Source organism: Microvirga solisilvae, assembly GCF_022808595.1.
GTDB lineage: Bacteria > Pseudomonadota > Alphaproteobacteria > Rhizobiales > Beijerinckiaceae > Microvirga > Microvirga solisilvae.
This window is the reverse complement of sequence record NZ_JAKUCN010000004.1, coordinates 109,194-165,336: the sequence shown is the minus strand read 5'-3', so window position 1 is coordinate 165,336 and position 56,143 is coordinate 109,194. Positions and strand designations below refer to the sequence as shown.

Sequence of the window (56,143 nt, the reverse complement as noted above, 5' to 3'; positions counted from 1 at the left end):
TACCGAGGACAACCGCCGCATCCTGCGCGATCTCCTGACCAATGCGGGATACGACATCTGCGAGGCGCATGACGGGCAGGCAGCCGTCACGGCTGCCGCGGAGTTCAAGCCCGATCTGATCCTGATGGATATCCAGCTTCCCATCCTCGACGGATACGAAGCCATCCGGCACATCAAGGCGCACCCGTCCATCCAGCCGCCGCCGATCATCGCGGTGACGTCCTATGCGCTGTCAGGCGACGAGGAAAAGGCATGGGCCGCCGGGTGCGACGGCTATATCGCGAAGCCGTTCAGCCCGCGCCAGATCCTGGCGAAGATCCGCGAGCTTGTGGGGTGACGGCTCATGCGCGAACGCCCTCTCATCCTGGTGGTCGACGATATCGAGGAGAATATCGAGATCGTACGCGTGCGCCTTGAAGCGCAGGGCTACAAAATCGCGACTGCGCATAATGGGCGCGAGGCCATTCAGCAGGCGGAGACCCTTCGCCCAGACCTGATCCTGCTCGATATCATGATGCCCGAGATGGACGGCATCGAGGTGACGAAGCACCTGAAAGGGAGCGAGCACCTGCGCGCCATCCCGATCATTCTTCTCACCGCCAAATCCACCATCAAGGATGTGGTGGCGGGCCTCGATGCCGGCGGCGACGATTATCTCACCAAGCCGTTCGAGCCCGCGACGCTCGTGGCGCGGGTGCGCTCGCTGCTGCGCATCAAATCCCTCTACGACACGGTCGAGGCGCAGGCCGCCGAATTGGCAGAACTCAATCGCCATCTGGAAACAAGGGTGGAGCAGCAGGTGCAGGAGCTCGACCGCCTGCGCGAGTTAAGGCGCTTTCTCTCGCCGCAGCTTGCCGACATGATCGCTTCCAAGGGCTTCCGCGCCGAAATTCTTCAGCACCATCGCCGGGAGATCGTGGTGCTGTTCTGTGACCTGCGCGGCTTCACGAGCTTTGCTGAAATCGCGGCGCCGGAGGAGGTGATGGACCTTCTGAACGCTTATCACTCCACCCTCGGCCCCCTGATCCACGAAGCGGAGGGAACGTTGGAGCGCTTCGCAGGCGACGGCATGATGATCTTCTTCAACGACCCGATCCCCTGCCCCGATCCTGCCGCCCGCGCGGTGCGGCTTGCCATCGGCATGCGGGAGCATGTGCAGAACCTCGCCCGCGACTGGGGGCAGCGCGGCTATTCCATCGGCTTCGGCATCGGAATCGCGCAGGGCTACGCCACCATGGGGCGGATCGGCTTCGAGGGCCGTTTCGATTATGCTGCCATCGGCACCGTGACGAATGTGGCAGCACGTCTCTGCTCGGAAGCACGCGACGGCCAGATCCTCGTCACCCAGCGCATCGCGACCGAGGTGGAGGGTCTCGCGGTTTCAACCTCCCTCGGGGATTTTCACCTGAAAGGCCTGAGCCGACCGATCCCGATCCACAACATCGAGAATGTCAGGAATTAGCTTGCTCTCATCACTACATACCGATCTTTGACGAATGCTGCGTGTTTCCCTCCCCCCTTGCGGGGAGGGATTGAGGGTGGGGGTGGAACGACTGGGTGAGAGGCTGGACCAGTGAGGCTGTAGCAGCTTCTGGCTTGTCTGGAAGCCGCGCTGTGCTCTGACTTTACGACCCCCACCCCTGCCCCTCCCCGCAAGGGGGAGGGAAAAGATACGCATCACTTGCACGTACGGTTCGGCTTTCGTCCAATCGCCTTATTGCTAATCCTGCACGCAAAGACGAGCTCCTTGGCATTTGGTAAGCTCATGCCCCAACAAGACAGGGATAGCAGACACCAGGGGAACGCCTGTGACTTCGACCGTTTACGACACGAACCTTGACAAGAACCCCGCCAATTATCAGCCGCTGACTCCCCTCACCTTCCTGGAGCGCGCCGCAAGCGTGCATCCCGACAAGACCGCCATCATCCATGGCTCGCTTCGCCGCAGCTATCGCGATTTCTATGCGCGCGCCCGGCGCCTCGCCTCGGCGCTTGCCCGTCGCGGCATCGGGCGCGGCGATACGGTCTCGGTGGTGCTTCCCAACACGCCTGCGATGCTCGAATGCCATTACGGCGTGCCGATGGCGGGGGCCGTGCTCAACACGCTCAACACGCGGTTGGACGCCAGGATCATCGCCTTCTCCCTTGAGCACAGCGAAGCGAAGGTTCTCATCACTGACCGGGAATTCTCAGGCGTCGTGAAGGCTGCCCTCGAACTCTCCTCCGTCAAGCCGCTCGTGATCGATTATGACGATCCGGAATTCACTGGTGCGGGCGAGCGTCTGGGCACGCTGGAATACGAAGAACTCTTAGCGGAAGGCGATCCCGATTTCACATGGCAATTGCCCGGCGACGAATGGGACGCCATCACCCTCAATTACACCTCCGGCACGACGGGCGATCCGAAGGGCGTCGTCTATCATCATCGCGGCGCCTATCTGCTCGCCATGGGCAATATCGTCACCAGCGCCATGGGCCAGCATCCGGTCTATCTCTGGACACTGCCCATGTTCCATTGCAATGGCTGGTGCTTCCCCTGGTCGCTCTCCATCGTCGCCGGCACGCATGTGTGCCTGCGCGCCGTGCGCGCCAAGCCCATGTACGATGCATTGGCCGACCACAAGGTCACGCATCTGTGCGGCGCGCCCATCGTCATGTCGACGCTGCTGAACGCGCCTACCTCGGAGAAGCGCACGTTTCCCCAGACGGTCCGCTTCATGACTGCCGCTGCACCTCCGCCAGAGGCGGTTCTTGCCGCCATGAAGGAAGCAGGCTTCGACGTGACGCATCTGTATGGCCTGACGGAAGTCTATGGCCCAGCCGTCGTCAATGAATGGCACGAGGATTGGAACGATCTTTCCGCCTCTGATTATGCCGCGAAGAAGGCGCGTCAGGGCGTGCGCTATCCGGTGCTGGAAGCGCTCGATGTTCTCGACCCAGAGACGATGCAACCGGTTCCTGCGGATGGACAAACGCTCGGCGAAGTGATGTTTCGCGGCAATGTGGTGATGAAGGGATATCTCAAGAACCCGGAGGCAACCGGCAAGGCCTTTGCGGGCGGCTGGTTCCATTCCGGCGATCTCGGCGTCAAATATCCCGACGGCTACGTGCAGCTTAAAGACCGTTCGAAGGACATCATCATCTCAGGCGGCGAGAACATCTCCTCCATCGAGGTGGAGGACGCAATCTACAAGCATCCCGCCGTGCAGACGGTGGCCGTCGTCGCCATGCCAGACGAGAAATGGGGCGAGACCCCCTGCGCCTTTGTGGAAGTGAAACCGGATCAGAACGTGACGGCAGAGGACATCATCGCCTGGTGCAGGCAGCACCTCGCTTCCTTCAAATGTCCACGCACGGTGATCTTCACCGAATTGCCGAAAACATCGACCGGCAAGATCCAGAAGTTCCAGCTGCGCGAGATGGCGCGTGCTCACGCGCAAGGTGGATAGGGAGCGCGCTACAGCATCGGACCCAAAAGTGGATTTGCACTTTTGGGACGAATTCGATGCTCACTTTAAGAGCGAGCGCATTGTGCTGACCCGAAGGGCCGCACGATGCGCTAGCGCCCCTTCCATACTGGCTTGCGCTTTGCGATGAAGGCATCGATGCCTTCCGCCGCGTCCTCCGCCATCATGTTGCAAGCCATCACCTGACCTGCATAAGCATAGGCCTCCTCCAGACTCATGCTGCGCTGGCGGGCGAACATGGCCTTGCCGGTGCGGATCGCCACCGGACTCTTGGAGCAGATTGAGGAGGTCAGCTCCGCAACAGCCGCATCAAGTTCAGCATCCGGCGCGACGCGGTTGATCAGGCCGTAAGTGACAGCTTCCGCTGCCGAGACGAAGCGGCCCGTCACCAGCATCTCGAAAGCTTGCTTCGGCGCGACATTGCGCGACAGGGCCACCGCCGGCGTGGAGCAGAACAGTCCCACATTGATGCCGGAGACCGCGAAGCTCGCGCTCTCGGCGGCAATGGCCAGATCACAGGAGGCAACGAGCTGACAGCCCGCAGCGGTCGCCATGCCGTGTACGCGCGCGATCACGGGAACCGGCAGGTTCACGATGCTCTGCATCACCCGGCCGCAGCACTGGAACAAATCCTCGTAATAGTCCTGATGTGGATTGGAGCGCATCTGCTTCAGATCATGGCCTGCGCAGAAGGCCTTGCCTGCGCCTGCAATCACCACGCAGCGTACGCTCTCGTCAGTAGCGATCCCGTCGAGACTTTCTTGAAGCGCGTGCAGCATCTCTTCCGAGAGGGCATTGTATTGCCTAGGCCGGTTCAGCGTGAGTGTCACGACCCCGTCCCGCTCCTCGCGGGTCAGGATGGGCTCTTCGGAAGTCATCGTCTGCGCGCTCATGCTTATTCCTCCCGCTTGACAATCTAGGCACGTTGTCGAGCAGAGCCAAGCCGAATAAGCTCATCCGCAAACAAGACAGGGAGGAACCATTGAGCAAGCCATCCATTAGCCGCTTCCCGACGCCCGAGATTGCCGACCTGCCGGAGGATATCCGCGAGCGGATCCTGGCCGTGCAGGAGAAATCGGGTTTCGTGCCCAATGTCTTCCTCGTTCTCGCCCGCCGCCCCGACGAGTTCCGCGCCTTCTTCGCCTATCACGACGCACTCATGGACAAGCCGGGCAATCTCACCAAGGCGGAACGTGAGATGATCGTGGTGGCGACCAGCAACGCCAACCAGTGCCAGTACTGCGTGGTGGCGCATGGCGCGATCCTGCGCATCCGCGCGAAGAACCCGCTCATCGCCGATCAGGTGGCGATCAACTATCGCAAGGCCGACATCACCGATCGGCAGAAGGCGATGCTCGATTTCGCCATGAAGGTAGCCCTCGAAGCTTATGCCGTGGGCGAGAGCGATCTCACCGCGCTCGGCCTCCACGGCTTCACCGAGGAGGATGTCTGGGACATTGCCGCCATTGCAGCCTTCTTCGGCATGTCGAACCGCATGGCCAATGTCACCAACATGCGGCCCAACGACGAATTCTACATGCTGGGACGCACCTGATCTCACGTAACATTATTAAGGGTTCACGCTTCGATCTTTTTCCACGTTGTTCGTGAAGCGGAGTTCTGGAAGTCAGCCTCGGCACAGCTTGAAGGTTATAGTCGTAACCTTCCAAAGTTGTGTGATGAATTTGTCAGCTGCAGGCCTTTCAAGAAAATGACCGTCGATAAAGTGGAAGCCATCGCCGAGTTGCTCGCCAAGGTCAGCGGCAACTGGTATCCGGAGCGCACCCGTCCCGCGCTGCGGACGATCAATAAGCGCCATCGGGATGTGGCCCAGCTCATCCTGAGCGAGTTCGACCGCCTCAGCGGCATTGCCGATAATGCCGCGTCCTTCGCCGCCATGGGCGAAGACAATAGCGACGAAACCAGCACCTTCAATTTCGCTGGCGACGACCAGCTCTATGTGGGTGCGACGGTCGTGTACCGGCCTCCCGGCGAGAAGCGGGCACTCACCTGCCGCATCGAAAAAATGGAGCATGGGCGCGCCTATCTCGCCCCGGCGCCTCAGGAGATCGGCTGGGTTTCGCTCTCGACGCTCTCCGCGCCGAATGCCGATGCGTCCACGACATAAATCGACAGGCGGGCCGATCATCATGGGAACGAACACAACAGGCCTGGTTCGCTGCGGGGGAATGCGAGTTGACTGAAGAAGAAATCAAGATCGTGTCGGAGATGCTCGCCAAGATCGGCGGCAATTGGTATCCCGAGCGCGCGCAATCCGGGTCCAAGTTCGTCAGCAATCGCCATCGCGAAGTCGCCCAGCTCATCGTTCAAGCCGTCGAGCGCTCGCGCGGGGCCCAGCAAGACGAGCCGGATGACGGCTCGCAGAACAGCCTCGGCGCAGATGAGCTGCAGGTCGGAGCCTCCGTTCTGTATCGCCCTCCGGGAGACAAGAGAACGATTGCGTGCCGCATCGAGAAGCTCGAAGACACGCGCGCCTATGTGGTGCCGGAGGATCGGGAGATCGGCTGGGTGTCGACCCATTCTCTCCTGCCGCTCAACCCCACCCGCGACGGCGCACCGAAGCCGCTTGCATCGATCCCCATCGGATCATCCTCGGAAGCGGATTCCGAGCTCGAGGTTCCCCTCGTCCGGCATGCGAAGCCACGTCAGAGAGACGGTGACGCAACGCCCGGCGTGAAGCATTACTTCTCGTCCTCGGGCGTGTGGATCGCATTCCGCCTTCTCGATAACGACCGTTACCTGTTCGACCGGAAAGGAAACTGGATCGGCTATTTCCCGTGGGCGGACAACGAGATCGTCAGCATAGAAGGGCAATATCTCGGCACCGTGTTCTATGAGAACCGGATCTACCGCCGATCCTCGCCCCCGCCGAAAAAGCGCGACATCGGCTTCGTGATGGACCCGGCCGATGCACCTTACGTCAGCCATCCGGGCCATGCCGCGCCCTATGCGCCGCCGCATGGCTACAAGGATGTGGACATGGCCCAGTTCCCCACGACCCGGCGGACCTGGCTGAAAACCGGCGGCCCGTCCAATGCGGACAACCGAAGCGCCTTCGAGATCTGGATGTCGAAGATCGGCCTCGGAGGCCTCGCCCGCGCGATCATGAGCATGATCCGGTCCTGAGGCGGTCTAGGGCCACCTCTCAGGGCTCATGGGGCGGTACAGGGGGGGGTGACGAACGGCCCCGGCTCGGCTAGATGGTCTCACGAGCCTTCCTCGGAAGGGCCTGTAGCTCAATGGTTAGAGCCGGCCGCTCATAACGGTCTGGTTGCAGGTTCGAGTCCTGCCGGGCCCACCACCTCTTTTCCACAGGCGAAGTCAGAACCATCAAAGAACCGATTAGGGCCTGCTGAGCGCATGCAAGGGTTGGCGTTTAGCCTGCGGTTACCCTGTACGCGAGCGCCCTGGCCTTTCAGCCAGAGGCGCCCTTCACGGGCTCTAGACATGAGCATTCTCACGCAGCACGACCCAGGCGCGATGCCGTCTTTTCGACCTGAACGGTTACGGTCCGAGCGGCCTCTTCAGTAGCCTGACGTGTAAGCTCGGCAATACGTCGGCTGTTCTCCAGGGTTTGATCCAGGTTGTCACGGATCAGAGATGTTTGAGCTGCAACAAACTCCGTTATCGATCGGCATTGTGCGAGAGCACTCAAACCCTCCAGGTTCATCTGCCAACGCTTCTGGCTCAACTCCACGCATTCGCGCGAGACATCCTGAATAGCGCGGGCGAGAACCGCACCCGATTGCACCACGGCTTGGAGATTCTGCGACGTTTGTTCGGCAAAACCCTGAGCATCTTTTGGAGACAGGCTAAAAACCTGAGCCACTGGACCTGTAGATTGCCGGGCCAGCTCCGATGCAGCACCAAAGCTGCTCTGCACCGCGTCTTGCAAGGTGCGAACGACGGTTTGGGCACTCTCCATTCCAACCCGCATAGTGTCGGCCACGTCATCCGTCACCCGCTGGAAAGGCTCAGCCTGCTCACGACTGCGCCGGGCATCGGTCCGCTTCGTCTGTTCGACAGTCGCCATATCATCTTCCACATTATCGACGACAGCTTCGGCTTCCTCATCGCTCAAAACCTTGAGCACGGCCGGAAGCAACTCCTTCTTGTCGTCGCGGATGTGCTGCTGAAACACTCTTCTCAGTACAGCGACTTGACTGAGGAACTCGGCACCGTTCTTCGGCATGCGCTCCAGCTCAGCCAGGAGTGCGCTCGTTTCCTGATTGTCGTTGATAGCCGCCTGCACGAGATCCTGCATCTTATGCTTCTGCAGCACTGGAAAGAGATGTTGCTCTTGGAGACGAGCCAGGAGTTCCAACTCTTCCTTCAGGTCTGAGAACAGGCGCTCACGAGTCTTGACGGCATTCTCGGACGTTGCAAGAAGCTTCTCGAAAAGCTCGTTGGCCTTATCCGGAGGCGTCTGGCTAAATCGTCGATTCATTGTATCTTCCCTCGCAAATTCTAAATAGAGACGATCCCAAGCTCTACAGCGTGGAACGTGCGGCATGCACGGATATGCCGATTGAACGGAAAAGCACTAAAGACGCGAAAGCAGACTGGATTAGTGCGCTGTGCGCTGTCGTCCTACTCATCTGACTTTGATAGACAGCTGAACTTTTAAGGTGCTTTTCCCTAAATTCCTGCCGTTCACAGAACGACCGCTTATCGGCCTTGTTGACCTGCGTTAATCCGTCGAGCCTCTTGATGTTCCAGGCAATTTCGACAAAAGCGGGCAAGAAGGCGCAGATGACCGACGAGAAGCGTCCTGTGATCCTATGGCGATATCGGCAGTTTACCGCGGCGAAGCTCGACCGCCTATATTCCTCACCGAAGTCGTGAACCGCTCTTCCGTTGAAGGGGAGATCAGGACAATAGGAAGAGATGCGGCGGGATTGCCGGCGGATGGGGTTTGGCAGGATCCGCGGTCCGTCAGGGACGATAGACCTCGATCTCTTCCTCGAAGCCTTCCACCTCGTGCACGCCAAGCGGATGCGGGTTGCCCCACAAATGCTCCACGAAAGGCTTTGACATGAGCAGCGGCTCCGAGAGACGCTTGTTGAGATCGGCAATGCGGCTCGCCAGATTCACGTCGCGCCCGATCACCGTGAAATCGAGACGCTGCCCCGATCCCACATTGCCGTAGGCCGCATCGCCGTGATGCAAGGCAAAACCCACGCGGATGGGCACGGGAAAGCGTCCTTCGTTGTTGGCGGTCTCGACGCGTCGCAGCGCGTTGGTGGCAGCCGTCAATGCGGCCTGTGCCGCGCCGCCGGTATCGTCGCCGCGGTCGCGCATGATGGCGAGCAAACCGTCGCCCAGATATTTCAGCACCTCGCCGCCCTCCTCCTCGATAGGAGGAACGAGACAGTCGAAATAGTTGTTCAGCAGTTCCACTGCGTTCTCGGGACTCAAGGTGGATGAGATACGCGTGTATTCGCGCATGTCGGCGAACAGGATCGCCGAACGGATGCGCGTCACCTGCCCGCGCTGAATGGCGCCGGAGAGAATAGCCTTGTGCGGATCGTCGCCCACATAGATGCGCAGCACCTCGTCGAGCCGGTTGCTGGTGGCGCGCAGTTCCGTGACGAGGGCGAAGGACGGAATGACGAGCCGCAGGATCGTGAGATGCTCCCGGCTGAAACCGTCAGACGAACGCGTCGCGAGCGAGATGGCGTTCTCCGCGCCATTGGTGAAGTTGACAGGAATGGTGAGGTAATGGCGATAGCCCGCCTGCTTCAATTCCGGAATGATCGGGAAGAGATCGTCGGGCGTGTCGGCGAGATCGAGCAGCAGCCACTCGCCGGTGCGGCTCACATGGGCGAAGGGGCTCTTCTGGTAAATCGCCTCGCGCCTGTCCCCATGGGGCAGGTAGCGGACGACGGTGCCCTCCTCCCGGGTCCAGAACCGTCCGATCCCCGCATATTCGGAATGCAGCGCCTCGATGGCGGAAACGGCCCGGTCAAGGGGAAGGCCCAGATCGATCAGACGGTTGAGGAAGCCCGTCAGAACTTCGTTCGCATCCTCGGTCCTGGCCGCTGTGGTCACGAGCCAGTCGCGCAGGGCGATGACCCTCGGAAGGGTTTCCGAATCAAGGCTGCGGGCCAAGGACAGCAGGTCGTCAGGAAGGGCTGCCAGGGAGGAGGATGACATCATACGGCCAAGGTGTGTTGTCCCCATGCTTCCTTCAAGGAGCGGGGAGGCATCATTCGAGAAAAGATGCTATGCGCCTCAAAAGGGCAATCATTTTGACCGAGCCCCAGGACGCTATAGAGCCGAGACATGCCAAGCATCGATACCCTTTTCGTCACCAAAGTCTATCGCGCCGAACTGACCGGCGCGAAGGCCGAGCGGCGCAATGCCGAGCTTGAGGCCGCCTGCCTCTCCATCGCCGAGGACGACGAGGCCGGCCAGCGCTGGTGCGCCAAGAACGGCTATCCCGGCTACACCTCCTACGCTTCCCTCAACGACCTGCCCTGGCGCGTGCCGGTCTTCGGCGACCTCTTGAAGGAGATCGACAAGCACGTGGCGGCCTTCGCCAAGGAGCTGGAATACGACCTTCAGGGCCGCAAGCTCGTAGTCGACAGCCTGTGGATCAACATCCTGCCGCCCGGCGGCATCCACACCTCGCACATCCACCCGCATTCGGTGATCAGCGGCACCTATTACGTGACCATTCCTGAAGGCGCGAGCGCGCTCAAGCTCGAAGACCCGCGTCTCGGCTTCATGATGGCTGCTCCGCCGCGCAAGCCGAAGGCGAAGCAGGAGAACCGCCAGTTCGCCTACATGAAGCCCGCGCCCGGCACGGTGCTGCTCTGGGAAAGCTGGCTGCGCCACGAAGTGCCGCTGAACGAAGCGGATTCCGAGCGCATCAGCATCAGCTTCAACTGCGCCTGGCAATAGACCGCGCTAAACTTCGGCCCACATTCGGAACAGATTGGCGCTGGATTTCGCGAGCAGGTCGAATTCCGGCGTCTTGCCCGATTGCGCGAAGAGATTGCGCCGCGCGGTTTCGAGATCAAACAGCAATTCGCGCTTGGCGCTGTCGCGCACATAGCTTTGCGCCCAGCCGACAGCGACGAGCCGCTCGCCGCGCGTGACCGGCGCGACGCGATGAAGACTGGTGGAATCGTAAGCCACCAGATGGCCCGCCGGCAGCTTGATCTCCTCCTCGCCCGACATCGACTCGATGACGAGCTCGCCGCCGTCATATGTTGCGGGATCGGCAAGGAAGAGCGTGAAGGACACATCCGTGCGCAGGCCATGCATGAGCGGATTGTCCACGTGAGAGCCGTAATGCTTGCCTTCCGTATAGCGGCTGAAAAGCAGCGGCGTCAGCGCTTTGGGGCGCGCTGCGAGATTGAACACCTCGTTCGATTGAATGGCGTTCGTCACCCGTTCGCGCAGGAGACTGAGGGCCGCACCCTCGCGCGCCTGCTCGTTGTCCTTCACGAGCCTAGCGCTCCAGCCCGCCGTCGCGCGTCCATCCTCGAAGCGCATGGCGGCGAGCATGGTGCGGATCTCTTCGATTTCGTTCGGAGGCAGGACGTCCGCGATGGTGATGAGCATTGTCGGGAGCCTTCAGACTTGCGCCCGATCTCCATAAGATGTAGCTAAGTACTTGTAAAGACTAGCAGTTTTTAGTCTTTCTAAACTAGTCGCCGGTGGCCTGGATCTGCCGGGAAGGGAAACGATGAAAAAGCGTAAGATTTGGGCGGGCTTGAGCACCGCCGTCCTGGTCGCGGCTCCGGTAGCCTCGCAGGCTGCAACCGTGCCGAGCTATCCTCAGACCACGGTCGAGACAAAGGCAGATCAGCAGCTTCTCAAGCTCGCTCAGGCGCATCAGGGCCATGGCGCCGCGCCGGCGGCCGGTGGCGAAGGCGACGAAGGCGGCGCTGCCGGTGAGAACCTGGCTCCGCAGCTCCATCTCTATCGCGGCATCGAGATGATCCGTGGCCATCTGATCGTCGGCAACGAGCTGATCGAGGCCGGCCGCTGGGCCGATGCTCTGCCCCACTTCCTGCATCCTGAAGAAGAGATTTATGCCAGCCTGCGCAACGACCTGAAGGCCTTCAACATCGCTCCGTTCCAGGCCGCCCTGAAGTCGCTCTCGCAGACGCTGAAGGCGAAGAACAAGGACGCTTACACCCGCGCCCGCGCGGCCCTCGACGAGCGTCTCGCTGCCGCAGAGACCGCGGTGCGCGCGAAGGAAGCGAACGGCACCTACTTCACGCTCGAGACCGCTCTCGAAGTGCTGCAGCAGGCCGCCGACGAATATGCCGAGGCCATCGAGAAGAACCGCATCGCGAACGTGGTGGAATACCAGGATGCGCGCGGCTTCGTGTTCGAGGCAGATCGCCTCGTCGGCACGGTGATGCAGGATGCAAGCGGCAAGAACGCCGATGCGGCGAAGGCCCTGAAAGCGAGCCTCGACGAGTTGAAGGCGATCTTCCCCGCGGTGACCCCGCCGAAGCAGCCGGTGAAGGACGCAAGCGACTTCCTCAGCACCGTCGCGAAGTTCGAACTGCAGCTCGGAAACTTCCGTTGATGCGATGACGCGCGATCGCCTGCTCATCCTGAAGCGGGTTCTGCCCGTTCTGGTGATCGCCACACTCGCCGGGGGAGCGGCGGAGAAATCCGCTATCCCCGATATCGAGCATTGGCGCAAGGCTTTCGCGCGTCCTGATCACACGCCCGCACCCGCCGACAACCCCACGACGCCCGAGAAGGTGAAACTGGGCGCGGCCTTGTTCGAAGACACGCGTTTGTCCGGCGCAGGCAATGTCTCCTGCTCCAGCTGTCATCAGGCGGAGCTGTCCTTCTCCGACGGCATCGACCGTCACCCCGGCCTCGACGATCAACCTCTCGACCGGCGCACGCCTCCCTTATGGAACATGGCCTGGGGCCTCTCCTTCTTCTGGGACGGGCGCGCGGCGAGCCTGGAGTCGCAGGCATTGGGACCCATTGAGCATCAGCGCGAGATGGGCGGCGACCTCAAGCGCGCCCTCGAAGCGCTCGCTTCCGATCCGCAGATGCGGGCATCCTTTGCGAAAGCCTTTCCCGAAGACCCGTCCATCACGCGCGACAATCTCCTGAAGGCGCTTGCCGCTTTCGAGCGCACATTGGTCTCGCCCGAAACGCGCTTCGACCGATGGGTGAAAGGCGACGACGCGGTGCTCGAAGCGGATGAGCTTGCAGGCCTCTCGCTTTTCATGGGCAAGGGCGGATGCGTCGCCTGCCATCAGGGCTGGCGCTTCACGGACGAGGCCTTTCACGACATCGGATTACCGAGCACCGACAAGGGACGCGGACCGGTGCTCAACATGAAGGCCGCCGATCACGCCTTCAAGACGCCGAGCCTACGCGAGCGCGTGTGGAGCGCGCCCTACATGCATGACGGTTCGCTCGCAACATTCGAGGATGTGGTGGATCATTATGCGAAGGGTGTTGTGAAGCGCCCCACCCTCTCCGCCGATCTGCCGCAGGTGATCGACCTTTCGGAGAAGGAGCGCGCACAGCTCGTCGCCTTTCTCAGCACGCTTTCGAGCGACGACCCGCCGCGCCCCGCGAGCCTGCCGCCGAAGATTATGGCTTTCGGCGCACCCGCGCAGGCGGTTGCCGCGACGACGGCGAGCCAGAAGGACCGCCGCTTCTCACCCAGCGCCATCCTGCTCAAGGTCGGCGAGGCCCTGCGCATCCTCAACGACGATACGCGCACGCATAATGTTCGCGTGGACAGCGCGGAGATGAACTTCAACTCGGATGGGCAGAACCCGGGCGATACGGTGACCCTCGGCTTCGATAAGCCGGGCCATTACGACATCATCTGCGGCATTCACCCGGAGATGCGCCTGAGCGTGGACGTGGCCTCGGCTCCCTAGCCTCCCCAAAAATCAACGCCTCTTTTCCGGCGGCGCGGCCTCGCGAGATCGGCTACAAGGAAGCCATGCTCCGCGACGACGATACACTCTATGCAGCCCTGATCGCCCGCGATCCTTCCTATGAGGGTTTCGCCTATGTGGGCGTGAAGACCACCGGCATCTTCTGCCGCCTCACCTGCGTGGCCCGCAAGCCGAAGCGGGAGAACGTGGTGTTTTTCGGCCATTGCGACGACGCACAGGGAGCAGGCTTTCGCCCTTGCCTGCGCTGCAAGCCCCTCGACCGGCAGCGCCCCGTGAGCGGGGCTCTCGAAACCCTGCGCGAGAAGATCAAGGCCGAGCCGGAGCGGCGATGGAGCGCGGAAGACCTCAGGAGCCTCGGCTACGATCCCTCCACCGTCCGCCGCGCCTTCCAGCGTGAATATGGCGTGACCTTCACGCAATATGCGCGCTCACAACGTCTCGGCATCGCCGTCAATCGCCTGCAGCAGGGAGGCTCCGTGATGGATGCTCAGCTCGACGCCGGATACGAATCCGGAAGTGGCTTTCGCGATGCGATCACAAGGCTCGTGGGCGATGCGCCCGCGCGCACGGCGGGTCAGCCAATCCTCACCGCGCAATGGCTCGACACGCCCATAGGCGCGATGCTCGCCATCGTGGACGACAGGGGCGTTCATCTCCTCGAATTCGCGGAGCGCGCAGCTCTGCCGACCGAGATCAAGCGCCTGCGTAGTCGCGTCGGCGCGATCTCTTTCGGCAACCACCCGATGCTCGATGAACTCGCGCGCCAACTCGAACGCTACTTCTCCGGCAAGTCACCCGCCTTCGACATTCCTGTCGCGCAGCGGGGAAGCGCTTTCGAGGTTACTGTCTGGGACGCTCTCCGGCAGATACCGACCGGCAGCACGCGCAGCTATGGCGAGATCGCGCGCTCCATCGGACGTCCCGATGCGCCACGCGCCGTGGCGCGGGCGAATGGCGCCAATCAAATCGCGATCATCGTGCCCTGCCATCGCGTGATCGGCGCCGACGGCGCGCTCACCGGCTATGGCGGCAAGATCTGGCGCAAGCAATGGCTGCTCGAGCACGAGCGGCGCATGGCAGCGCAGATCCCGGAATCGCCACAGCATTCAGCTCAGGCCGCGCCAGCTCTCTAAGCGCTTTCCTCATCCTGAGGAGCAGCCGCAGGCTGCGTCTCGAAGGAGGCTTCAGTACACGCTGGAGACGCCTCGCCCTTCGAGACGATCGCTATGCGATCTCCTCAGGGTGAGGCTATCGGGATCAAGCCCGCGCCTTCTCGATCTTCGGCAGGAAATAGGTAAGCAGGCCGATGGCGGGCAGGAACGAGACGATCTTATAGACCGTCTCGATGCCCCATATATCCGCAAGATGCCCGAGCACCGCAGCGCCGAGGCCGCCCATGCCGAAGGACAGGCCGAAGAACAGGCCTGCGATCATGCCGACGCGTCCGGGCACGAGCTCCGTCGCATAGACGAGAATGGCCGAGAAGGCAGAGGCCAGAACCAGGCCGATGATGATGCTGAGCACGGCCGTCCAGAACAGGTTGGCAAAGGGCAGCATCAGCGTGAAAGGCAGAACGCCGAGGATCGAGATCCAGATCACGTAGCGCCGCCCGATGCGGTCGCCGATGGGACCGCCGATCACCGTGCCCGCAGCCACCGCGCCAAGGAAGGCGAAGAGATAAACTTGCGATTCCTGCACCGACACCTGAAACTTGGACATCAGGTAGAAGGTGAAATAGCTGGAGAGGCTCGCCGTATAGAAGTTCTTCGAGAATACGAGCAGCATGAGAATCGTGATCGACACGCCGATGCGCTTCTTCGACAGGCTCGACGTTCTCACGGCCGCGCGCGGCTTGGCCTTGAGTTCCGCGAGCTTCGCGCGATACCAGCGCCCCACCTGGGACAGGATGATCATGGCGAGAAGCGCCACGACGGAGAACCAGGCGATGCTCGTCTGGCCGAAGGGCACGACGATGAAAGCCGCAAGCAGCGGCCCGAGCGCCGAGCCCGCATTGCCGCCCACCTGGAACACCGATTGCGCGAGGCCATGCTGCCCGCCCGAGGCCATGCGGGCCACGCGAGATGATTCCGGATGGAACACGGAAGAGCCCATGCCCACCAGGGCCGCACCGAGCAGCAGCAGCGGATAGGAATCCGCGCGGGAGAGCGTGAGCAGGCCGGTGAGCGTGAAGCCCATGCCGACGACCAGCGAGAAGGGCTGAGGCTTCTTGTCCGTATAGATGCCGACCAGCGGCTGCAGCAGCGAGGCCGTAAGCTGGAAGGTGAGCGTCAGGAAGCCGATCTGGCCGAAATCGAGATGGAAGTTCTCTTTCAGGATCGGGTAGATCGCCGGAAGCAGGGACTGGATGAGATCGTTGAGGAGATGCGAGACGCTGATGGCGATCAGGATCGGAATCGCGACCCTCTCGGCGGCAAGCGGAGCGGGCGTGGCGGCAAAGGCAGGCGACTTAAAGGCCGGAGACTTGGAGTCCATGATCGTTCTTATGTTTTAAGGCCAAGCTCCGCCCGGCCCTGAAAAGGCGTTTCCAAGTTGGCTATATACCAGATTTCAGCCCCGCACCCCCAGCCGATCCTGCAAGGCAGGGTTGCTGTCCCGGCATCGGGCTCGCCTCAGCGCTTCTTTTTCTCGTCCCATTCATAGACCCGCTCCGGCCCGTCCGCATATTCCTCGATCTCCTCCTCCACCTCGTGGAAGGTGATCTTGATGAGCGGAATGACGCTCTCGTCGCCTTGGGACGAGCGCTCGAAGCGAAGCACGTCGTAATAGGCGCAGCGCGACCGGCCGGGATAGGAACGGCAGACCGCCGGGCGGCCGTGATAGATCGAGCAGCCGCGCGTCTTCTGGTCGAGGAACATGCAGGTCTTCTCGAAGATCTTGTCCTTCACCCGCTTCAGCACGCGCTCGTTCTCGAAAGGCGCCGTGTAGCGCTCGCGCGCCTCCTCGAAGGAAACGCCGAAATGCTTCGCCAGCCGCGTGATGTCGCGCTTCGTGACGACCACGCGCTCATAGATGGAGCAGCAGAAGGCCGGGCATTTGTTGCAATCGAAATGAATGCGCGGCTGGTCGTCCTTGATCACGCGTTCGGACATGATGGCTCCTGCTGTCGGCAAGGTCGTGCGAGGGAAGAGCGATCATAACTATAGGAGCCGCCTCTTCAATCCAGCTTCTTGCCCATCGAACTTTCATCCAACAGATTCTCGACGACAGGCCTGCCTCTCGCGAGCATCCTCGAACCCCGGTCTTACGGCCTAGCTGCCACAAGTTCATCTCAATTGGGGCTTAGCCAAGTTTTTCATTAAGGAAGAGCGGGCCAACCGCTCCCGAGAACAACGACAAGAAGGGGCATATTCCATGGCACAGGCCACGGCTTACGAGCAGCTCATGCTCGAATTGGTGAATGCTGCGCGGGCCAAAGTCGGCGCTCAACCTCTCGCTTTCAACACCTATCTCAACAGCTCCGCCGATGCCCACACCAACTGGATGCTCGCGACGGACAAGTTCTCCCATACGGGCGTGAACGGCTCGACTCCCACCATCCGCATGAAGAGCGCGGGCTACACCTTCAGCGGCCTTTGGTCCTCCGCCGAGAACATCGCCTGGGCGAGCACCCGCGCCCCGTCCGGCTATCAGGACGAAGTCAAGCTCCTGCACACCAATCTCATGAACAGCCCGGGCCACAAGGCCAACATCCTCAACGGGACGTTCCGCGAGATCGGCATCGGCTTCAATGTCGGCGCTTATCAGGGCTGGGATGGAGCTTTCGTCACTCAGAATTTCGCGCGCTCCGGCTCGAAGATCTTCCTCACGGGCGTCACCATGGACGACAAGGACGGCGACCGTTTCTACGATGTCGGCGAGGCCTTGAGCGGCGTGACGATTACGGCCGTGAGTTCCACCGGCGCACGCTACACCACCACATCCCTGAGCGCGGGCGGATACAACCTGGCCCTGTCGGCAGGCACCTATAAGGTCACCTTCTCCAAGAGCGGCCTTGTCTCGACGACGAAGCAGGTGACGATCGGCACCAGCAACGTGAAGCTCGATCTCATCGATCCGGCCATTGTCAAGATCATTAACGGCACGACGCTCTCCAACACCTTGTATGGAACGGCGGGTGTTGATTCGATGAACGGCCTCAGCGGCAACGACAAGCTCTATGGCCGCGCCGGAAACGACGTGCTGAAGGGCGGCACCGGAAACGATGTGCTCTATGGCGAAGCCGGCAAGGATGTGCTCGACGGCGGCGCCGGCAACGACATCCTCTATGGAGGGGCCGACGCCGACACGTTCCGCTTCGTCGGTTCATGGGGTGGGGACAAGATTGTCGGCTTCCAGGACAAGATCGACCGCATCGATCTGCGCGGCAACTCCTTGAGCTTTGCAGCCCTGTCGATCAAGCAGGGCCACGGTGACACTGATGGCTATGCCGATGACGTGATCATCAAGGGAAACGGCCAGACGATCATCCTGCTGAACATGAAGAAGGCCCTCATCAGCTCGGCCGACTTCCTGTTCTAAGCAATCACCCGCCTCACAATGCCGTGTATCGGCTGGTGAGGCGGGAACGCTGCCGTATTTAGGTGCTTTGTCGTCGGGGAATCGACACTGAACACCTGGCACGTGGCACCTATGCTGAAATCATCCCTCGTCCGATTGGCCGCATTGCTGATTGCATCAGCTTGGCCCTTGAGCCTGTCGGCTCAGTCTCCACAAATCTCCACTGGAATGGAAGCGGCGGTCGAGCGTGCGGGCGAACTCGAAAACCTTCGTAGCCTGATCGTCTCCCATCAGGGCCGCGTGGTGTCGGAGCGGGCTTTCAAGGGCGCGAGCCTGGAGCGGCCCACCAACATCAAGTCCGCATCCAAGACGATCATCTCCGCGCTTGTCGGCATCGCCATCGAGCAGGGCGTCTTCAAGGGCGTCGATCAGCCGGTTGCGGAGATTCTGGCGTCGAACATTCCATCCGATGCGGATGAGCGCGTGAAGCAAATCACCATCGGTCATCTCCTCTCCATGCGCGCGGGACTGGAGCGCACCTCCGGACGCAATTACGGCTCATGGGTGAGCAGCGGAAATTGGATTCGGTATGTTCTGACCCGCGATTTCGTGGATGAGCCCGGCGGGCGCATGCTCTATTCCACCGGCAGCACGCACCTTCTCTCGGCGGCCCTGACGCGTGCCTCGAAGCGCAGCACATTGGAGCTTGCACGCGACTGGCTCGGCGAGCCGCTCGAGATTCAAGTGCCGCCATGGACGCGCGATCCGCAGGGCATCTTTCTCGGCGGCAACGAGATGGCCCTGTCGCCCCGCGCGCTCCTGCGCTTCGGTGAGATGTATCGCCAGGGCGGTATGATCGACGGCAAGCGCGTGCTGCCGGAAAACTGGGTGAAGGAATCGTGGGAACAGCGCACGAGCTCTCCCTTCACGGGCGACGGCTACGGCTATGGCTGGTTCATCCGCGAGATGCGCGGCCATCAGGTCTATTACGCCTGGGGCTTCGGCGGGCAGATGATCTATGTGGCGCCAAGTCTCAACATGACCGTGGTCATGACCTCCGACTCGACGGAGCCATCACGGGAGGACAATTACATCGGCCAGCTTCACGCTCTCGTGGCGGATGCCATCATCCCCGCCCTGCTGCCGAAGCAGGAAGAGGCGACAGGAAGCCTTTGATCACATGCGCTCGCCGGGCAATCGGCTCGCCTGCTTGACCCAATCCTCGAATTGTTTCTCGTTGAACGCATCGTTCTCGCGAATGTCGAGATAGCGCACGTCCTTTTGCTTGGATTGTCCCGGTGGAACGGGCTTCAGCGACGCGCCGCGAAAGAAGGCGACCTTCACGTATTTCGTGAAGCAATGAAAACTGAGAAACCAGTTTCCCTCCTCAACTCCATAGAACGGCGAGTTCCATTTGACTGCCTTGCTCACGCCGGGAACGGCGCGCGCGATGATCGCATCGAGGCGGCGCCCGAGTTCGCTCTTCCAGCCCGGCATGGCGGCGATATAGGCCTGCACGGGCTCATCCCCGTAGCCCTTCGCGATCTGCGGGTTGCCGCCTGAAAGAAGCACCGGGTCCTTTCCATCACGCTTCGATTTCACTGCGGTATCGGTCATGGCTTCATCCCTGGAACAGGTCTTCGAGCAAAGACTAATCGAGCATCAGCGCCAAAACCAGCGGCAGCAGCAGCGCGGTGACGAGCGCGTTCAGTCCCATGGCGATGCCGGCGAAAGTGCCCGCGAGCGAATGCACCTGAAAGGCCCGCGCCGTGCCGATGCCGTGAGAGGCGAGGCCTACGGCGAAGCCGCGTGCGCGCCAATCCTTCATCCGCAGCGCATTCATGAGCGGCGTCACCATGACGGAACCGGCAACGCCCGTCAGCATGATCAGAATGGCGGTGAGCGCGGGATCGCCGCCCAGCGTTTCCGCAATGCCCATGCCCACGGGAGCGGTCACCGACTTGGGGGCTATCGAGATGAGGATCGATTTCGGCATGTCGAACAACTGCGCAACGGCCACCGCCGAGACGATGGCCGTGACGGAACCCACGATCAGCGCAATCACCATAGGCAAGATGGCACGCATCACGATGCGGCGGTTTTCATAAAGCGGGATGGCGAGCGCGACGGTCGCGGGTCCCAGCAGGAAGTGTACGAATTTCGCGCCCTCGAAATAGACCGGGTACGACGTGCCGGTCAGCCAGAGCACGAGCGCGACCGTCACCACGGACATCAACACCGGATTGAATAAAGGATGCCGCCTGAAGGCCTGTGAGATCCTGTCAGCGATGATGTAAGCGCCAAGCGTCACGACGAGCCAGAGCAGCGGCGTCTGAGACAGATACACCCATAACGAAAAAGCCTGATCGCTCATGACCTCTCCCCTGCCCCGGCATCGTCCGTCGCTTCCATGGACGAACCGCTCAGTCGCGACACCACGACGAAGGTTACCACCGTCACCACCAGCGTGATGAAGGTCGAGACGACGAGCGCCACCACGAGCCCGACACCATATTCCGCCAGAACATCGAGCCGCTGAATCACGCCCACGCTCGCAGGAATGAACAGGAGCGAAAGATGCGCGAGCAAACCCTTGCCCGTCGCGTCGAGCGCCCTGCCGAATTCCGGCACCCGCTTCTTGATGCGATCGCGCAGACTCAGAAAAACGAGCAGGAAGAGCATGCCCAGAACGGGGCCGGGCACGAGCCATCCGAACCAGCGGACGATAACCTCGCCCAGAAGCTGGCAAAGAAGGATGATGGTCAGGCTGATGATCATAAGTAGACCTTGGAGGCAAACCTTGGAGCGGGCGTGAGCGCATCATGCGCGCAGGAGAGTAAAGCACAGGTATGGGGCCTGAGGCTCATGCAAAGACGCAGTGGCCGCGTTTAAAGGGCGAACTGTCATCCGAAGCTTGGGCGTGCTAAAATAATCCTATGATTGTCCGACGGGAACACGTGATCGCATGAACGACACATCTCTGCTGTTTCGCCTCGTCGTCGCCCTTGCCATCGGATTGCTGATCGGCCTGGAGAGGGGCTGGCGGCAGCGCGACGAGGCGGAGGGAGAGCGTACCGCCGGCCTGCGGACCTATACGCTCAGCGCACTGCTCGGCGCGTTGTCCGCCGTTCTGACAACCCATACGGGCGCCGTCTTCCTGGCTTTTTCCTTCCTCGGTTTTGCCCTGGCATTCGGCGCTTTCTCCTGGATGGAGGCAAAGGCCGAGCGCGACTTCAGCGTGACAGGCGTCGTTGCCGGGCTCCTCACCTTCTCGCTTGGGGCCTATGCCGTTCTCGGGAATCTCCAGATCGCAATCGCCGCGGGTGTCGTCATCACTTTGATTTTGGCGCTCAAGCGGCCGCTCCACCAATGGGTACGGCAACTGACCTGGGTCGAGATCCGGTCCGCGCTCATTCTTCTCGCCATGGCGTTCCTGGCACTGCCCCTTCTCCCGGACAGGACCATCGACCCCTGGGATTCTGTCAATCCATCGGAAATCTGGCTGCTTGCCATCATCATCGCAGGCATCTCCTTCGCCGGTTACATCGCCGTAAAGATCATGGGCAGCCAGGCGGGCGTCGCACTGGCCGCGATGGCGGGCGGCCTCGCGTCATCGACGGCGACCACGGTGACCTTGGCGCGCATGGCGCGCGAGCATCCTGCCGCAAGTCCCCTTCTTGCGGGCGGCATTCTTCTGTCCGGATCGGTGATGGTCGTTCGCGTCCTGATCGTCGCGAGCGCTTTGAACAACGCGCTTCTTCTGCCGCTGGCATGGCCTCTGGGTGCTGCGGGATTGGTCATGATCGTGACAGCAGGCGTGCTCTTCTTCACCCATGGCAGGGGAAGCAAGGAACATCCACAACTGACCATGAAGAGCCCGTTCGAACTCGGCACTGCGCTGAAGCTTGCGGCGCTGATCGCGGTGATCAGCCTGCTGGCGAAAATCATCAGTTCCTACGCAGGCGAAGTCGGTATCACCATTCTCGCGGCGCTCTCCGGCATTGCCGACGTGGACGCCATCACGCTCTCGCTCGCGCGGCTTGCCAACAGCAACGGCATCGCAATCCACACGGCAGCTCTCGGCATCGCCATCGCCGTCGCGGTGAACACGGTGGTGAAAGCAGGAATGACATTCAGCCTCGGCGGAACACAGGCCGGATTGATCGTCTCGGGCGCAAGTGCCGCCGCCATCGCGGCGGGCGCCGTGGCTTTCGCACTCTTAGGTTAACTTTACTGATGATGTTGGTGCTAAGACGGCTTTGCCGATCCTTATTTGTGAGTTCTTTATAGCTTCCAAAATAACCTTCTCTGCTGCATCATTCATCAGTGGATGCGGGTGACTAAGATGCAATGAAACAGGTCTTTTGAACCGCCCTTCAAGACGCGATTTCCACGCGTCTAACTCTGCTTGCGCACTCTGAAAGTCTGCGAGTAAGTCGTCCTGCACAATCTCATCAATGGGAAGCCATTCGAAAGCAATATCTATATCACTATCGGCATTCTCTTGGCCGCGAGCAACACTACCAAAGATCGCAACTGTTTTTATTGTCTTGAAGCTATCACCAAAGACAGATGCTTCTTGTAAGACTCCGACCTGCAGTTCAGTCAGCTTATCTATCATCGCCTTTCCCACAAAGCAGGCAGAAGGTAAGAAAAAGGCGGGCTTGATGCCCGCCTTTTGAATTCGCTTAGTTGTCGAGGAAGCTTCTGAGCTTCCGCGACCGTGACGGGTGCTTCAGCTTGCGCAGGGCCTTCGCCTCGATCTGGCGGATACGCTCGCGGGTGACCGAGAATTGCTGGCCGACCTCTTCGAGGGTGTGGTCGGTGTTCATGCCGATGCCGAAGCGCATGCGCAGCACGCGCTCTTCGCGCGGCGTGAGCGAAGCGAGAACGCGGGTCGTGGTCTCGCGCAGGTTCGATTGAATCGCGGCATCGATGGGCAGGATCGCGTTCTTGTCCTCGATGAAGTCGCCGAGGTGTGAATCCTCCTCGTCGCCGATGGGCGTTTCGAGCGAGATCGGCTCCTTCGCGATCTTGAGAACCTTGCGCACCTTTTCCAGCGGCATGGCGAGCTTCTCGGCCAGCTCTTCCGGGGTCGGCTCGCGGCCGATCTCGTGCAGCATCTGGCGCGAGGTGCGGACGATCTTGTTGATCGTCTCGATCATGTGCACCGGAATACGGATCGTGCGGGCCTGATCCGCGATGGAGCGCGTGATCGCCTGACGGATCCACCACGTGGCGTAGGTCGAGAACTTGTAGCCGCGGCGATACTCGAACTTATCGACCGCCTTCATGAGGCCGATATTGCCCTCCTGGATCAGGTCCAGGAACTGAAGGCCGCGGTTCGTGTACTTCTTGGCGATGGAGATCACGAGACGCAGGTTCGCCTCGATCATTTCCTTCTTCGCCTGGCGCGCTTCGCGCTCGCCCTTCTGCACCATCATGACGATGCGGCGGAATTCCTGAATTTCCAGGCCCGTCTCGCTCGCCAGATTGTGGATGTTCTCGCGCAGATCGTGGATGCCGTCCTTCGCCTTGGCGACGAAGTCCTTCCAGCCCTTGCCGCCGAGCTTGGAGACGCGCAGCACCCATTTCGGGTCGAGTTCCCAACCCTGGTAGTGCTTGAGGAATTCCTCGCGCGCCACGCCGTGGCTCTCGGCCAGACGCATCAGGCGTCCCTCATGCGAGATGAGGCGCTTGTTGATGTCGTAGAGCTGCTCGACGAGCGCTTCGATGCGGTTGTTGTTGAGCGACAGCGACTTCACGGACGCCACGATGTCCGACTTCAGCTCGCGGTACTTGCGCTCCTGGGCCGGGGTCAGCTGCTTGTTCTGCATGCGCTGTTCCACATGCTCGACCTGCAGGCGGCGCAGCTTCTTGTAGTTGTCGGCGATGGAGTCGAAGGTTTCGAGAACGCGCGGCTTCAGCTCGGCTTCCATGGCCGAGAGCGACACGTTGTTCTCCATGTCGTCGTCGTCCATGTCGCCTTCGGGCGGGGTCATGCCCTCTTCACCCTCGGCGGCAGTCTCTTCCTCGCTCTCGTCGGAAAGCGCATCCACCTTGGGCGCGCCCTTGCCGTCCGGGCCGGCATAGGTGGCTTCGAGATCGATGATGTCGCGCAAAAGCACCCGGCCTTCGACGAGCTCGTCGCGCCAGATGATGATGGCCTGGAAGGTCAGCGGGCTTTCGCAGAGGCCTGCGATCATGGCCTCACGGCCGGCCTCGATGCGCTTGGCGATGGCGATTTCGCCCTCACGCGACAGAAGCTCGACGGAACCCATCTCGCGCAGATACATGCGCACCGGATCGTCCGTGCGGTCGGTCGGCTCCTTGGTCGTGGTTTCGCGAACCGCGACGGCGCGGGTCTGCGAGGCCTCGACGAGATCGCCGCCCTCGGCCTCATCATCCTCGGCCTCGGCCTTCTCGCCCTCTTCCGCCTCTTCCGACTCGACGACGTTGATGCCCATCTCGGAGAGCTGGCCGAGCACGTCCTCGATCTGCTCCGAGGAGAACTCCTCCGGCGGCAGAACCTCGTTCAGCTCGTCATAGGTCACATACCCGCGCTTCTTCGCGAGCTTGATCATCCGTTTAACGGCGGCATCGCTCAGGTCGAGCAGGGGCCCGTCGCTCGTTTGCTCCGGAGCCGTCGTCTCGCCTTCGTCCCGTTCGGTCGCCTTCGTCGCCATGCTTTGCCTTACTCCAGCGCCCCGTCGGTGCCCCCAGCGGAACCGATGATGCGCGAATGGGCAGCAAGGCTGTTGGGCCCGGCCACCCGGAAATTCCTGACCAATAAACAGCAAGTCAATTGACTAACCGTTAACCATCTCCCGCCCGTGTGGGCTAATCCCGCCTTAATCAGAAGCCGGCTCCCCCACCGGACCCATTCTTGTCCATATCGGCCTCGGCACCGTCGACGGAGGACAGTTGGTTTTGGACCTCTCGCAGCCAGGCGAGATTGGCCTCGTTGTCCTCTTCGGCAAGCGCGCGCTCGGCGGCCCGAAGTTCGCTATGTAACGTGCGGGCGCGGCGATGCAAGGTGATGGCTTGCCTCAATGCGTCTTCAAGCCGCAAGGGGTCCGCATGCGGATCGAGCATCCAATGGTCCCCCGGACGGACCGTGGCGGTGAGCTTCTCCGCCGCCTGGGTCAGCCCGGCCCGCTCCAGGCGGGCCTGCATCACGGTCTGGTCGGTGGGCTCGCCGCTCGCTGCGCTGTCCAGGAGGAGAGAACGCATCATTTGGGCACCGCGTCCCTCAAGTTCAAGGTCCGCAAGGGTTTCCGCGTGCTTCTGGATCAGCTCGGGGTGGATCAGGAAGGCGCAGAGGATCATTGCCTCGCGGGGGCTCTCCGCCGTTCCGCCCGTGAAAAGCGGGCTGCGGGCGAGCAGCGGCGAGACGCTCAGGCGGGCGCTCGGTGTCGTTGGGGCAGGTCCACGAAAGTCGCGTCTCCCTCCCCCGCCTTGGCGGTTGAAACGATTCCCCCTGGTATCGGGACTCAGGCCCGCGAGGCGGCTTTCGACCTCCTCCCGGTAGTACCGTTTGAGGGTTTCGTCGCGAATCAGTGCAAGTGATTCGCGAAGCCGTCGCTCCAGGGCGGCCCGGCGCTCGGGGGTATCCAGCGGCCCGGCCTCGGTCTCCCGCGCCCAGAGGATGTCGACCAGGGGCTTGGCCGAGGCCAGCACCCGCTCGATGGCGGTGCGACCGCCCGAGCGGGCGAGATCGTCCGGGTCCTGCCCCTCAGGCAGGATGGCAAAGCGCAGGGACTTGCCGGCGGACAGGTTCGGCAAAGCCGTCTCGAGGGCGCGATAGGCGGCGCGCTGGCCCGCCTTGTCGCCGTCGAAGCACAGGATCGGCTCCTCCGAGAGGCGCCAGAGCAGCGCGAGCTGATCCTCGGTGAGCGCCGTTCCGAGCGGGGCGACCGCATTGGCAAAGCCCGCGACGCTCAAGGAAATCACGTCCACATAGCCCTCGACCGCGATCACCGTGCCCTTCTCGTGCGCATGCTGGCGGGCGTGGTGGTAATTGTAGAGAAGCCGGCCCTTGTTGAAGAGCGGCGTATCCGGCGAGTTCAGGTATTTCGCGGGCACATCGGCGGCCATGGCGCGTCCGCCGAAGGCGATCACCCGGCCGCGCACGTCGCAGATCGGAAACATCACCCGGTCGCGGAAGCGGTCATAGGGAACCTTCACATCCTCGCCCGAGATCAGAAGCCCCGCCTCCGCCATCATCTCGATGGAGATGCCCTTTTCGGCGAGATGATCGCGCAGGGCGAAGCGCTCCGGCGGCGCATAGCCGATGCGGAAACGCTTCTGCGTGTCGGGGCTGAGCTGGCGACCGGCGAGATAATCGCGCGCCTTCATGCCGAAGCGGCCCTGCAGCGAGGCCTCGAAGAACTGCGCCGCAAGCTCCATGGCGTCGTAGAGCGTCTTGCGCTTGACCTCCTCCTCCCGATCCTCCGGCGTGAGCTTGGGCAGAGGCACGCCCGCCTCCGCCGCCAGCCGCTCGACGGCCTCGGGGAAGGACAGCCCTTCCGTCTCCATGACGAAGGTGAAGATGTCGCCGTGCTTGCCGGAGGAGAAGCAATGATAGAACTGCTTCTGGTCGTTCACGTAGAAGGACGGCGTCTTCTCCGCATTGAAGGGCGACAGCCCCTTCCATTCCCGCCCCGCCTTCTTCAGGCGCACACGCTTGCCCACGACAGCCGAAACCGGCAGCCGGGCGCGGATTTCCTCGAGAATCTGGGGCGGGTAGCGCACGAAGCGTGAATCTCCAAACCTGCTGAATAAACTAAGGCGTGCGCCACGGCTGAGGAAAGGCAAGCCTTTGCCCATAATCCACAGGCCAAGCTAAGACTTCGGGCGATATCGCACCCCCTGAGGGGCGACCGCCCGGCTCCCTTAACCGGAATCATCCATCACTGGCAGCTCGACACGAGCCACAAGTCCGCCGCCGCCCCTGTTGTCGAGCGTGACCTTCGCGCCGATCCGCAAGGCGAGAGCCTTGACGATCGAAAGCCCCAGGCCCGTTCCCTCCTGTTGCTTGTCGGCGCGCACGAAAGGATCGAATACGCGAGCGATGAAATCGTCAGGAATTCCCGGTCCGGTATCGGCAATCTCCACGATCACTGTTGATCCTTTCACATGAGAGGAGAGATCAACGCGCCCATTCGTCGGCGTGTAGCGGATCGCGTTGTCGAGAAGGTTCGACAGCAGCATCACGAGGTCATGCGGATCGGCTTTGACTGAACCGGGCGCCATCTCGGTCAAGGAAAGCGTGATGCCTTTACTCTGCGCGAGCGCGATCACGCCCGCAATCGCTTCCTGCAATGCATCCGCGAGCGGCAGAGTTTGCGAAACCTCGCTCGGCGGCAGCGTTTCCGCGCGGGCGAGCGCCAGCAGCTGACTGGTCAGCCCGGACATGCGCAGAATACCGGTTTCCATCTCGTTTAGGATGTCATCTGAAGCAGCGTGGCGCGATGCATGGCGCAGATTGCGCACCTGGATGCGTAAAGCCGTCAAGGGCGTGCGCAGCTGATGCGCGGCGTTGGACACGAACTGCTTCTGCGTCGCCACCATGGCTCTGACACGGGAGAGCGCCTCGTTCATTGCCGCCACAAGAGGCGCGATCTCACCAGGAATGTCGGGCGACGAAAGCACCTGCGTGGAATCCGGCCTTCGGGAAAGCAGCTGATGCGCCAGAAGATCCACCGGACTTAAAATACGGCCGACAACCCATCGCACCAGCAACCATGAAATCGGGATGAGCAGGAAGGTGGTGATGAGCGCAGGCAGCGCGGCCTTCAGGGCGAGCTCCCGGCGCACACGCGTCTGTTGGGAAACCTGCACCGTCCCGTCATCGAGCACCCAGGTATAACTGCGCCAACTGCCTTTCGGCGTCGCGAAATTCGAGAACCCTGTCCTTCTTTGACGAGGCAAGTCGAAGTCTTGGGGAAATGACTTGAGCAAGCGCCCCTCCGGATCCCAGGCCTGCACGACGATCATGTCGGATTCATCCAAGGGCGGCGCAGGCATCTGCGCCAGATCATCAACCGAGCCGACGATATCCACGGCAATTTCGCGCATCTGATTGTCGAGGAAATTGTCGGGATCTTGCTGCGCGACGATGTAAGCGCCCACGCCGCCGAGAAGCCCGAAGGAGATCAGCAGGATCGTGAACCATAAGGTGAGCTGGCGGCGAAGCGAATGACGCTGTTTCATTTGACCACCATCCAGCCGACGCCTCGGACATTGCGGATGATATCGTTGTCGAACTTGCGGCGGATGTAATGGATCAGCACATCGACCGCGTTGCTCTCCACTTCCTCGCCCCAGCCATAGAGCGCGTCCTCCAACTGACTGCGTGACAGGATCGCGCCAGGCCGTTGCACAAGCGCCTGCATGAGTGCGAATTCCCGCGCGGGCAGAAGCTGGGTCATGCCCTTATAGGTTGCCTCATGGCATGCGAGATCGAGCACGATCTCGGACGTCTCGATCACCGATGCGGCATGCCCCGCATGTCGGCGGATGACGGCCCTGATCCGTGCGGCGAGTTCGTCCACATCGAAAGGCTTCACCACGAAATCGTCGGCGCCGCCATCGAGCCCCGCTATGCGGGTTTCGATATCGTCATGCGCTGTGATGATCAGAACCGGCGTCGCATCCTTTCGTCGCCGCATATCCTTGAGCACATCGAGACCCGCTTTGTCGGGAAGGCCGAGATCGAGCAGAACGATGGAATAAGGGTTTGCACCGAGAGCTTCGAGAGCATCGTCGCCCGTGCGTGCCCAGTCGACCGCCATCCCGGTTCCATCGAATGCCTGAACCAGGCTGCGCCCGATTAAAGGATCGTCTTCGACCAGCAGAACCCGCATGTGGGATGTCCTCGCTCCAGAAAAACTGAGCTTCTCCCATTCGAGATTCAAGAATGCATTTTGCCGCCACGATTGGCAGTTCTGGAGGCTTGAGCCCTCATTCTCTCCTAAGTCGCGAGCGGTATCGTCCAACCCAGGTACAAACGCGTACCGTCATGAAATGGAGAGATCCGATGAAGAAATTCCTGATCGCTACCTCGACACTGGCTTGTCTTCTGGGTGCGCCTCTGGCTGCTCAGGCGGCTCAAACCGCTCAGGCTTATCCTCCCACATCCTCCGAAGCAGCTCAGCCGCAGACCCATAAGATGCCGAAGCACCATGCCTCCAAGCATCAGGCGGTTCGTCATCACACAGCGATGAACAAGAACAAGGCCAGCTGCCCTCCCGGCTCGCAGAGCGCAGCCTGCCATACGGAGACCACTGGCTCGGTGAAGTAAGCGTTGCGGAAACGAGCGTATGCTTGCCGCCTCAGTGATGGATGATGCAAGCCACATAGCCTTCCGTCATCCCGGGGCTGCGCAGCAGAACCCGGGATCGTGTGACGAGGATGGCGCGGAACCATCCCCCTCTCCCGAGTGGGAGAGGGGCAGGGGTGAGGGATTGTCCTTTCCGGAAAGGGCATGCCTCACCCGGAGCTGCGCTCCGACCTCTCCCGCCCGGGAGAGATATTCCAGCGCCTCATCCGGCTCACGATCCCGGCTCGGCTTTCGCCGTCCGGGATGACGTCGCGTGAATCTTGTTCCTCATTTGTTCTTGACAATCCTCCTAACCTTGGCTATATCTCGTGATGTCCCGACCCAACGAGGGGCGCGCTCGCGAGGCGTCGCATGTGTGGGGTTGGGGGCGGTCCTGCGGCAGGTCTCGCAAGCCTGTCCAGGAGGCCCATCGTTGAAAGACACGATGTACGCCTAAAAGAACCGTGCGCGAGATGCAGTCCTGCTCTCTCACACAAAATATCATCGAGCCGGGCTGCCCATCGCGCCACCCTCGATTTTCCTTCCAGGCTTCGGGCTGTTTCAGCCCGGAGCCCGAAGGCGCATGCGATTTCCAACGACAATTCATTTTCAAGACGAACATTCGCCGGAGCGTTTCATGAGCCGTGCCCCATCCCCTCTCTTTCCGTTTCCCGATTGCAACGACACCCTGCGCCGTCTCGCCGATGTGCTGCAAATTCCCCTCACCTGCCGCAACTATCGCTGCCGTCGCGAGGGCCGGTGCCAAGGCGGCTACGGACCGCCCTGCTATTTCGAGAGCCACCAGGATTTCGTGGACGGGGTGCGCGAGCAGATGGAGGAATACCGGGATTACTGGAGCCGGCAGCGCAAGGCCGGAAAGACGCTGCATCAGCGGGAGTGATCGGCGTTGGGACAGCCTAGGCCATGTGGTCGAGTTGAAGGCTTCACGGGTCGGCGTGTTTACTGGCATTGTTGCCAATACCCCTCACTTTTTTGCCTTTCGCCACAGCAGACGTCCCGGAATGATCATCTCACCCTTCGAGGCCGCGCGGTCATCGACGCCGAAAGGCATCCGCTACATCAGGCTCTTTCTCCTGGCGCTCGTCGGGCTGTTCATCAGCAAGACGATCTGGTTCTCGAACCTGCTGCAGGGGAACAGCCCGCGCCGTCTGATGGATTTCGATGCGTTCTACATCGTCGCGCAGATGATCTGGCGCGGCGAGGTTGCGGATGCCTATCACTTCGCCACCCTGTTCGAGGTACAGAAGGCGATGAGCGGCACGCAATCCTTCATGCCCTGGACCTATCCACCGCCTTTCGACCTGCTGATCGCTCCCCTCGCCTTTCTTCCGCTGGGGCTGGCCTACGCGCTGTTCACCGGGGGCACCTTCACGGCTTATCTCGCCACGCTGAAGCGGATCGAGAGCGAGCATTTTCCGCTTCTGCTGATCGTGCTTCTGCCGACATTGGCTGTCGTGATCGGCTGCGGCCAGAACGGCTTTCTCACCGGTACGCTGATCGGCCTTACCTGCCTCGGTTTTCAGCGGCGTTCCGCGTGGGCGGGTCTTCCGCTCGGCCTCATGATCATCAAGCCGCATCTGGCCGTCGCGTTTGCGCTCTACACCCTGGCGAGCCGCCGCTGGGCTGCGGCTTGCATCGCCGCCGCGACCGTTCTTGCGATGTCGGCTTTGTCCGCGCTTCTGCTTGGAACGGATGTCTGGATCGCGTTTTTGCAGGGCACGAAAGAGGCGCAGATCTTTCTCGAAAAGGGCATGTATCCGCTCTTCCGGATGATCTCGCCCTATGCGGCCCTGCACACTTTCGGGCTTCCCGCCTCGATGGCCATGGCCGCGCAGATCCTCGTCGCCGTTCTGGCGCTCGGCCTCGTGGTTTTGTCGGTCTATCGCGGCCTGCCGCTCCGGCAATCGTTAGGCCTCACCGCCATCGCCTCGTTGCTGATCAGCCCCTATGCCTATGATTACGACATGCCGGTCTTCGGCATCGGCCTTGCCCTCATCCTGCCGGACCTGATCCGCCAGGGCCGCGAGGCGGAGCGCGCGATCATCTACGGCCTGAGCCTCTTCGCGGGGGGCTTCGGCATGGCGCAGTCCTTCGGGTACGTAGCCGAGCATGGCACCGACGCGAAGCTTCAGATAGACAACATGCCTCTGTCGCTCGCAGGCTTCACCTTGATCGCACTCGCCCTGCTCGCATGGCGCATCCTCCGCCGCACGGAGGAAATGCGCCCTGCTCCTGCAGAAGGGAGAGCAACGACGGCCATCATCGCTCCCCATGCGGGCTCGTGATCCGAGGCCTGCTTGCCCGCATCCGCCAACACGCTACGCGTTCTCGAATACCCTCACGCGATAGACAAGACGCACCTCGCCGGGCGCGTCTTCCGCAGGCATCGTCGCCTCGAGCACGCCGCCATTGGCTTCGATGACTTTGCGCGAGGCAATGTTCGTTTCGCGGCAGGAGATCTCAACGCTCCGCAAACCTTCGTCACGCGCCACCGGCAGGATGAGGCGCAATGCGGCCGTCGCATAGCCGCGCCGCTGTTTCCAGGGCACGACAGAATAGCCGATATGCCCGATGCAATGAGGCGGCAGTTCCTCCGTTCCCGGTTGGAAGCGCAGCATGATGCTGCCGCAGAAATCGCCGTCCCAAAGCCAGAAGAGACGGAACGGAAGACGCGGGACGACACGCCCGTCGTGCAGGGTCACCGTGCCGCTCTGGTCCAGGAGCCGATGGAGGAATTCTTCCGGGTCGGCACGCAGGGCTGCGAGTTGCTCCCCGCTCACATCCCGCATCGTGTCGGAGGACCAGCCCTTCTCGAGCGCGGCCTCATAGGCGGGCAAAAAGTCGGGACGGGGCACGACAAGCGTGATCCCGTCGGAATGGCTGGGCAAGGTTTTCGGTGTGTCGCTTTTCATCAAGCTCTCCGGGATTGGTTGGCGAGGAGAGCGGAAGCATGGACCCCACCCGCCTCGGGAGGGTCCACAGGAAGTCATGCCGCCATCAAGGCACAGCCCGTCCTGCACACCCTCTCGGGTACGCGGATGCGGAATTTTGGGCTGCGTTGCGGATGCTGGCGATCATGATTTTAATCTTAGAGCCTCCGGCGCCGAAAAGCAAAAGCCCGCCTGTCCGGCGGGCTCATGTCGTATTCTCACGGGGTCGAAGCGGATCAGCCCTTGGGCAGCATGTCCTTCACGAGGCCGCTGGCCTTGGCGAAATCCATCTGGCCCACATACTTGGCGCGAAGCGCAGCCACGACCTTGCCCATGTCCTTCATGGAGGCGGCGCCGGTCTCGGCGATGGCGGCCTGGATGGCGGCCTTGGTTTCGTCCTCGCTCATCTGCTTCGGCAGATAGGCGGAGATGACGGCGACCTCGTTCTTCTCCTGGTCGGCGAGTTCCTGGCGGCCGCCCTGCTCGTACATGGCGATCGATTCCTGGCGCTGCTTCACCATTTTCTGGAGGAGAGCCAGGATTTCCTCGTCGGAGAGCGGCTCCTTGCCGTTGCCCCGGGCCTCGATGTCCTTGTCCTTCAAGGCAGCCTGAATCAGGCGGATCGCGCCAAGCTTGCCCTTGTCGCCAGCCTTCATGGCCTCTTTCATCTCGGCGGTAAAACGGTCTCGCAGCATGCGGATCTCCTTGGTTTTAAGGTGCTTCAAGCGTTGACGGGACGCGACCGGCCCCTTAAGTCGTGGGGGACAGTTCACGGTCGGCCCGGAACGGGCCTGCTCAAGCACGGCCTGTTGGCCTCGGACTTAAAGAGATCATGACGATGCTGCAAGACAAAGACACAGCGAGTGGCTGGGAAGAGCCGCGCGCGACGGCCGTTCTCGTGCTCCAGGACGGCACGGTGCTGGAAGGCTTCGGCATCGGCGCCGAGGGCGAGGCCACCGGCGAGGTCTGCTTCAACACGGCCATGACGGGTTATCAGGAGATCCTGACCGACCCGTCCTATGCTGGGCAGATCATCACCTTCACCTTCCCGCATATCGGCAACGTGGGCACCAACGACGAGGACATCGAGAGCGTGAACGCCGCCTCGTCCTCGGGCGTCCGTGGCGTGGTGCTCGCCGCCACCATCACCGAGCCCTCCAACTGGCGCGCCTCCCGCGACCTCGACGCTTGGCTGAAAGCACGCCAGATCGTGGGCCTGACCGGCATCGACACCCGCGCGCTCACCGCCCTCATCCGCGACAAGGGCATGCCGAACGCGGTCATTGCCCACAATCCCAAAGGCGAGTTCGACCTCGCGGCCCTCAAGGCCAAGGCAGCTGCCCTTCCCTCCATGGACGGCCTCGACCTCGTGCCCCTCGTCACGAGCACTCAGCGTTTCGACTGGGACGAGACCACCTGGAACCGCGGCGAAGGCTACGGCCATCAGGACGGCGAGGCGAAGCACCATGTGGTCGCTATCGATTACGGCGTGAAGCGCAATATCCTGCGCCTCCTCGCCCGTGCCGGCTGCAAGGTCACGGTCGTTCCCGCCACCGCCACGGCGGACGAGGTTCTGGCTCTCAAGCCCGACGGCGTGTTCCTCTCCAACGGCCCTGGCGATCCGGCGGCCACTGGCGAATATGCCGTGCCGGTGATCCAGAAGGTGCTGGAAGAGAAGATCCCGACCTTCGGCATCTGCCTCGGCCACCAGATGCTGAGCCTGGCCGTTGGCGCCAAGACGCAGAAGATGCATCAGGGCCACCACGGCGCGAACCATCCGGTGAAGGACAAGACCACCGGCAAGGTGGAGATCACCTCCATGAACCATGGCTTTGCGGTGGATCCGGCAACGCTTCCGGCGAACGCGACGGAGACCCACGTCTCTCTGTTCGACGGCTCGAATTGCGGCATCGCGCTCACCGACCGCCCGGCCTTCTCGGTGCAGTACCACCCTGAAGCCTCCCCCGGCCCGCAGGACAGCCACTACCTCTTCGATCGCTTCGTGAAGCTGATGGATGAGGGCAAGGCGAAGCGCTGATCGCCCGATTGCTGGAGACGATTCCTCTTGCGCCGTCGCTCACACCGAGCGGCGGCGCAAAGCTTTTGAAGCCGCGACAAACGCGAATATTGCTTCGTTCCCCCAAATCACGTTAACCACTGGTTAACCATAAAATTAAATGATTCTGGGCTATATTTTGGGGGTTTCTCCGATGGATTTTGATCACGAGTCCGGCGAATTCAGCCGCTTGCACAATCTCTTCACATTTCACCTCGGCATCGCCGTCACGCTCTCCTGGCTGACCTCGCTTTATGCGGCTGCCTATGCGCCTTGGGTGCGCAACATCCGCCCCCTTCTCGATCCCACCAATGTGGGCACTGTCGAGAGCACGTGGTCCTATCTCTTCGTTTTCCCCGTCGTGCTCACCACCGCGTGGCTGCTCTCCATCTTCGGCCAGAGCGCTTTTGCCAAGTTCCGCCTTCTGAAGAGCCAGGCTTTCGAGTTCGGCATCGCGGCGGCTGTGGCCTTCATCATGTTCTACCTCTCCATCGACCGCGCGGTCGCTGCGATGCTGCTGGGCATGTGATCTGAACTGAACATCTCGATCCTTCGCAGGGCTCAGGCAACGGGATGACGCAGGCTTAAGCTTGGGCTAGAACTTGGCCATGATGAACTGGCGCGATTACTGGAACCAAGACACGCCGATCTATTCGGGCGAGCGACACAAGCTGCTGCACTACAAGCGCGTGGCGAGCGATATCATCGGCCATATTCCGTCACGCGATGCGATCGTGCTCGATTACGGATGCGGCGAAGCGCTCTTCGCCGATCAGGTGGCGGCCAAATGCAGGAAGCTCTACTTAAGCGATGCTGCGCCTCTTGTGCGTGAGCGGCTACAGGCAAAGTTCGGTGCCGCTGAACGCATTGCCATTCTGTCGCCTGACCAAGTGGCGAATATTGCGGATGCCTCTCTCGATCTGATCGTCGTGAACTCGCTCCTGCAATATCTCTCACTCGATGAATTGCGCGGCCTGTTGAAGCTCTGGCGCGCCAAGCTCAAGAGCGGCGGGCAAGTCGTCATCGCCGATGTGATCCCGCCGGATGTGAGCCCGATCACGGATGCCAAAGCTCTTCTGTCCTTCGCATGGCACGGAGGCTTCTTGAAATCCGCTCTCGCGGGCCTCGCCCGCACGGCTTTTTCGGAATATCGCAAGATCCGTGAGGAAATCGGCTTGGCGCAGTACAGCGAGGACGAGATGGTCGACATCCTTCAGGATGCCGGCTTCACGCCGGAGCGTGCCCCGCGCAACTTCGGACACAACCAGGCACGCATGACCTTTATCGGGCGTGTGGCTTAGGCCTTTGCGAGGGAGCGTTTCTCGCTCGCAACCGACCAGGCCAGCACGCCAAGTCCAGCAACGGCGAGAACGGCGCCGACCCAACCGGTCGACTCGAAACCGTAGCCAGCAGCAATCGCAAGACCGCCAAGCCACGCGCCGAGCGCATTGGCAATGTTGAAGGCCGAATGGTTCGAGGCGGCAGCGAGCGTTTGCGCATCCGCCGCCACATCCATCAGGCGTATCTGAAGCGCTGGTCCAAGCGCGACGCTGCAGCCGACGAGGAAGACGAAGATCGACAGCAGATAGGGATTATCGGTGTAAAGCCAAAACAGGGTCATTACGACCGCGCTACCGCCCAGGGTTCCCGCAATCGTTCCGATCAGGTTCTTGTCCGCAAGCCATGCGCCAACGAGATTGCCGACGATCATGCCCGAGCCGAAGAGAGCCATCATCAGCGGCACGGCACTTTCGGGCATACCCGCAACCTGTGTCGCCGTCGATGCGATGTAGGAGAACACCGAGAACAGTCCGCCAAAGCCGACCGCGCCAATGGCGAGCGTGAACCACACTTGCTTGCGCTTGAAGGCCCCAAGCTCGCGCATAGGGCTTGCGCCCTCCTCCACCTTGTCCTTCGGCAGGAAGAGCCAGATGAGCGCAACCGTCAGCGCACCCATGACGCCGACCGAGGCGAACAGGATGCGCCAATTCAGAATCTGCCCGAAGAACGTCATGATCGGCGTGCCGATCAGCGTCGCTACCGTCAGGCCCAGCATCACGCGAGCGACCGCCTGCGTGCGCTTGTTGGGCTCCACGAGTGAAGCCGCCACCAGCGCCGCCACGCCGAAATAGGCACCATGCGGAAGACCGGTCAGAAAGCGCATGAGCACGAAGGATTCGAAAGTCGGCGCAACAGCGCTCACTCCGTTGCCAATGGCGAAGATCGCCATGAGCATCAAGAGCAGCGTCTGGCGCGGGAGCTTTGCCGCGAGCACGGCGATGATAGGCGCGCCGATCACCACGCCGAGGGCATAGGCGCTGATGGCATAGCCCGCTTGCGGCGTCGTGACGGCGAATTCCTGAGCGAGGTTGGGCAGGAGCCCCATGATCGCGAACTCGCCTGTGCCGATGCCAAAGCTGCCGACGGCGAGCGCCAGCTCGATGAGAGCGACCGCGAAACGCGATCTGGAAGCGGGCTGCTCAATGGTGGGAGCAGCCGAGTGCGCTTCTTCTGCAATCGCCAGATTGGACATGGAGGACCTTGAAAAATTCGGAGGAAAATGAGGTTGCACTTATTGCATTGCAAAAAGATTCTGACGACCCGTAGGAATGCAGCCCAGGCCTGCGCTGGAATACTGGAACGTTCAATACGCAGGCGTGAAACGCTGCTTCCTTATGCAAATGTCCAGATCTTGTGTGCCATGAAGCTCCACAGCATCACCACGCCGGTGGTGATGACCTGCGCCGGCAGATAGGGCCCACCGAGCCAAACGGTGAAGGCATGCATGAGGAACCAGGTCATCAGGAAGCCGACAAACGCGACGAGGGCGAAACGCCAGGTGGCTTCACGGTGAGGACGGTCGCTTCGGTAAGTGTGCCTCCGGTTGAGCAAATAGGACACTAATCCGCCTGCCACGTAGCCGGCAAGCGTCGCCGGTACGGGATGCATCCCTCCTCCCTCGACGAGAAGGATGAGCAGGCCGTAATGCGCAACGGCTGCGGCCAGGCCGACACCGAAGAAGGCAATGAACTGGCGGCTCAGGCGATGGAGGGGTGGAAGCGCGGTCACGCGTTGTCGTTAGCCTCTTCCGAGCGCCCCGTCACCTCGCCTTTCTGAAGGCGTCCGGCGATTCTGCGCACGATCCTGCGCGGAAGGAACTTGGCTCCGATCGTTCCGAGCCAATTGCCGCCTCCGGGAATCACGATGGCCTTGCCCGCCTCGTAGCCCTCGACGCCGATCCGCGCCACTTCCCCGGCCGTCATGAGGGTGGGCCTCAGGGTCCTGGAATATTCCACATCCGCCGTTGCGGAAAACTCGCTCTCGGTCGAGCCGGGGCAGAGAGCCGTCACCGTCACGCCGTGGGGCTTGGCCTCCTCATGGAGCGCCTCGGACAGGGAGAGCACGAAAGCCTTGGTGGCGTAATAGACGGCCATGTGGGGGCCGGCCTGGAACGCTGCCGTTGAGGCTACGTTTAGGATGCCGCCCTTTCCCCGCTCCATCATGCTGGGCAGCAACAGGCGGGATAATGCCGTGAGCGCCCCGACATTCAGGTCGATCATGGCAAGCTGGCGCTCGGACGGCAGGGTTGCGAAATCGCCCCTCAGCCCGAAACCGGCGTTGTTCACAAGCGTATGGACCTGAATGCCCCTGTCGCGGAGCATGTCGACAAGGTCTTGGGGCGCTTCCCTGTCCTCCAGATCGAGCGCCATGGCCTCGGCCTGGACGCCATGGGTGCGCTGAACCTCCTCGGCCAGGGCCTCCAGCCGCTCGTGCCGCCGGGCGACTAGAACCAGAAAATAGCCTTTCGAAGCGAAAATCCGGGCCAATTCAGCTCCGATTCCACTCGATGCCCCGGTAATCACAGCCCAGCGCGGCTCTTCGGCCATATTCTGCTCCCATGAAATCTTGTTCGCTGCCCAGGCGATCATGCCCCATGGGAGACTTGCCGCCAAATCATGGCTTGAGGCTTTGAATTTGTGACAGCACCGTGTAAGAGCCTCTCTCAACCTTCAATCTGACACATCCCGGCTGCGCGAGTAGCGCCGCAATCAGCGGCCGCGCGGCTGGACACGCCTGGGTGGCCCTATGCCGAAGCGGACAGACATTTCCTCCATTCTCATTATCGGTGCCGGACCGATCATCATCGGTCAGGCCTGTGAGTTCGATTATTCGGGCACTCAGGCCGTGAAGGCCCTGAAGGAGGAAGGCTACCGAGTCATCCTGGTGAACTCGAACCCCGCGACGATCATGACCGATCCCGATCTCGCGGACGCCACCTATGTGGAGCCGATCACCCCTGAGATCGTCGCCAAGATCATCGAGAAGGAGCGCCCGGACGCCATCCTGCCCACCATGGGCGGTCAGACGGCGCTGAACTGCGCCCTCTCCCTCAAGAAGATGGGCGTGCTCGACAAGTTCAATGTCGAGATGATCGGCGCGACGGCGGAGGCCATCGACAAGGCGGAAGACCGTCACCTCTTCCGCGAGGCCATGACCAAGATCGGCCTCGACACGCCGAAGTCGCGTCTCGCCAACGCCTCGGCTCTCAAGAAGGCCGACCGCGACGCCTATCTCGCCGAGCTGGCGCGCATGGAAGCACTCGACATTCATCCCGGCGACAAGAAGCGGATGATCGCTGCCTACAAGCTGAAATGGGATGCAGGCGAAAACGAACGCCGCAAGCGTTACCAGGAGCACGCCATGGGCGAGGCGCTGCTGGCGCTCGCCGAAGTGGGCCTGCCCGCCATCCTTCGTCCGTCCTTCACCATGGGCGGCACCGGCGGCGGCATTGCCTATAACCGCGAAGAGTTTCTCGATATCGTGGAGCGCGGCCTCGACGCCTCGCCCACCAACGAAGTGTTGATCGAGGAAAGCGTGCTCGGCTGGAAGGAGTACGAGATGGAGGTCGTCCGCGACAAGGCGGATAACTGCATCATCATCTGCTCCATCGAGAACTTCGATCCGATGGGCGTGCATACGGGCGACTCGATCACCGTCGCTCCGGCGCTGACGCTCACCGACAAGGAATATCAGATCATGCGCGACGCCTCGCTGGCGGTGCTGCGCGAGATCGGCGTCGAGACCGGCGGCTCGAACGTGCAGTTCGCGATCAACCCGGAGAACGGGCGCATGATCGTGATCGAGATGAACCCGCGCGTGTCACGCTCCTCCGCGCTCGCCTCGAAAGCCACCGGCTTCCCGATTGCGAAGGTCGCCGCGAAGCTCGCGGTCGGCTACACGCTGGATGAGATCGCCAACGACATCACCGGCGGCGCAACGCCTGCTTCCTTCGAGCCCACCATCGATTACGTGGTCACGAAGATTCCGCGCTTCGCCTTCGAGAAATTCCCCGGCGCCGATCCGACGCTCACCACCGCCATGAAGTCGGTGGGCGAGGCGATGGCGATTGGCCGTTCCTTCCCGGAATCGCTGCAGAAGGCGCTGCGCTCGCTTGAGACGGGCCTCACCGGACTCGACGAAATCGAGATCGAAGGTCTCGGCAAGGGTGACGACAAGAACGCGATCAAGGCCGCCATCGGCACGCCGACTCCCGACCGCATCCTGAAGGTCGCGCAGGCGCTTCGCCTCGGCATCAGCCACGACGAAGTCTACGACAGCTGCAAGATCGATCCCTGGTTCCTGGAGCAGCTTCAGGACATCGTCGACATGGAAGCGAAGGTGAAGTCTCACGGCCTGCCGAAAACTCCCGGCGCGTTCCGTCAGATCAAGGCGCTCGGCTTCTCCGATGCGCGTCTCGCCGTGCTCACGAACAAGACGGAAGCGGAAGTGCGCGAGGCGCGCCGCGCCGTTGGCGTGCGCCCTGTCTTCAAGCGCATCGACACCTGCGCGGCGGAGTTCGCTTCGCCCACCGCCTACATGTACTCGACCTATACCGCGCCGTTCGCAGGCCAGCCTGCGGACGAGGCCAATCCCTCGGATAAGAAGAAGGTCATCATTCTCGGTGGCGGCCCGAACCGCATCGGCCAAGGCATCGAGTTCGACTATTGCTGCTGCCATGCCTGCTTCGCGCTCAAGGATGCAGGCTTTGAGACCATCATGATCAACTGCAACCCGGAGACTGTGTCGACCGACTACGACACCTCCGACAGGCTCTATTTCGAGCCGCTGACGCAGGAAGACGTGCTGGAAATCATCGAGACCGAACGTTCCAAGGGCACGCTCCATGGCGTAATCGTGCAGTTCGGCGGCCAGACGCCGCTGAAGCTCGCTCGCGCGCTCGAAGAAGCGGATGTGCAGATCCTCGGCACCTCGCCGGATGCCATCGACCTCGCCGAAGACCGCGACCGGTTCAAGCGTCTCCTCGACAAGTTGCATCTGAAGCAGCCGAAGAACGGCATCGCCTATTCGGTGGAACAGGCTCGCCTCATCGCCGCCGATCTCGGCCTGCCCTTCGTGGTGCGCCCCTCTTACGTGCTCGGCGGCCGCGCCATGGCGATCATCCGCGACGAGACGCAGTTCGAGGATTACCTGCTCGGCACCCTGCCCAGCCTGATCCCGTCCGACATCAAGGCGCGTTATCCGAACGACAAGACCGGTCAGATCAACACGGTTCTCGGCAAGAACCCGCTGCTCTTCGACCGCTATCTCTCGGACGCCATCGAGGTGGACGTGGACTGCCTCTGCGACGGCAAGGACACCTTCATCGCAGGCATCATGGAGCATATCGAGGAAGCGGGCATCCACTCGGGCGATTCCGCCTGCTCGCTGCCGCCCCGCTCGCTCTCGGAAGAGACCATTGCCGAACTGGAGCGCCAGACAAAGGCGATGGCCCTGGCCCTCGACGTCGGCGGCTTGATGAACGTGCAATACGCCATCAAGGACGGCGCGATCTACGTGCTCGAGGTGAACCCCCGCGCTTCTCGTACCGTCCCCTTCGTGGCCAAGGTCATCGGCGAGCCCATCGCCAAGATTGCGGCCCGCATCATGGCCGGCGAGAACCTGGCCAAGTTCGGCCTCACCCCGAAGGAGCTGCCGCATATCGGCGTGAAGGAAGCCGTGTTCCCCTTCAACCGCTTCCCCGGCGTCGACGTGCTGCTCGGCCCGGAGATGCGCTCCACAGGCGAGGTCATCGGCCTCGACCGGGGCTTCGGCGTGGCCTTTGCCAAGAGCCAGCTCGGCGCCGGCAGCCAGGTTCCGAAGACCGGCACCCTCTTCGTTTCGGTCCGCGACTCGGACAAGGAGCGCATTCTTCCGGCCGTCCAGATGCTGGAGGAGCTCGGCTTCCAAATCGTGGCCACGGCCGGTACTCAGAAGTACCTGGAAGAGAAGGGCGTGAAGGCCAAGCGCATCAACAAGGTGCTGGAAGGCCGCCCCCATGTGGTCGATGCCATGAAGAACGGCGACATCCAGTTGGTCTTCAACACCACCGAAGGCGCGGGTGCCCTGTCAGATTCTCGCAGCCTTCGTCAGGCTGCCCTCTTGCATAAGATACCTTACTACACCACTCTTGCAGGAGCGGTCGCCGCTGCCGAGGGCATCAAGGCCTATCTCGGTGGCGATCTCGAGGTCAGGGCTCTTCAGGACTATTTCGCCTGAGGCATTCTGCCTGCACAATGGAACTGCGAAGCTTTTGATAAGTTTTCGCTGACATGCGAGGGCGCTGGAAACAGCGGCCTCGTACCTCTTTTTAGACGAGACAAACGATGGACAAGGTCCCTCTGACGATCAAGGGTTTTGCTGCGCTCGAGGAAGAACTCAAGCACCGTCAACAGGTTGAACGCCCCCGGATCATTCAGGCCATTGCCGAAGCGCGTGCGCTCGGCGACTTGTCGGAAAACGCCGAATACCATGCGGCCAAGGAAGCCCAGTCCCTCAACGAGGGCCGCATCCTGGAGCTGGAAAGCCTGATTTCTCGCGCGGAGGTCATCGATATCACCAAGCTCTCGGGCGACCGGATCAAGTTCGGCGCAACCGTGAAGCTGGTGGATGAGGACACCGAGGAGGAGAAGACCTATCAGATCGTGGGCGAGCCCGAGGCCGATGTGCGCTCCGGCCGTGTCTCCGTCGCCTCCCCTATCGCTCGCGCCCTGATGGGCAAGACCATCGGCGACACGGTTGAAGTGTCGACCCCCGGTGGCGGCAAATCCTACGAGGTCGTGGGCGTCCGCTTCGGCGCCTGATAGATTGAAGGGGGCATCGATGAGAGATCAGACCATGCCCTTTAAATCCCGCCGCTCTTTTCTCCTGAGCTTCGCCTGTGCCGCCCTTGCCGGCACGGGCCTAATCACGGCTGGTCCGGCCCAGGCTCAGGGTTTTCCGCCGGGCTTCTCGTCCTTTTCAGTTGATGTCAGCCCGTTGAAGGCGAAGGGTCTCGGCCCGTTTGCCGACCTCGTCGGCCAAGCGGCCCTCGACGAGTTGCGTCGCTCCTTCGCGGACCGGATCGATCCGCGCGGGCCGCGCTTCGTGCTGGTGATCACCGGTATCTTCCTGACGCCCTTTCCCGATAACGGGGTTGGCTGGCGCCGCGGCGGAGGTGGAGGCGGAAGCGACGGCATGGACGGCGAGGCGCTCGCCGTCGGCCCGAAAGGGCAGATCCTCGCCCGACATCCGCAGCATGCGGCCCGGGACCCGGATACCAGCAGCCTGGAGCCGAACGAGCGGGGCCGCGCGGTCGCCATGGCCCAGCACTACGTCTGGTGGCTGCGGCGCAGGCTCTGACTGGCTTTAAATTTTATTCTGCGACTTCCGCCACATCGTCGATCGGCACCAGCGGCTCGTCCTTGATGAGGTCGAGGGTGAGCGCCGTGCGGACATTGCGCACATTGGGCAACGATGTGAGCTCGGAGACGAGGCCCTGGAATGCGCCTAAGTTCGGAGCCACGCATTTCATGATGAAGTCGATATCGCCCGACAGGGTCCAGCATTCGCGGACCATGGGCCAATCCTTCACCCGCTGCTCGAATTCCTGCAGTTCCTTCTTGCCCTGCACATCGAGCTGCACCATGGCGAAGCACACGATCTCGAAGCCCAGACCCTTCGGGTCGAGAATGGCGCGATAGGCCTTGATGATGCCCGCGCTCTCCAGCGCACGCACGCGGCGCAGGCATGGCGGAGCTGAAAGGCCGACGCGTCGGGCTAGCTCCACATTGGTGATGCTGCCGTCGGCTTGCAGTTCCTTCAAAATGGCCCAGTCAATGGAATCGAGGCGTCCGCGCACGGTCACTCCAAGAGGCGCATGCCCAACTCTTAAGGTCAGGATCATACGGCCTTCAGTCAAAAAACTCGTCTTGGCTGAGTAGACCGTGTAAAGGGTCTGCACAAGCCGGACAGGCGATTAAGTCGCAACGAACCGGATGAACTCCACAGGCTCATTGATCAAATGTTGCGTGACGATACCGGCCTTATCACCTGGGTTCTGACCGATGGCAAGGCCGGAGACGAGCTTCAGGCGCTGAGCGTCGTCGAGGCCCTGGGCGTCCGGCCGGAGATCAGAAGAATCCGTCCCCGCGCGCCATTCACCTGGGCGATGCCCTGGGGACCCATCGACCCGCGTGAGCGGCCATCGGCAAAAGACAGCCCCCTCAGCCTGCCCTACCCCGATCTCCTCATCGCCTCCGGCCGCAGAGCCGTGCCCTATCTACGCTTCGTGAAGCGCGCCTCAGGCGGTCGAGCGTATACGGTCTTCCTGAAGGACCCGCGCACGGGCCCGAAGACCGCCGATTTCATCTGGTCGCCGGAATATGACCGCGTGCGTGGCCCCAACGTGCTCACCACGCTCACACCGCCACACCGTGTCTCGGCGGAGAGGATCGCAGCAGCCAAGTCCCAACCCGATCAGCGCCTCGCCGCTCTGCCACACCCTCGCGTGGCGGTGCTGATAGGCGGCGACAGCCGTCACCATCGCTTCACCGAGCAAGATATCGCCCGTCTCGGCAAGGATCTGGCGACACTGGCGGAATCAGGCGCAGGGCTGATGATCACCGCCTCCCGCCGTACGCCTGAGACCCTGCGGCAGGCCCTTATCGACATCGCCGGCAGGCACAGCGCCTTCTTCTGGGACGGGACGGGCGAGAACCCCTATGTGCCGATGCTCGGCCTGGCCGATTTCATCGTCGCCACAGCGGATTCCTTCAACATGATCGGAGAGGCGGCGGCCACCGGAAAGCCGATCCTGGTCTTCGAGCCATCCGGTGGGCACCCGAAACTGGATGTTTACATGGATCGCCTGAAGGGCCATGGAATTGTGCATCCGTTCGAGGGACGTCTTGTAGGACAGGCCTACGAACCCCTAAATTCTACACCCAAGATTGCTGCTGCCATCGTCCGGGGCTTCAGCCTTCATCGCCGCTCGCTCGGCTTGCCGGACCTGAATTTTGTCTGACCTGGCTTTTTCTCTGGAGTTAACCTGATGGCCCATTCCCACGCCAAGCTCATCATCATCGGCTCAGGGCCCGCAGGCTACACGGCGGCGATCTATGCAGCGCGCGCCCTGCTCGAGCCCGTGATGATCTCGGGCTTCCAGCCTGGCGGTCAGCTGATGATCACCACCGACGTGGAGAACTATCCGGGCTTCGCCGAAGTGATCCAGGGCCCCTGGCTGATGGAGCAGATGCGCCTCCAGGCCGAGCATGTGGGCACCAAGATGATCTCGGACCACATCACCAGGGTCGACCTGAAGCAGCGCCCCTTCCGCCTGGAAGGCGATTCCGGCGACGTCTATACCTGCGATTCCCTGATTATCGCGACGGGCGCCCAGGCCAAATGGCTGGGCCTGCCCTCGGAGGGCCTGTTTCAGGGCTTCGGCGTCTCGGCCTGCGCCACCTGCGACGGCTTCTTCTACCGCAACAAGGAAGTCGTGGTGGTGGGCGGCGGCAACACCGCCGTCGAGGAGGCACTCTATCTCGCCAACCTCGCCTCCAAGGTGACCCTGGTTCATCGCCGCGACTCGCTTCGCGCCGAGCGCATTCTGCAGGACCGCCTGTTCAAGCACCCCAAGATCGAGGTGCTCTGGAACAGCGCCGTTGAGGAGATCTGCGGGACAGAGAACCCCTCCTCCGTCACCCATCTGAAGCTGAAGAACCTCGTCTCCGGCGAAGTCTCGGACTTCAAGACCGACGGTGTGTTCATCGCCATCGGCCACAAGCCTTCGACGGAACTCTTCGTCGGCCAGCTCGACATGAAGCCAGGCGGCTACCTTCAGGTGAATCCGGGATCCACCGGCACCAACATCCCCGGCGTTTTCGCCGCTGGCGACGTCACGGACGACGTTTACCGCCAGGCCGTGACGTCGGCAGGCATGGGTTGCATGGCTGCCTTGGATGCGGAGCGCTATCTGGCGGCCCTGGAGGCCACCCAAGAGGCCGCCGAATAGGGTTTATTCACAACTGGTTGTCCCTGGGGCAGGATTCCTGTTGCATCCTGCCGTCTCCTCATCGGAGATAAGGAGCCCTGCGCTACAGGAATGCGGGGCCTCAGGGGATTGCCGTGGATTGGGACAAGATCCGGATTTTCTACACCGTCGCGGAGGCAGGCAGCTTCACCCGCGCTGGTGATGATCTGGGACTGAGCCAATCCGCCGTGAGCCGCCAGATCAGCGCCCTCGAGCGCGAATTGAAGGCCCCCCTCTTCCATCGCCATGCCCGCGGCCTGATCCTGACCGAGCAGGGCGACCTGCTCTTCCGCGCGGCTCGCGACATGCGCATGCGCCTGGAAACCACCAAGGCACGCCTCGTCGAGACCAGCGAACGCCCCTCCGGTGAGCTGAAGGTGACGACCACCGTGGGCTTGGGCTCGATCTGGCTCGCCCAGCGCATCGCCGAGTTCATGGATCTCTATCCGGAAGTGCGGGTCGAGCTGATCCTCTCCAACGAGGAGCTGGATCTCGCGATGCGCGAGGCGGACGTCGCGATCCGCCTGCGCCGCCCGGCCCAGCCGGACCTGATCCAACGCCGCCTCTTCACGGTGCACTTCCACGTCTACGCCTCGACCGACTACATCAAGCGTTTCGGCGAGCCGAAATCCCTGGAGGAGTTGGACGAGCACCGCATCATCTCGTTCGGCGGCGACCAGCCGTCCTACCTGATGTCCGTCCATTGGCTCTCAACGGCCGGACGCGAAGGCAAAGAGGCGCGCCAGTATCACTATATTGTGAACAATATTACAGCCCTCAAGCTGGCGGTCGAAACCGGGGCCGGGATTGCCGTGCTCCCGGATTATGCGGCGGTCGGCAATCCGAACCTCGTTCAGATCCTGCGCGATGTCGAGATGCCCTCTCTCGACAGCTACCTTGTTTATGCTGAGGAAATGCGGTCCGTTGCCCGCGTTCAGGCCTTCCGCGACTTCCTGATCTCCAAGGCCCAGCGCTGGACCTATTGAGCCTCCCAACAGACACCGATTCCTAGGCCCCTTGAGGAAGCGTGGCAGTTTTGTGTCATAGCTTGGCAAAAGCCATGCGCGCAGCGCAGCCCTTTCATGAGGCATGTTGCATTGCAAATAAGTCGAATGCAGCCGATATGGGCATTGGCTGATTTCAACGCGGCAGTGCTTTTTTCTTCCTCCCGGCGCTGCTGTGTCGGCCGTTCCCTCTGGAAGGTTTTGACTTTTATTTGTCGGACCTCACTTTATGCCGGGCCTTTGGCCCGGCTTTTTTCTTTTCAGGGCTTGTCCGCGTAGGGCCTGGTGACCTCTTCCTTGAGCACGCGGCGCAAAACCTTGCCCACATTGGTCTTGGGCAATAGCTCCCTGAACTCGATCCGGCGCGGCACCTTGTAGCCCGTCATGTTCTCCCGGCAGAAAAGACGAACCTCTTCCTCGGTCAGTCCAGGATCCTTGCGCACGATATAAGCCACGACCGCCTCGCCCGATTGATCGTCCGGCAGGCCGATCACGGCGGCTTCCATGACGCCCGGATGCCTCACGAGCACATCCTCGACCTCGTTGGGATAGACGTTGAAGCCGGAGACCAGGATCATGTCCTTCATCCGGTCCACGATCTTCACCTGTCCGTCGGGCAGAAGCACCGCCACGTCACCGCTGCGGAAGAAACCGTCCTGTGTCATCACCTTCGCGGTTTCGTCCGGGCGCTGCCAATAGCCCGCCATGACTTGCGGCCCCTTGATGCACAATTCGCCACGCTCTCCCGCCGGGAGAACGGTGCCGTCGGTTGCGCGGATGGACACATCGGTGGAGGGAAGCGGATAGCCGATGGTACCGGTGAATTCCTCGATGTCGAGCCTGTTGGCGCAGGCCACAGGCGAGGTCTCGGACAGGCCATAGCCCTCGACGATGGGAACGCCGGCGATCGACTTCCACTTCTTCGCAACGGTTTCCTGCGTGGCCATGCCGCCCGCGACGGCGAACACCAATTGCGAGAAATCGACCTTCTCGATTCCCGGCGCATGAGCGAGCGCGTTGTAGAGCGTGTTCACGCCGGACATGAGCGTAATCTTGCTTTTCTGAAGCGTCTTCACGAAGCCCGGAATGTCGCGCGGATTGGCGATGAGAAGCTGACAGCCGCCGATCTTCGTCATGAAGAGCGAGCACACGGTGAGGCCGAAGATGTGATAGAGCGGCAGCGCAGTCACCATCACATGATCTTCGCGTTCGCCGAAGAACGGACGCATCCATGCCTCGCATTGCAGCACGTTCGCCACAACATTCCGGTGCAGCAAAACCGCGCCTTTCGCAACGCCGGTCGTGCCGCCGGTATATTGCAGGAAAGCGATGTCGTCGCGCGTGACGGTAACGGCCTGAGGCTTCTTGCGAGCGCCTTCGCTGAGCACCGTCTTGAAGGGTACGGCATTCGGCAGGTTGAACGGTCTGACAGCCTTCTTTACACGGCGCGACACGAGATTGACGATGGAACCCTTAAGCCCGAGCAGATCTCCTGGCGCCGTCACAATCACGCGGTCGAGATTGAGATCGGGAAGAGACTCTTCCACCGTCGCACCGAAATTCTCCAGCACGAAGAGGAAGCGCGCGCCGGAATCCTGCAGCTGATAGGTCAGCTCACGCGGCGTATAGAGCGGATTGACGTTCACGACCGTGCCGCCGGCCTGCAGGATGCCGTAGATTGCAGCCGGATAGGCCATCACGTTCGGCATCATGATCGCGACGCGATCGCCCTTTTTCAGCCCCTGCTGCTGCAACCAGGATGCGACGGCATCGGCGGCGCGTCCCAGTTCCGCGTAAGTAACGCGCTTGCCGAAGCTCTCCGCAGCCACGCGATTCGGATACTCGGCGAGAGCCGCGCGAAAGATATCGTTGAGCGTGCCAATGGCCGCATCGTCGATGATCAGCGGTACTTTTGTCGGGTAGGACTTGAGCCAGGGCCGGTCCGAGGAAGTGCCTGCGGCTCCCGCGACAGCAGCCGATTGGGTTGCATTCATTCTTTTCCTCCCGCTCCAGGGCGAGTTTATCTTAGAGGAGATGGCGTCTCCGATAGCGCTTAGATTGGCGCGGAAGGAAGTATTTGTCGATGGGCAGCCTACAACGAGGGGTGGTGGTGCCCACCGACCATGGTCTTAATGGGCCTTCAGCACGATCATGTCGGCCGTTTTCCCACTGAGTTCCGCCATATGATCGAACCGGGTCGAGAAGGTGCCGACGCCTGCCGTAACGGAGCGTAGCTCGACGATCAGATCGCCGATTTCCGATTCCGGAATGGAGGCACTGAGAACCTCCCATCCCGACCAGCCGGGCCGTCCGTCATAACCGAGGATCTGGCCGCGCCGGGCCGTAACGAGACCCGTCGCCTTGGACAGGGCCTCCGTGGGGATCGCGATCTCCACCGACAGGATCGGCTCCAAAAGTACGGGCTTCGCCTTCGGCAACGCCTCGGCCAAGGCCAGTTTCGCGGCGGCCTGGAAAGCGGCATCGGACGAATCCACCGTATGGTAGGAGCCGTCCGTCAGGCTGACTGCGAGATCGACCACCGGGAAGCCCAATGGGCCGTTCTTCAAGGCATCGCGAACCCCGGTCTCCACGGAAGGGATGTACTGACGCGGCACGACACCTCCCGTGATGCGATCCTCGAAGGCAAACCCTTCACCGCGCGGCAGCGGCTTGATCTCGATCATCACGTCGCCGTACTGGCCGTGACCGCCGGTCTGCTTGCGGTGACGGCCACGCGCCGTGGCCGGGTGTTTGATCGTCTCGCAATAGGCAACGCGCGGCTTTGAAATGTCGACGCCAACCTGGAAGCGTGACGCAAGCTTTTCGACCGCGACACGCAAATGCATCTCGCCCTGGCCGAGCAGCCGGATCTCGCCCATCTCGGGACGGGTTTCCACCGTGAGCGACGGATCTTCTTCCGTGATCTTCGTGAGCGCCGATGACAAGCGCACATCGTCCTTGCGATCCCTTACCTTCAGCGCCACCGCATAGACAGGCTCAGGCGGCGCGGAGGAGATGATGGTCTCGGGCCTGTTCTTGCCCGAGGCGAAGCTGTCGCCTGTCGCAACGCCTTCGAGACGTCCGAAGCCGAGCGTCTCGCCTGCCATCGCTTCGCTTTTGCGCGTGGTGTTGCCGCCGACCAGCGTCAGCAGGCTGCCGATGCGGCTTTCCGCACCGCGCGAGCCCACCACCATGTCGCCTTCATGGAACGTGCCGCGCATGACGCGGGCAACGGAGAGCTTGCCGCCCTGCCCCATGTGAAGGGTCTTCATCACATGAGCTAATGGCGCACCTTCTTCCGGAATGCCGAGCCTGGCGCGGGTTTCCGCAAGCGCCGGCGCTTCGTGGCGAAGCGCTTTCAGCAATCGCGTCACGCCATTGCCGCGTTCGGCGGAGCCGATGAGGGCAGGCACCACGTGCCGCTCGCGCAATTCCTTCGACAGATCGTCGAAGATGCGGTCGCGCGGCGGCTCGATCTCGGAGATCAGCTCTTCCATCAGCTCGTCGTCGTAATCGGCCAACCGTTCGAGCATCGAGAAGCGCGCCTCGCGCTCACGCGGCGCTTCGCCATCCGGCATATCGACAACCTCGCTCGGCGCATGCTCGCGATAGATGAAAGCGCGCTCAAGCGCGAGGTCGATGAAGCCGACGGCAATGCCGTCCTTCCAAAGTGGGATCTGGCGCAACAGCAACGGTGTGCGTGACGCTTCTTGCAGAAGCCCTAATGTCTCGCGCACGCGTTGCGTCGCGGAATCGATTTTGTTGATGAAGAGAAAGCGTGGAATGTCCGCTTCTTCTAATTCCCGCAGGATGACTTCGAGTGCGGGAATCTTGCGCTCATCCGCCTCGCATACGACGATGGCCGCATCGCAGACGGGCATGACATTGCGCATCTCGTGCAGGAATTCCGTGGAGCCGGGACAATCGACGAAGGTCATCGTCTCGCCGAGGAATTGGACGGTCGCCACGTTGGGCTCGATGCTCATGCCGTGAGAGCGCGCTTCCGCGCTTGCATCGCCGACACTGTCGCCATTGGCGACACGTCCCGCGCGGGAAACCGCGCCTGTGCGTTCCAAGATCGCTTCGAGCAGCGTGGTCTTGCCACTCTGGAATGGGCCGACGATGGCAATGCATCGCGGGCCCGAAGGTCCTCTGCCGTTGGGTGCCATGGTAGTTTCCTCCCTACCCCCGTCAGCGCGCTCTTCACGGCCACTTGGAGGAATGCTCTGCCTGTCGGGGGGCGTTGGCAAGAGGTCTTTTGCGCAAAAGAAAAACGGCCAAGCTTCAGCCTGGCCGTTTTCGCAAACCTCTCGAATGATTTACGGAGCAGCGCTCAATTCGAAGCTGCCGACGCCCAGAGCGAGATTGAGGCCCGTCTGGCCGCTCACGGAAAGAGGCTGAAGAGCAATGGATTGCTGCGATCCGCCCACGAGAACATTGGCGCCGAGGCCCGCTCCGACCGTCGCTTCGGCACTGGGGCCGACATAATTGCCAGCGAGCACGCCAGGAACAGTAGGCCCTGTCGCGAAAACGGCCCAGGTGAGGATGCCTGCACTCGTTGCACCAATATCAAGCCCATACTTGCGGATCACGCCGAGATAATGCTCGCTGTAGCCCTTCTGATTATCGAAGGTACAGGCCGTACCCTTCTGAGACGTCACGATCAGGCCGAGACTGCTCGAGACATTACAGGTCAGGATGCCGACCTGGGTCCGGCTCTGCGCCTGAGCACTGGGGGCACCCAGAATTGTCGAGATGGCGAGGGCTGCGATAGGAAGCGCTGCGCGAAGCATGTTGATCTCCTAAGCTCAGGTATAACTCAGGCGTCAACAGCGACGGCTTGATGCCGTTCCACGGATGATAGACTATTTCAGGGTAGCAGGGATTGAATCCTGATGTTCGCCACGACGCACGATCTTCATCGAAAAGATCGTCACCGGCCCTGCTCGCAACAGGTTCATGGATGAGACGATCATCTCCGCCAAGCGCTCAGGGCTGACACTGTCGCCTTCGATATCGAGGATGAAATCCTTTGCCTCGACATGGCCGCCATTGGTGAAGTCGACACGAAAGTCCGACTTCACCCGAAACACGGATTGCTGATTGACCCGATAGGGCTCTGCCTCGGGATCCGGATGGAATGTCCGAGGCAGATCAAGCGCATCGTGCGGAAAAGTGGTTCCGGTTTTCCGCATGAACGATGCGCCCCTCAAGAAATAAGCATCGAATAGATCCCAAAAGTGGAATCCACTTTTGGGTCCGATGCATTAGCGCAAGCTTCCGCAGAAGCGCTGGATGCGATTGCAGGCATCTTCCAGCAACGCGTTCGACGTGGCGTAGGAGATGCGGAAGTTCGGCCCCAGACCGAAGGACGAACCGTGCACGGCGGCGACGCCTTCGACTTCCAGAAGCTCGGCGACGAAGTCTTCGTCCGTCTTGATGACCTTGCCGGACGGCGCAGTCTTGCCGATGGCTTCGGCACAGGACGGATAGACGTAGAACGCGCCTTCCGGCATCGGGCACTTCAGGTACTTCGACTGGTTGAGCATGGAGACCACGAGATCGCGGCGCTCCTCGAAAGCCTTCTTGAACCGCGGCAGGTGATCCTGCGGTCCGTCGAGGGCCTCAACAGCGGCCCATTGCGAGATTGCGCTCGTGCCGGAGGTCTGCTGGCCCTGCACGAAATCCATCGCCTTGATGAGATGCTCGGGGCCACCGGCATAGCCGATGCGCCAACCCGTCATGGCATAGGATTTCGATACGCCGTTCATGGTGAGCGTGCGCTCGTAGAGGTTCGGCTCGACCTGCGCGGGCGTCACGAATTCGAAATCGCCATAGGTGAGATGCTCATACATATCATCGGTGAGCACCCACACATGCGGATGGCGCATCAGCACGTCAGTGATCGCCTTCATCTCGGAGCGCGAATAGGCAGCGCCCGTCGGGTTCGACGGCGAGTTGAGGATGATCCACTTCGTCTTCGGCGTGATCGCGCGCTCGAGATCGCCCGGCTGGAGCTTGAAGTTGTGCTCCATCGTGCAGTCCACGAACACGGGCTTGCCGCCGCAGATCACGACCATCTCAGGATACGACACCCAGTAAGGCGCCGGGATGATGACCTCGTCGCCCGGGTTCAGGGTGGCGAGCAGCGCGTTGTAGATCACATGCTTGCCGCCGGTGGAGACGATGGTCTGCGAGGGCTTGTAGTCGAGGCCGTTCTCGCGCTTGAATTTGCGGGAAATCGCTTCGCGGAGCGGCACGATGCCGGAGACCGGCGTGTACTTGGTCTCGCCGCGGCGGATGGCCGCGATGGCCGCTTCCTTGATGTTGTCGGGCGTGTCGAAATCCGGCTCGCCGACGGAAAGGCTGATCACATCCCGCCCTTGAGCTTTCAGATCGCGCGCTTTCTGCGTGATGACGATCGTTGCAGACGGCTTAACGCGAGAAAGGGCATCAGACAAAAAGCCCATGGGAAACCTCCGGTCGGGGCGTTAGGTAGGGATTGTGACGGGGGCGGACCCTAATCCGCTCAAGCTGTCCAAGCAAGCAAAACAGCCCTGCTCGACAGGGTTTTTGAGGAGACGCCTTTTCATGACCATTTTCCTGACCCGCCGCATGGCCCTCGGCTTTTTTGCCGGCGCCGCCCTTCTGTCCCAGGCCGCCCTCGCCCAGCCCTATCCCAGCCATGTGATCAAGATGGTGGTGCCCTATCCGGCCGGCGGCCCGACGGACGTCATCGCCCGCATCGTGGCGGAGGAGATGGGCAAGGAATTCGGCCAGAACGTGATCGTGGAGAACGTGGCTGGCGCTTCTGGCGCCATCGGCACCCGCGCCGTGGCGAAGGCAGCTCCCGATGGCTACACCATCGTCTTCGGCAACAACCAGACCCACGGGAACAACATGTTCCTGCTGAAAGAACCGGGCTACGACGCGGTGAAGGACTTCGCGCCGCTTGCGGGCGCAGGAGCCTTCGAGCACGTTTTCGTGGTGAAGAACGATCTGCCCGTGAAGTCCATTCCGGAGCTGGTCGAGCTCGCTAAGAAAGACCCCGGCAAGCTCAATTACGGCTCCACCGGCATCGGCTCCGGCTCTCATCTGGCAACGGAGCTCTTCATGGCGCGCGCAGGCCTCAAGATGACCCATGTGCCCTTCCGCGGTGCCGCTCCCCTGGTGACGGAGCTGATGGCCGGGCGCATCGACGTGTCGAATTCGACCCTGCCGAGCGTGCTGTCGCAGTTCCAGGCAGGCCAGATGCGCGCCATCGGCTTGGCGAGCCCGCAGCGCAACCCGCTGGCACCGGATGTTCCGACCCTGCGCGAGCAGGGCATCACGAACGCGGATGCGGAATCCTGGGCTGCCTTCTTCGCGCCCGCCAACACGCCCAAGCCCGTCCTCGACAAGCTCTCCGGCACGATCATCGCGATCCTCAACAAGCCGGATGTCAAGGATCGCATCACGAAGCTCGGCTTTACTTTGAACGTGCGCGATCCAGAGATTTTCAAGCCTTATCTCGCCAAGGAAATCCAGACTTGGGCCGAGATCATCAAGGCAGCCAATATCAGCGCCGAATAAGCTATCGGCATTACGGTTCTCCGCTGATGGCCGGGATATTTCCCGGCCATTTTTCTTAGGCCGAGCGCGTAATTGGCTTGGCAGTCGCAGCGTTAATATTGGTTAATAATGTGTTAACGCGAGCACTTAGGAAGGTGTTTGAAAGCAAGACTTCAGTAGCGACGGGAACTTTTCTGAAATCCAACGGTTTTTTCTGCAATACCACCTTGGCCCTGCTGGGGAGAGAGCCAATGAAAACCTATCGTCCCAGAAATCGTGTCGCCTCCCGCGTTCACCGCGTGGACCTTCGCCAGCAAAGCCGCTGGTCGCTCGCCCTGATCATGCTTATGGGGCTTGCCACCCTGTCCGTCCTCGCCACCACGAAAACGTTATCGGCCCAGCACACGAGCGGTTTCCACCTCTATTCGTCCCGATAACGCGTGAGTGAACGGCCGCGAGGTTGACGCCCCCAGCCGAGAGGTTAGCTCTTCGACCTCAAGTCAACGGAGAGCCTTCATGACGAACCTTCGCCTTGCCCTCGCCTGCATGCTGAGCCTTGCCGCAGCTCCCGCAGCTCTGGCCCAGGACACGCAGCGCCTGCGCACCGACAAGGTCGAAGTGATCGTCGAAACGATTGCCCGCAATCTCCAAAATCCGTGGGGCCTCACCTTCCTGCCCGACACTCGCATGCTCGTAACCGAGCGTCCGGGGCGACTGCGCATCGTGGAGGCGGACGGCAAGCTTTCTGAGCCGATCAAAGGCCTCCCGCGCATTTCGGCCCGGGGACAGGGCGGTCTTCTCGACGTGGCGCTCGATCCGAACTTCGCGCAGACCCGTCTCGTTTACTTGAGCTTCGCCGAAGATCGCGGCGAGGGCCGCAATGGCACGAGCGTGGCGCGTGCGCGCCTCAGCCAGGATGGCACGACGCTTGAAGACACTCAGGTCATCTTCCGGCAAGAGCCTTCCTATGCAGGCACGCATCATTTCGGCTCGCGTCTGGTTTTCGCCCGCGACGGAAATCTCTTCGTGACACTCGGCGAGCGTAACGATCTGCGCGATCAGGCACAGAGTCTCAGCAACCATCTCGGCAAGATCGTCCGCATCAATCCGACCGGTGGCGCGGCAGAAGGCAATCCTTTCCTCAACCGCGAGGATACGCGCCCGGAAATCTGGTCTTCGGGGCATCGCAACGTTCAGTCGGCCGCGCTCAATCCCGCCACCGGCGAACTCTGGACCGTGGAGCATGGCGCGCGCGGCGGTGACGAGGTGAACATCCCCCAGAAGGGCAAGAATTACGGTTGGCCGGTGATTTCCTACGGTGTGCATTATTCCGGCCAGAAGATCGGCGAAGGCGCACGCAAGGCCGGATTGGAACAGCCGGTTTATTACTGGGACCCGTCCATCGCGCCTTCGGGCATGGCGTTCTACACGGGCGACAAGTTCCCGGCCTGGCGCGGCAGCATCCTGGTCGGCGCGCTTGCTGGCAAGCTCGTCTCACGCCTCGAGACGGACGGCAACAAGGTGACCGGCGAGGAGCGCATGCTGCAGAACCTGGGCGAGCGCATCCGCGATGTGCGCCAGGGACCCGATGGCCTCGTCTATCTTCTCACGGATTCACCGCAGGGCCGCATCCTGCGCATGAAGCCTGCCGAGTAAGGAACACCTTACTTGGCGTGGAAGATGAAGGCTGCGCCTGCCGCGATGAGAGCAAAACCGACGAGGTGGCTCCAGCCAAGCGGCTCCTTCAGGTAGAGCACCGAGAAGCCCGCAAAGACGATGAGAGTGATGACTTCCTGCATCGTCTTCAGCTCGGCTGCTGAGTAGACCTCAGAGCCGATGCGGTTGGCCGGCACGGCGAGCCAGTACTCGAAAAATGCGATGCCCCATGACGCGATCACCGCGATCCAAAGAGGCGACGTCTTGAACTTCAGGTGACCGTACCAGGCGAAAGTCATGAAGACGTTCGAGGCGACGAGCATGATGATGGGCGCGATCTG

At 61.7% G+C, this 56,143-nt stretch carries 54 protein-coding genes and 1 tRNA gene (2 of these 55 only partly in view); 29 read left to right on the top strand and 26 right to left on the bottom strand.

Features of this window, described 5'->3' with window-relative positions; all coding sequences use genetic code 11:
* The 3 genes from MJ639_RS10535 to MJ639_RS10525 form a co-directional block, all read left to right on the top strand.
* Positions 1–337: the 3' portion of a response regulator gene (locus MJ639_RS10535; RefSeq protein ID WP_243371438.1), read on the top strand. 29 nt of this gene lie to the left of the window's left edge; only the last 337 of its 366 coding nucleotides appear in the window; its start codon lies beyond the left edge, outside the window; it ends in the stop codon at positions 335–337.
* A 6-nt stretch (positions 338–343) separates the two neighbouring features.
* Positions 344–1,462, top strand: a complete 1,119-nt coding sequence (locus MJ639_RS10530; protein WP_243371436.1) for an adenylate/guanylate cyclase domain-containing protein — start codon at positions 344–346, stop codon at positions 1,460–1,462.
* Positions 1,463–1,808: 346 nt separating this feature from the next.
* A complete protein-coding gene (locus MJ639_RS10525) occupies positions 1,809–3,449 on the top strand; it encodes an acyl-CoA synthetase (protein ID WP_243371434.1) in 1,641 nt (546 codons plus the stop codon).
* Between the two features lie 110 nt (positions 3,450–3,559).
* On the opposite strand, the gene MJ639_RS10520 is transcribed toward MJ639_RS10525, so the two are convergent.
* A complete protein-coding gene (locus MJ639_RS10520) occupies positions 3,560–4,360 on the bottom strand; it encodes an enoyl-CoA hydratase (RefSeq protein WP_243371432.1) in 801 nt (266 codons plus the stop codon).
* Positions 4,361–4,449: 89 nt separating this feature from the next.
* Here MJ639_RS10520 and MJ639_RS10515 point away from each other — a divergent pair, with 89 nt between their 5' ends.
* The 4 genes from MJ639_RS10515 (at position 4,450) to MJ639_RS10500 (ending at position 6,789) form a co-directional block, all read left to right on the top strand.
* Complete coding sequence (locus tag MJ639_RS10515; RefSeq protein WP_243371430.1) at positions 4,450–5,022, top strand: peroxidase-related enzyme; 573 nt, start codon at positions 4,450–4,452, stop codon at positions 5,020–5,022.
* A 156-nt stretch (positions 5,023–5,178) separates the two neighbouring features.
* Positions 5,179–5,595 (top strand): hypothetical protein, encoded by a 417-nt coding sequence (locus tag MJ639_RS10510; protein WP_243371428.1) that lies wholly within the window; start codon positions 5,179–5,181, stop codon positions 5,593–5,595.
* 68 nt (positions 5,596–5,663) lie between these two features.
* Positions 5,664–6,614, top strand: a complete 951-nt coding sequence (locus tag MJ639_RS10505) for a hypothetical protein (protein WP_243371426.1) — start codon at positions 5,664–5,666, stop codon at positions 6,612–6,614.
* 99 nt (positions 6,615–6,713) lie between these two features.
* Positions 6,714–6,789, top strand: a tRNA-Ile gene (locus tag MJ639_RS10500).
* A gap of 156 nt (positions 6,790–6,945) precedes the next feature.
* Here MJ639_RS10500 and MJ639_RS10495 read toward each other — a convergent pair.
* Entirely contained in the window at positions 6,946–7,935 is a 990-nt protein-coding gene (locus MJ639_RS10495; protein WP_243371424.1) for a phasin family protein, read from the bottom strand.
* Between the two features lie 488 nt (positions 7,936–8,423).
* Positions 8,424–9,644 (bottom strand): adenylate/guanylate cyclase domain-containing protein, encoded by a 1,221-nt coding sequence (locus MJ639_RS10490; RefSeq protein ID WP_423790786.1) that lies wholly within the window; start codon positions 9,642–9,644, stop codon positions 8,424–8,426.
* A gap of 129 nt (positions 9,645–9,773) precedes the next feature.
* Between MJ639_RS10490 and MJ639_RS10485 the strand changes: the two genes are divergently transcribed.
* The gene (locus MJ639_RS10485) at positions 9,774–10,394 is read left to right on the top strand and encodes a TIGR02466 family protein (RefSeq protein ID WP_243371419.1); all 621 of its coding nucleotides are present in this window, start codon (positions 9,774–9,776) and stop codon (positions 10,392–10,394) included.
* A 6-nt stretch (positions 10,395–10,400) separates the two neighbouring features.
* Here the strand turns inward: MJ639_RS10485 and MJ639_RS10480 are convergent, their stop codons facing one another.
* Complete coding sequence (locus MJ639_RS10480; RefSeq protein WP_243371417.1) at positions 10,401–11,060, bottom strand: Fe2+-dependent dioxygenase; 660 nt, start codon at positions 11,058–11,060, stop codon at positions 10,401–10,403.
* Between the two features lie 124 nt (positions 11,061–11,184).
* Between MJ639_RS10480 and MJ639_RS10475 the strand changes: the two genes are divergently transcribed.
* From MJ639_RS10475 to MJ639_RS10465, 3 genes are all read left to right on the top strand, one after another.
* Positions 11,185–12,039, top strand: a complete 855-nt coding sequence (locus MJ639_RS10475; RefSeq protein ID WP_243371415.1) for a hypothetical protein — start codon at positions 11,185–11,187, stop codon at positions 12,037–12,039.
* A 4-nt stretch (positions 12,040–12,043) separates the two neighbouring features.
* Complete coding sequence (locus tag MJ639_RS10470; protein ID WP_243371413.1) at positions 12,044–13,372, top strand: cytochrome c peroxidase; 1,329 nt, start codon at positions 12,044–12,046, stop codon at positions 13,370–13,372.
* A 65-nt stretch (positions 13,373–13,437) separates the two neighbouring features.
* The gene (locus MJ639_RS10465) at positions 13,438–14,526 is read left to right on the top strand and encodes a bifunctional transcriptional activator/DNA repair enzyme AdaA (protein ID WP_243371404.1); all 1,089 of its coding nucleotides are present in this window, start codon (positions 13,438–13,440) and stop codon (positions 14,524–14,526) included.
* 124 nt (positions 14,527–14,650) lie between these two features.
* On the opposite strand, the gene MJ639_RS10460 is transcribed toward MJ639_RS10465, so the two are convergent.
* Complete coding sequence (locus MJ639_RS10460; protein ID WP_243371402.1) at positions 14,651–15,886, bottom strand: MFS transporter; 1,236 nt, start codon at positions 15,884–15,886, stop codon at positions 14,651–14,653.
* A gap of 137 nt (positions 15,887–16,023) precedes the next feature.
* Complete coding sequence (locus MJ639_RS10455; RefSeq protein ID WP_243371400.1) at positions 16,024–16,503, bottom strand: YkgJ family cysteine cluster protein; 480 nt, start codon at positions 16,501–16,503, stop codon at positions 16,024–16,026.
* Positions 16,504–16,765: 262 nt separating this feature from the next.
* On the opposite strand from MJ639_RS10455, the gene MJ639_RS10450 reads away from it, so the two are divergent.
* Positions 16,766–17,932: a CAP domain-containing protein gene (locus MJ639_RS10450; RefSeq protein WP_243371398.1), complete on the top strand. Its 1,167-nt coding sequence runs from the start codon at positions 16,766–16,768 to the stop codon at positions 17,930–17,932.
* Positions 17,933–18,043: 111 nt separating this feature from the next.
* The gene (locus MJ639_RS10445; RefSeq protein WP_243371396.1) at positions 18,044–19,087 is read left to right on the top strand and encodes a serine hydrolase domain-containing protein; all 1,044 of its coding nucleotides are present in this window, start codon (positions 18,044–18,046) and stop codon (positions 19,085–19,087) included.
* Here MJ639_RS10445 and MJ639_RS10440 read toward each other — a convergent pair whose 3' ends face one another.
* From MJ639_RS10440 to MJ639_RS10430, 3 genes are read right to left on the bottom strand one after another with little or no spacing between them, the layout of a single operon-like run.
* Positions 19,088–19,528 carry a DUF1801 domain-containing protein gene (locus tag MJ639_RS10440; RefSeq protein WP_243371394.1) on the bottom strand — a complete coding sequence of 147 codons (441 nt, stop codon included), beginning with the start codon at positions 19,526–19,528 and terminating at the stop codon, positions 19,088–19,090. It abuts the gene before it with no gap.
* Between the two features lie 34 nt (positions 19,529–19,562).
* The gene (locus tag MJ639_RS10435) at positions 19,563–20,285 is read right to left on the bottom strand and encodes an LrgB family protein (protein WP_243371392.1); all 723 of its coding nucleotides are present in this window, start codon (positions 20,283–20,285) and stop codon (positions 19,563–19,565) included.
* Positions 20,282–20,689 carry a CidA/LrgA family protein gene (locus MJ639_RS10430; protein WP_243371390.1) on the bottom strand — a complete coding sequence of 136 codons (408 nt, stop codon included), beginning with the start codon at positions 20,687–20,689 and terminating at the stop codon, positions 20,282–20,284. The genes MJ639_RS10435 and MJ639_RS10430 overlap by 4 nt, the downstream gene beginning before the upstream one ends.
* A gap of 187 nt (positions 20,690–20,876) precedes the next feature.
* On the opposite strand from MJ639_RS10430, the gene MJ639_RS10425 reads away from it, so the two are divergent.
* Complete coding sequence (locus tag MJ639_RS10425; protein WP_243371388.1) at positions 20,877–22,139, top strand: MgtC/SapB family protein; 1,263 nt, start codon at positions 20,877–20,879, stop codon at positions 22,137–22,139.
* On the opposite strand, the gene MJ639_RS10420 is transcribed toward MJ639_RS10425, so the two are convergent.
* From MJ639_RS10420 to MJ639_RS10400, 5 genes are all read right to left on the bottom strand, one after another.
* Entirely contained in the window at positions 22,131–22,532 is a 402-nt protein-coding gene (locus tag MJ639_RS10420; protein WP_243371386.1) for a nucleotidyltransferase family protein, read from the bottom strand. The two genes, MJ639_RS10425 and MJ639_RS10420, sit on opposite strands and share 9 nt — an antisense overlap.
* A gap of 67 nt (positions 22,533–22,599) precedes the next feature.
* Positions 22,600–24,597, bottom strand: a complete 1,998-nt coding sequence (gene rpoD, locus MJ639_RS10415; protein WP_243371384.1) for an RNA polymerase sigma factor RpoD — start codon at positions 24,595–24,597, stop codon at positions 22,600–22,602.
* Positions 24,598–24,766: 169 nt separating this feature from the next.
* Positions 24,767–26,665 (bottom strand): DNA primase, encoded by a 1,899-nt coding sequence (dnaG, locus tag MJ639_RS10410; RefSeq protein ID WP_243371382.1) that lies wholly within the window; start codon positions 26,663–26,665, stop codon positions 24,767–24,769.
* A 141-nt stretch (positions 26,666–26,806) separates the two neighbouring features.
* Positions 26,807–28,126, bottom strand: coding sequence for an ATP-binding protein (locus MJ639_RS10405; protein ID WP_243371380.1), 1,320 nt, complete (start codon positions 28,124–28,126; stop codon positions 26,807–26,809).
* The gene (locus tag MJ639_RS10400) at positions 28,123–28,779 is read right to left on the bottom strand and encodes a response regulator transcription factor (protein WP_243371371.1); all 657 of its coding nucleotides are present in this window, start codon (positions 28,777–28,779) and stop codon (positions 28,123–28,125) included. Before MJ639_RS10400 ends, MJ639_RS10405 begins: the two co-directional genes overlap by 4 nt.
* A gap of 173 nt (positions 28,780–28,952) precedes the next feature.
* Between MJ639_RS10400 and MJ639_RS10395 the strand changes: the two genes are divergently transcribed.
* The 3 genes from MJ639_RS10395 (at position 28,953) to MJ639_RS10385 (ending at position 31,540) form a co-directional block, all read left to right on the top strand.
* On the top strand, positions 28,953–29,216 hold the full coding sequence (locus MJ639_RS10395) for a hypothetical protein (RefSeq protein ID WP_243371364.1): 264 nt from the start codon (positions 28,953–28,955) through the stop codon (positions 29,214–29,216).
* A 655-nt stretch (positions 29,217–29,871) separates the two neighbouring features.
* On the top strand, positions 29,872–30,135 hold the full coding sequence (locus MJ639_RS10390) for a hypothetical protein (RefSeq protein ID WP_243371362.1): 264 nt from the start codon (positions 29,872–29,874) through the stop codon (positions 30,133–30,135).
* Positions 30,136–30,256: 121 nt separating this feature from the next.
* Positions 30,257–31,540: a glycosyltransferase family 87 protein gene (locus tag MJ639_RS10385; RefSeq protein WP_243371359.1), complete on the top strand. Its 1,284-nt coding sequence runs from the start codon at positions 30,257–30,259 to the stop codon at positions 31,538–31,540.
* 33 nt (positions 31,541–31,573) lie between these two features.
* On the opposite strand, the gene MJ639_RS10380 is transcribed toward MJ639_RS10385, so the two are convergent.
* Both MJ639_RS10380 and MJ639_RS10375 read right to left on the bottom strand, forming a co-directional pair.
* A complete protein-coding gene (locus MJ639_RS10380; protein WP_243371357.1) occupies positions 31,574–32,167 on the bottom strand; it encodes a GNAT family N-acetyltransferase in 594 nt (197 codons plus the stop codon).
* A 254-nt stretch (positions 32,168–32,421) separates the two neighbouring features.
* Complete coding sequence (locus tag MJ639_RS10375; RefSeq protein ID WP_243371355.1) at positions 32,422–32,880, bottom strand: GatB/YqeY domain-containing protein; 459 nt, start codon at positions 32,878–32,880, stop codon at positions 32,422–32,424.
* 143 nt (positions 32,881–33,023) lie between these two features.
* On the opposite strand from MJ639_RS10375, the gene carA reads away from it, so the two are divergent.
* From carA to MJ639_RS10360, 3 genes are all read left to right on the top strand, one after another.
* Positions 33,024–34,223, top strand: coding sequence for a glutamine-hydrolyzing carbamoyl-phosphate synthase small subunit (gene carA / locus MJ639_RS10370; RefSeq protein WP_243371353.1), 1,200 nt, complete (start codon positions 33,024–33,026; stop codon positions 34,221–34,223).
* A gap of 172 nt (positions 34,224–34,395) precedes the next feature.
* A complete protein-coding gene (locus tag MJ639_RS10365; protein WP_243371347.1) occupies positions 34,396–34,770 on the top strand; it encodes a hypothetical protein in 375 nt (124 codons plus the stop codon).
* 79 nt (positions 34,771–34,849) lie between these two features.
* Complete coding sequence (locus tag MJ639_RS10360) at positions 34,850–35,542, top strand: class I SAM-dependent methyltransferase (RefSeq protein WP_243371344.1); 693 nt, start codon at positions 34,850–34,852, stop codon at positions 35,540–35,542.
* Here MJ639_RS10360 and MJ639_RS10355 read toward each other — a convergent pair.
* The 3 genes from MJ639_RS10355 to MJ639_RS10345 form a co-directional block, all read right to left on the bottom strand.
* Positions 35,539–36,774, bottom strand: coding sequence for an MFS transporter (locus MJ639_RS10355; RefSeq protein ID WP_243371342.1), 1,236 nt, complete (start codon positions 36,772–36,774; stop codon positions 35,539–35,541). The two genes, MJ639_RS10360 and MJ639_RS10355, sit on opposite strands and share 4 nt — an antisense overlap.
* Before the next feature lie 140 nt (positions 36,775–36,914).
* Positions 36,915–37,310, bottom strand: coding sequence for a GtrA family protein (locus MJ639_RS10350; protein WP_243371340.1), 396 nt, complete (start codon positions 37,308–37,310; stop codon positions 36,915–36,917).
* Entirely contained in the window at positions 37,307–38,128 is an 822-nt protein-coding gene (locus MJ639_RS10345; RefSeq protein ID WP_243371339.1) for an SDR family NAD(P)-dependent oxidoreductase, read from the bottom strand. The genes MJ639_RS10350 and MJ639_RS10345 overlap by 4 nt, the downstream gene beginning before the upstream one ends.
* Before the next feature lie 199 nt (positions 38,129–38,327).
* On the opposite strand from MJ639_RS10345, the gene carB reads away from it, so the two are divergent.
* From carB to MJ639_RS10330, 3 genes are all read left to right on the top strand, one after another.
* Entirely contained in the window at positions 38,328–41,798 is a 3,471-nt protein-coding gene (gene carB / locus MJ639_RS10340; protein ID WP_243371337.1) for a carbamoyl-phosphate synthase large subunit, read from the top strand.
* 107 nt (positions 41,799–41,905) lie between these two features.
* The gene (greA, locus tag MJ639_RS10335) at positions 41,906–42,382 is read left to right on the top strand and encodes a transcription elongation factor GreA (RefSeq protein ID WP_243371328.1); all 477 of its coding nucleotides are present in this window, start codon (positions 41,906–41,908) and stop codon (positions 42,380–42,382) included.
* 34 nt (positions 42,383–42,416) lie between these two features.
* A complete protein-coding gene (locus MJ639_RS10330; protein ID WP_243371326.1) occupies positions 42,417–42,920 on the top strand; it encodes a hypothetical protein in 504 nt (167 codons plus the stop codon).
* A 13-nt stretch (positions 42,921–42,933) separates the two neighbouring features.
* Here the strand turns inward: MJ639_RS10330 and MJ639_RS10325 are convergent, their stop codons facing one another.
* On the bottom strand, positions 42,934–43,419 hold the full coding sequence (locus tag MJ639_RS10325; protein WP_243371325.1) for an Lrp/AsnC family transcriptional regulator: 486 nt from the start codon (positions 43,417–43,419) through the stop codon (positions 42,934–42,936).
* Between the two features lie 162 nt (positions 43,420–43,581).
* Here MJ639_RS10325 and MJ639_RS10320 point away from each other — a divergent pair, with 162 nt between their 5' ends.
* The 3 genes from MJ639_RS10320 to MJ639_RS10310 all read left to right on the top strand — a co-directional run bounded on the left by MJ639_RS10320 (position 43,582) and on the right by MJ639_RS10310 (position 46,577).
* Positions 43,582–44,583, top strand: a complete 1,002-nt coding sequence (locus MJ639_RS10320) for a mitochondrial fission ELM1 family protein (RefSeq protein WP_243371323.1) — start codon at positions 43,582–43,584, stop codon at positions 44,581–44,583.
* 27 nt (positions 44,584–44,610) lie between these two features.
* On the top strand, positions 44,611–45,573 hold the full coding sequence (gene trxB, locus MJ639_RS10315) for a thioredoxin-disulfide reductase (RefSeq protein WP_243371316.1): 963 nt from the start codon (positions 44,611–44,613) through the stop codon (positions 45,571–45,573).
* Between the two features lie 113 nt (positions 45,574–45,686).
* Positions 45,687–46,577 carry a LysR family transcriptional regulator gene (locus MJ639_RS10310; RefSeq protein WP_243371312.1) on the top strand — a complete coding sequence of 297 codons (891 nt, stop codon included), beginning with the start codon at positions 45,687–45,689 and terminating at the stop codon, positions 46,575–46,577.
* Between the two features lie 278 nt (positions 46,578–46,855).
* Here the strand turns inward: MJ639_RS10310 and MJ639_RS10305 are convergent, their stop codons facing one another.
* From MJ639_RS10305 to MJ639_RS10285, 5 genes are all read right to left on the bottom strand, one after another.
* On the bottom strand, positions 46,856–48,589 hold the full coding sequence (locus MJ639_RS10305) for an AMP-binding protein (RefSeq protein WP_243371310.1): 1,734 nt from the start codon (positions 48,587–48,589) through the stop codon (positions 46,856–46,858).
* A 135-nt stretch (positions 48,590–48,724) separates the two neighbouring features.
* Entirely contained in the window at positions 48,725–50,764 is a 2,040-nt protein-coding gene (locus MJ639_RS10300) for an elongation factor G (protein WP_243371308.1), read from the bottom strand.
* A gap of 150 nt (positions 50,765–50,914) precedes the next feature.
* Entirely contained in the window at positions 50,915–51,388 is a 474-nt protein-coding gene (locus MJ639_RS10295) for a DUF992 domain-containing protein (protein ID WP_243371299.1), read from the bottom strand.
* A 72-nt stretch (positions 51,389–51,460) separates the two neighbouring features.
* Positions 51,461–51,790, bottom strand: a complete 330-nt coding sequence (locus MJ639_RS10290) for a hypothetical protein (RefSeq protein ID WP_243371297.1) — start codon at positions 51,788–51,790, stop codon at positions 51,461–51,463.
* A gap of 72 nt (positions 51,791–51,862) precedes the next feature.
* Positions 51,863–53,065, bottom strand: a complete 1,203-nt coding sequence (locus tag MJ639_RS10285; RefSeq protein ID WP_243371296.1) for a pyridoxal phosphate-dependent aminotransferase — start codon at positions 53,063–53,065, stop codon at positions 51,863–51,865.
* A gap of 121 nt (positions 53,066–53,186) precedes the next feature.
* On the opposite strand from MJ639_RS10285, the gene MJ639_RS10280 reads away from it, so the two are divergent.
* From MJ639_RS10280 to MJ639_RS10270, 3 genes are all read left to right on the top strand, one after another.
* Complete coding sequence (locus MJ639_RS10280) at positions 53,187–54,167, top strand: Bug family tripartite tricarboxylate transporter substrate binding protein (protein ID WP_243371294.1); 981 nt, start codon at positions 53,187–53,189, stop codon at positions 54,165–54,167.
* Positions 54,168–54,397: 230 nt separating this feature from the next.
* The gene (locus MJ639_RS10275; RefSeq protein ID WP_243371292.1) at positions 54,398–54,583 is read left to right on the top strand and encodes a hypothetical protein; all 186 of its coding nucleotides are present in this window, start codon (positions 54,398–54,400) and stop codon (positions 54,581–54,583) included.
* A gap of 79 nt (positions 54,584–54,662) precedes the next feature.
* Positions 54,663–55,802: a PQQ-dependent sugar dehydrogenase gene (locus MJ639_RS10270; RefSeq protein WP_243371289.1), complete on the top strand. Its 1,140-nt coding sequence runs from the start codon at positions 54,663–54,665 to the stop codon at positions 55,800–55,802.
* 8 nt (positions 55,803–55,810) lie between these two features.
* Here the strand turns inward: MJ639_RS10270 and MJ639_RS10265 are convergent, their stop codons facing one another.
* A protein-coding gene (locus MJ639_RS10265) for a DMT family protein (RefSeq protein WP_243371287.1) crosses the window boundary here: on the bottom strand, positions 55,811–56,143 show its 3' portion. The gene runs 9 nt beyond the window's last position; only the last 333 of its 342 coding nucleotides appear in the window; the start codon falls outside the window, past its right edge; it ends in the stop codon at positions 55,811–55,813.

Excerpts from the sequence above, each read along its gene's own strand:
- MJ639_RS10530 (WP_243371436.1), top strand. The coding sequence starts at position 344 with ATGCGCGAACGCCCTCTCATCCTGGTGGTCGACGATATCGAGGAGAAT.
- MJ639_RS10520 (WP_243371432.1), bottom strand. The coding sequence starts at position 4,360 with ATGAGCGCGCAGACGATGACTTCCGAAGAGCCCATCCTGACCCGCGAG.
- MJ639_RS10510 (WP_243371428.1), top strand. The coding sequence starts at position 5,179 with ATGACCGTCGATAAAGTGGAAGCCATCGCCGAGTTGCTCGCCAAGGTC.
- MJ639_RS10495 (WP_243371424.1), bottom strand. The coding sequence starts at position 7,935 with ATGAATCGACGATTTAGCCAGACGCCTCCGGATAAGGCCAACGAGCTT.
- MJ639_RS10490 (WP_423790786.1), bottom strand. The coding sequence starts at position 9,644 with ATGTCATCCTCCTCCCTGGCAGCCCTTCCTGACGACCTGCTGTCCTTG.
- MJ639_RS10485 (WP_243371419.1), top strand. The coding sequence starts at position 9,774 with ATGCCAAGCATCGATACCCTTTTCGTCACCAAAGTCTATCGCGCCGAA.
- MJ639_RS10480 (WP_243371417.1), bottom strand. The coding sequence starts at position 11,060 with ATGCTCATCACCATCGCGGACGTCCTGCCTCCGAACGAAATCGAAGAG.
- MJ639_RS10475 (WP_243371415.1), top strand. The coding sequence starts at position 11,185 with ATGAAAAAGCGTAAGATTTGGGCGGGCTTGAGCACCGCCGTCCTGGTC.
- MJ639_RS10470 (WP_243371413.1), top strand. The coding sequence starts at position 12,044 with ATGACGCGCGATCGCCTGCTCATCCTGAAGCGGGTTCTGCCCGTTCTG.
- MJ639_RS10465 (WP_243371404.1), top strand. The coding sequence starts at position 13,438 with ATGCTCCGCGACGACGATACACTCTATGCAGCCCTGATCGCCCGCGAT.
- MJ639_RS10460 (WP_243371402.1), bottom strand. The coding sequence starts at position 15,886 with ATGGACTCCAAGTCTCCGGCCTTTAAGTCGCCTGCCTTTGCCGCCACG.
- MJ639_RS10455 (WP_243371400.1), bottom strand. The coding sequence starts at position 16,503 with ATGTCCGAACGCGTGATCAAGGACGACCAGCCGCGCATTCATTTCGAT.
- MJ639_RS10450 (WP_243371398.1), top strand. The coding sequence starts at position 16,766 with ATGGCACAGGCCACGGCTTACGAGCAGCTCATGCTCGAATTGGTGAAT.
- MJ639_RS10445 (WP_243371396.1), top strand. The coding sequence starts at position 18,044 with ATGCTGAAATCATCCCTCGTCCGATTGGCCGCATTGCTGATTGCATCA.
- MJ639_RS10440 (WP_243371394.1), bottom strand. The coding sequence starts at position 19,528 with ATGACCGATACCGCAGTGAAATCGAAGCGTGATGGAAAGGACCCGGTG.
- MJ639_RS10435 (WP_243371392.1), bottom strand. The coding sequence starts at position 20,285 with ATGAGCGATCAGGCTTTTTCGTTATGGGTGTATCTGTCTCAGACGCCG.
- MJ639_RS10430 (WP_243371390.1), bottom strand. The coding sequence starts at position 20,689 with ATGATCATCAGCCTGACCATCATCCTTCTTTGCCAGCTTCTGGGCGAG.
- MJ639_RS10425 (WP_243371388.1), top strand. The coding sequence starts at position 20,877 with ATGAACGACACATCTCTGCTGTTTCGCCTCGTCGTCGCCCTTGCCATC.
- MJ639_RS10420 (WP_243371386.1), bottom strand. The coding sequence starts at position 22,532 with ATGATAGATAAGCTGACTGAACTGCAGGTCGGAGTCTTACAAGAAGCA.
- rpoD (WP_243371384.1), bottom strand. The coding sequence starts at position 24,597 with ATGGCGACGAAGGCGACCGAACGGGACGAAGGCGAGACGACGGCTCCG.
- MJ639_RS10405 (WP_243371380.1), bottom strand. The coding sequence starts at position 28,126 with ATGAAACAGCGTCATTCGCTTCGCCGCCAGCTCACCTTATGGTTCACG.
- MJ639_RS10400 (WP_243371371.1), bottom strand. The coding sequence starts at position 28,779 with ATGCGGGTTCTGCTGGTCGAAGACGATCCTTTAATCGGGCGCAGCCTG.
- MJ639_RS10395 (WP_243371364.1), top strand. The coding sequence starts at position 28,953 with ATGAAGAAATTCCTGATCGCTACCTCGACACTGGCTTGTCTTCTGGGT.
- MJ639_RS10390 (WP_243371362.1), top strand. The coding sequence starts at position 29,872 with ATGAGCCGTGCCCCATCCCCTCTCTTTCCGTTTCCCGATTGCAACGAC.
- MJ639_RS10385 (WP_243371359.1), top strand. The coding sequence starts at position 30,257 with ATGATCATCTCACCCTTCGAGGCCGCGCGGTCATCGACGCCGAAAGGC.
- MJ639_RS10380 (WP_243371357.1), bottom strand. The coding sequence starts at position 32,167 with ATGAAAAGCGACACACCGAAAACCTTGCCCAGCCATTCCGACGGGATC.
- MJ639_RS10375 (WP_243371355.1), bottom strand. The coding sequence starts at position 32,880 with ATGCTGCGAGACCGTTTTACCGCCGAGATGAAAGAGGCCATGAAGGCT.
- carA (WP_243371353.1), top strand. The coding sequence starts at position 33,024 with ATGCTGCAAGACAAAGACACAGCGAGTGGCTGGGAAGAGCCGCGCGCG.
- MJ639_RS10365 (WP_243371347.1), top strand. The coding sequence starts at position 34,396 with ATGGATTTTGATCACGAGTCCGGCGAATTCAGCCGCTTGCACAATCTC.
- MJ639_RS10360 (WP_243371344.1), top strand. The coding sequence starts at position 34,850 with ATGATGAACTGGCGCGATTACTGGAACCAAGACACGCCGATCTATTCG.
- MJ639_RS10355 (WP_243371342.1), bottom strand. The coding sequence starts at position 36,774 with ATGTCCAATCTGGCGATTGCAGAAGAAGCGCACTCGGCTGCTCCCACC.
- MJ639_RS10345 (WP_243371339.1), bottom strand. The coding sequence starts at position 38,128 with ATGGCCGAAGAGCCGCGCTGGGCTGTGATTACCGGGGCATCGAGTGGA.
- carB (WP_243371337.1), top strand. The coding sequence starts at position 38,328 with ATGCCGAAGCGGACAGACATTTCCTCCATTCTCATTATCGGTGCCGGA.
- greA (WP_243371328.1), top strand. The coding sequence starts at position 41,906 with ATGGACAAGGTCCCTCTGACGATCAAGGGTTTTGCTGCGCTCGAGGAA.
- MJ639_RS10330 (WP_243371326.1), top strand. The coding sequence starts at position 42,417 with ATGCCCTTTAAATCCCGCCGCTCTTTTCTCCTGAGCTTCGCCTGTGCC.
- MJ639_RS10320 (WP_243371323.1), top strand. The coding sequence starts at position 43,582 with ATGTTGCGTGACGATACCGGCCTTATCACCTGGGTTCTGACCGATGGC.
- trxB (WP_243371316.1), top strand. The coding sequence starts at position 44,611 with ATGGCCCATTCCCACGCCAAGCTCATCATCATCGGCTCAGGGCCCGCA.
- MJ639_RS10305 (WP_243371310.1), bottom strand. The coding sequence starts at position 48,589 with ATGAATGCAACCCAATCGGCTGCTGTCGCGGGAGCCGCAGGCACTTCC.
- MJ639_RS10300 (WP_243371308.1), bottom strand. The coding sequence starts at position 50,764 with ATGGCACCCAACGGCAGAGGACCTTCGGGCCCGCGATGCATTGCCATC.
- MJ639_RS10295 (WP_243371299.1), bottom strand. The coding sequence starts at position 51,388 with ATGCTTCGCGCAGCGCTTCCTATCGCAGCCCTCGCCATCTCGACAATT.
- MJ639_RS10290 (WP_243371297.1), bottom strand. The coding sequence starts at position 51,790 with ATGCGGAAAACCGGAACCACTTTTCCGCACGATGCGCTTGATCTGCCT.
- MJ639_RS10285 (WP_243371296.1), bottom strand. The coding sequence starts at position 53,065 with ATGGGCTTTTTGTCTGATGCCCTTTCTCGCGTTAAGCCGTCTGCAACG.
- MJ639_RS10280 (WP_243371294.1), top strand. The coding sequence starts at position 53,187 with ATGACCATTTTCCTGACCCGCCGCATGGCCCTCGGCTTTTTTGCCGGC.
- MJ639_RS10275 (WP_243371292.1), top strand. The coding sequence starts at position 54,398 with ATGAAAACCTATCGTCCCAGAAATCGTGTCGCCTCCCGCGTTCACCGC.
- MJ639_RS10270 (WP_243371289.1), top strand. The coding sequence starts at position 54,663 with ATGACGAACCTTCGCCTTGCCCTCGCCTGCATGCTGAGCCTTGCCGCA.